At 62.3% G+C, this 56365-nt stretch carries 53 protein-coding genes and 2 pseudogenes; 19 read left to right on the top strand and 36 right to left on the bottom strand.

Annotated elements, in window-relative coordinates; genetic code table 11:
* Window positions 1–518 precede the first annotated feature (518 nt).
* Window positions 519–716 carry a hypothetical protein gene (locus AA309_RS36515; RefSeq protein WP_150117604.1) on the bottom strand — a complete coding sequence of 66 codons (198 nt, stop codon included), beginning with the start codon at window positions 714–716 and terminating at the stop codon, window positions 519–521.
* Window positions 688–903 carry a hypothetical protein gene (locus AA309_RS36520; protein ID WP_150117605.1) on the bottom strand — a complete coding sequence of 72 codons (216 nt, stop codon included), beginning with the start codon at window positions 901–903 and terminating at the stop codon, window positions 688–690. The genes AA309_RS36515 and AA309_RS36520 overlap by 29 nt, the downstream gene beginning before the upstream one ends.
* Window positions 904–1146: 243 nt before the next feature.
* Between AA309_RS36520 and AA309_RS16260 the strand changes: the two genes are divergently transcribed.
* The 5 genes from AA309_RS16260 to AA309_RS16275 all read left to right on the top strand — a co-directional run bounded on the left by AA309_RS16260 (window position 1147) and on the right by AA309_RS16275 (window position 4174).
* Window positions 1147–1359 (top strand): hypothetical protein, encoded by a 213-nt coding sequence (locus AA309_RS16260; RefSeq protein ID WP_047190067.1) that lies wholly within the window; start codon window positions 1147–1149, stop codon window positions 1357–1359.
* Window positions 1360–1487: 128 nt separating this feature from the next.
* On the top strand, window positions 1488–1634 hold the full coding sequence (locus AA309_RS35250) for a hypothetical protein (protein ID WP_160310480.1): 147 nt from the start codon (window positions 1488–1490) through the stop codon (window positions 1632–1634).
* Window positions 1631–1852, top strand: coding sequence for a hypothetical protein (locus AA309_RS16265; RefSeq protein ID WP_047190068.1), 222 nt, complete (start codon window positions 1631–1633; stop codon window positions 1850–1852). The genes AA309_RS35250 and AA309_RS16265 overlap by 4 nt, the downstream gene beginning before the upstream one ends.
* A gap of 462 nt (window positions 1853–2314) precedes the next feature.
* Complete coding sequence (locus AA309_RS34365; protein WP_150117606.1) at window positions 2315–2752, top strand: hypothetical protein; 438 nt, start codon at window positions 2315–2317, stop codon at window positions 2750–2752.
* Between the two features lie 6 nt (window positions 2753–2758).
* Complete coding sequence (locus tag AA309_RS16275) at window positions 2759–4174, top strand: M48 family metalloprotease (protein WP_084731309.1); 1416 nt, start codon at window positions 2759–2761, stop codon at window positions 4172–4174.
* A 167-nt stretch (window positions 4175–4341) separates the two neighbouring features.
* On the opposite strand, the gene AA309_RS16280 is transcribed toward AA309_RS16275, so the two are convergent.
* The 6 genes from AA309_RS16280 to AA309_RS16305 form a co-directional block, all read right to left on the bottom strand.
* Window positions 4342–5214 carry an RNA polymerase factor sigma-32 gene (locus AA309_RS16280; RefSeq protein ID WP_047190070.1) on the bottom strand — a complete coding sequence of 291 codons (873 nt, stop codon included), beginning with the start codon at window positions 5212–5214 and terminating at the stop codon, window positions 4342–4344.
* Between the two features lie 170 nt (window positions 5215–5384).
* Window positions 5385–5969, bottom strand: a complete 585-nt coding sequence (locus AA309_RS16285; protein ID WP_047190071.1) for a CarD family transcriptional regulator — start codon at window positions 5967–5969, stop codon at window positions 5385–5387.
* 511 nt (window positions 5970–6480) lie between these two features.
* Window positions 6481–6819, bottom strand: a complete 339-nt coding sequence (fdxA, locus tag AA309_RS16290; RefSeq protein ID WP_047190072.1) for a ferredoxin FdxA — start codon at window positions 6817–6819, stop codon at window positions 6481–6483.
* Window positions 6820–6875: 56 nt separating this feature from the next.
* Window positions 6876–7178 carry an RNA-binding S4 domain-containing protein gene (locus AA309_RS16295; protein ID WP_047190073.1) on the bottom strand — a complete coding sequence of 101 codons (303 nt, stop codon included), beginning with the start codon at window positions 7176–7178 and terminating at the stop codon, window positions 6876–6878.
* 8 nt (window positions 7179–7186) lie between these two features.
* The gene (locus tag AA309_RS16300) at window positions 7187–10252 is read right to left on the bottom strand and encodes a helicase-related protein (RefSeq protein ID WP_047190074.1); all 3066 of its coding nucleotides are present in this window, start codon (window positions 10250–10252) and stop codon (window positions 7187–7189) included.
* A gap of 191 nt (window positions 10253–10443) precedes the next feature.
* The gene (locus AA309_RS16305) at window positions 10444–11310 is read right to left on the bottom strand and encodes a DUF3108 domain-containing protein (protein ID WP_047190075.1); all 867 of its coding nucleotides are present in this window, start codon (window positions 11308–11310) and stop codon (window positions 10444–10446) included.
* Between the two features lie 244 nt (window positions 11311–11554).
* Between AA309_RS16305 and rpmB the strand changes: the two genes are divergently transcribed.
* Together rpmB and AA309_RS16315 are read left to right on the top strand one after the other, a co-directional pair.
* Window positions 11555–11845 carry a 50S ribosomal protein L28 gene (gene rpmB, locus AA309_RS16310; RefSeq protein ID WP_047190249.1) on the top strand — a complete coding sequence of 97 codons (291 nt, stop codon included), beginning with the start codon at window positions 11555–11557 and terminating at the stop codon, window positions 11843–11845.
* Between the two features lie 95 nt (window positions 11846–11940).
* Window positions 11941–12573, top strand: a complete 633-nt coding sequence (locus AA309_RS16315) for a queuosine precursor transporter (RefSeq protein WP_047190076.1) — start codon at window positions 11941–11943, stop codon at window positions 12571–12573.
* 27 nt (window positions 12574–12600) lie between these two features.
* On the opposite strand, the gene AA309_RS16320 is transcribed toward AA309_RS16315, so the two are convergent.
* The 8 genes from AA309_RS16320 to AA309_RS16355 form a co-directional block, all read right to left on the bottom strand.
* Window positions 12601–13350 (bottom strand): proteasome-type protease, encoded by a 750-nt coding sequence (locus AA309_RS16320; protein ID WP_047190250.1) that lies wholly within the window; start codon window positions 13348–13350, stop codon window positions 12601–12603.
* Window positions 13351–13401: 51 nt separating this feature from the next.
* Window positions 13402–14220, bottom strand: coding sequence for a transglutaminase family protein (locus AA309_RS16325; RefSeq protein WP_047190077.1), 819 nt, complete (start codon window positions 14218–14220; stop codon window positions 13402–13404).
* Between the two features lie 15 nt (window positions 14221–14235).
* Window positions 14236–15180: an alpha-E domain-containing protein gene (locus AA309_RS16330; RefSeq protein WP_047190078.1), complete on the bottom strand. Its 945-nt coding sequence runs from the start codon at window positions 15178–15180 to the stop codon at window positions 14236–14238.
* A 16-nt stretch (window positions 15181–15196) separates the two neighbouring features.
* The gene (locus AA309_RS16335; protein WP_084731329.1) at window positions 15197–16594 is read right to left on the bottom strand and encodes a circularly permuted type 2 ATP-grasp protein; all 1398 of its coding nucleotides are present in this window, start codon (window positions 16592–16594) and stop codon (window positions 15197–15199) included.
* A 200-nt stretch (window positions 16595–16794) separates the two neighbouring features.
* Window positions 16795–17802 (bottom strand): esterase-like activity of phytase family protein, encoded by a 1008-nt coding sequence (locus tag AA309_RS16340; RefSeq protein WP_047190080.1) that lies wholly within the window; start codon window positions 17800–17802, stop codon window positions 16795–16797.
* Window positions 17799–19697 (bottom strand): cobaltochelatase subunit CobT, encoded by a 1899-nt coding sequence (cobT, locus tag AA309_RS16345; protein WP_047190081.1) that lies wholly within the window; start codon window positions 19695–19697, stop codon window positions 17799–17801. The genes AA309_RS16340 and cobT overlap by 4 nt, the downstream gene beginning before the upstream one ends.
* A gap of 113 nt (window positions 19698–19810) precedes the next feature.
* The gene (gene cobS, locus AA309_RS16350) at window positions 19811–20800 is read right to left on the bottom strand and encodes a cobaltochelatase subunit CobS (RefSeq protein ID WP_047190082.1); all 990 of its coding nucleotides are present in this window, start codon (window positions 20798–20800) and stop codon (window positions 19811–19813) included.
* Between the two features lie 115 nt (window positions 20801–20915).
* Window positions 20916–21545: a J domain-containing protein gene (locus tag AA309_RS16355; RefSeq protein ID WP_047190083.1), complete on the bottom strand. Its 630-nt coding sequence runs from the start codon at window positions 21543–21545 to the stop codon at window positions 20916–20918.
* 89 nt (window positions 21546–21634) lie between these two features.
* Here AA309_RS16355 and AA309_RS16360 point away from each other — a divergent pair, with 89 nt between their 5' ends.
* Window positions 21635–21901 carry a BolA family protein gene (locus AA309_RS16360; protein WP_047190084.1) on the top strand — a complete coding sequence of 89 codons (267 nt, stop codon included), beginning with the start codon at window positions 21635–21637 and terminating at the stop codon, window positions 21899–21901.
* 22 nt (window positions 21902–21923) lie between these two features.
* Here the strand turns inward: AA309_RS16360 and AA309_RS16365 are convergent, their stop codons facing one another.
* Window positions 21924–23090 carry an acetyl-CoA acetyltransferase gene (locus AA309_RS16365; RefSeq protein WP_047190085.1) on the bottom strand — a complete coding sequence of 389 codons (1167 nt, stop codon included), beginning with the start codon at window positions 23088–23090 and terminating at the stop codon, window positions 21924–21926.
* Between the two features lie 163 nt (window positions 23091–23253).
* Between AA309_RS16365 and AA309_RS16370 the strand changes: the two genes are divergently transcribed.
* The 5 genes from AA309_RS16370 to AA309_RS16390 all read left to right on the top strand — a co-directional run bounded on the left by AA309_RS16370 (window position 23254) and on the right by AA309_RS16390 (window position 28322).
* The gene (locus AA309_RS16370; RefSeq protein ID WP_047190086.1) at window positions 23254–23832 is read left to right on the top strand and encodes an LOG family protein; all 579 of its coding nucleotides are present in this window, start codon (window positions 23254–23256) and stop codon (window positions 23830–23832) included.
* Window positions 23833–23840: 8 nt separating this feature from the next.
* Complete coding sequence (locus tag AA309_RS16375) at window positions 23841–24224, top strand: NUDIX hydrolase (protein ID WP_244470383.1); 384 nt, start codon at window positions 23841–23843, stop codon at window positions 24222–24224.
* 453 nt (window positions 24225–24677) lie between these two features.
* Complete coding sequence (locus AA309_RS16380; protein WP_047190087.1) at window positions 24678–26036, top strand: D-alanyl-D-alanine carboxypeptidase family protein; 1359 nt, start codon at window positions 24678–24680, stop codon at window positions 26034–26036.
* A gap of 225 nt (window positions 26037–26261) precedes the next feature.
* Entirely contained in the window at window positions 26262–27167 is a 906-nt protein-coding gene (locus AA309_RS16385) for a DMT family transporter (RefSeq protein WP_047190088.1), read from the top strand.
* A 6-nt stretch (window positions 27168–27173) separates the two neighbouring features.
* On the top strand, window positions 27174–28322 hold the full coding sequence (locus AA309_RS16390; RefSeq protein ID WP_047190089.1) for a CobW family GTP-binding protein: 1149 nt from the start codon (window positions 27174–27176) through the stop codon (window positions 28320–28322).
* Here AA309_RS16390 and AA309_RS16395 read toward each other — a convergent pair.
* From AA309_RS16395 to AA309_RS16405, 3 genes are all read right to left on the bottom strand, one after another.
* Entirely contained in the window at window positions 28319–29086 is a 768-nt protein-coding gene (locus AA309_RS16395) for an ABC transporter permease (protein WP_047190090.1), read from the bottom strand. The two genes, AA309_RS16390 and AA309_RS16395, sit on opposite strands and share 4 nt — an antisense overlap.
* Before the next feature lie 7 nt (window positions 29087–29093).
* Window positions 29094–29885 carry an ABC transporter ATP-binding protein gene (locus tag AA309_RS16400; protein WP_047190091.1) on the bottom strand — a complete coding sequence of 264 codons (792 nt, stop codon included), beginning with the start codon at window positions 29883–29885 and terminating at the stop codon, window positions 29094–29096.
* Between the two features lie 65 nt (window positions 29886–29950).
* Window positions 29951–30988 carry an ABC transporter substrate-binding protein gene (locus AA309_RS16405; RefSeq protein WP_047190092.1) on the bottom strand — a complete coding sequence of 346 codons (1038 nt, stop codon included), beginning with the start codon at window positions 30986–30988 and terminating at the stop codon, window positions 29951–29953.
* 296 nt (window positions 30989–31284) lie between these two features.
* On the opposite strand from AA309_RS16405, the pseudogene AA309_RS16410 reads away from it, so the two are divergent.
* From AA309_RS16410 to AA309_RS16415, 3 genes and pseudogenes are all read left to right on the top strand, one after another.
* Window positions 31285–32051, top strand: a pseudogene (locus AA309_RS16410) (TerC/Alx family metal homeostasis membrane protein); the annotation flags it as partial.
* A 2-nt stretch (window positions 32052–32053) separates the two neighbouring features.
* Window positions 32054–32260: pseudogene (locus AA309_RS36525) on the top strand (TerC family protein); the annotation flags it as partial.
* A 211-nt stretch (window positions 32261–32471) separates the two neighbouring features.
* Window positions 32472–33467 carry a TerC family protein gene (locus AA309_RS16415; protein ID WP_047190093.1) on the top strand — a complete coding sequence of 332 codons (996 nt, stop codon included), beginning with the start codon at window positions 32472–32474 and terminating at the stop codon, window positions 33465–33467.
* A 22-nt stretch (window positions 33468–33489) separates the two neighbouring features.
* Here AA309_RS16415 and AA309_RS16420 read toward each other — a convergent pair whose 3' ends face one another.
* Window positions 33490–33951 (bottom strand): Lrp/AsnC ligand binding domain-containing protein, encoded by a 462-nt coding sequence (locus tag AA309_RS16420; RefSeq protein WP_047190094.1) that lies wholly within the window; start codon window positions 33949–33951, stop codon window positions 33490–33492.
* 113 nt (window positions 33952–34064) lie between these two features.
* Here AA309_RS16420 and putA point away from each other — a divergent pair, with 113 nt between their 5' ends.
* Entirely contained in the window at window positions 34065–37163 is a 3099-nt protein-coding gene (gene putA / locus AA309_RS16425; RefSeq protein WP_047190095.1) for a bifunctional proline dehydrogenase/L-glutamate gamma-semialdehyde dehydrogenase PutA, read from the top strand.
* 295 nt (window positions 37164–37458) lie between these two features.
* On the opposite strand, the gene AA309_RS16430 is transcribed toward putA, so the two are convergent.
* The 7 genes from AA309_RS16430 to AA309_RS16460 all read right to left on the bottom strand — a co-directional run bounded on the left by AA309_RS16430 (window position 37459) and on the right by AA309_RS16460 (window position 43804).
* Window positions 37459–37971 (bottom strand): 2'-5' RNA ligase family protein, encoded by a 513-nt coding sequence (locus AA309_RS16430; RefSeq protein ID WP_052954773.1) that lies wholly within the window; start codon window positions 37969–37971, stop codon window positions 37459–37461.
* Window positions 37972–38008: 37 nt separating this feature from the next.
* On the bottom strand, window positions 38009–38410 hold the full coding sequence (locus AA309_RS16435) for a F0F1 ATP synthase subunit epsilon (RefSeq protein WP_047190097.1): 402 nt from the start codon (window positions 38408–38410) through the stop codon (window positions 38009–38011).
* A 116-nt stretch (window positions 38411–38526) separates the two neighbouring features.
* Window positions 38527–39981, bottom strand: a complete 1455-nt coding sequence (gene atpD / locus AA309_RS16440; protein WP_047190098.1) for a F0F1 ATP synthase subunit beta — start codon at window positions 39979–39981, stop codon at window positions 38527–38529.
* Window positions 39982–40002: 21 nt separating this feature from the next.
* Window positions 40003–40875 (bottom strand): F0F1 ATP synthase subunit gamma, encoded by an 873-nt coding sequence (locus AA309_RS16445; protein ID WP_047190099.1) that lies wholly within the window; start codon window positions 40873–40875, stop codon window positions 40003–40005.
* 54 nt (window positions 40876–40929) lie between these two features.
* Window positions 40930–42459 carry a F0F1 ATP synthase subunit alpha gene (atpA, locus tag AA309_RS16450; RefSeq protein ID WP_047190100.1) on the bottom strand — a complete coding sequence of 510 codons (1530 nt, stop codon included), beginning with the start codon at window positions 42457–42459 and terminating at the stop codon, window positions 40930–40932.
* A complete protein-coding gene (locus AA309_RS16455) occupies window positions 42459–43031 on the bottom strand; it encodes a F0F1 ATP synthase subunit delta (RefSeq protein WP_047190101.1) in 573 nt (190 codons plus the stop codon). Before AA309_RS16455 ends, atpA begins: the two co-directional genes overlap by 1 nt.
* Before the next feature lie 212 nt (window positions 43032–43243).
* Entirely contained in the window at window positions 43244–43804 is a 561-nt protein-coding gene (locus AA309_RS16460) for a histidine phosphatase family protein (protein WP_150117607.1), read from the bottom strand.
* A gap of 170 nt (window positions 43805–43974) precedes the next feature.
* Here AA309_RS16460 and AA309_RS16465 point away from each other — a divergent pair, with 170 nt between their 5' ends.
* Window positions 43975–44193, top strand: a complete 219-nt coding sequence (locus tag AA309_RS16465) for a hypothetical protein (RefSeq protein ID WP_047190103.1) — start codon at window positions 43975–43977, stop codon at window positions 44191–44193.
* Here AA309_RS16465 and AA309_RS16470 read toward each other — a convergent pair.
* The gene (locus AA309_RS16470; RefSeq protein ID WP_047190104.1) at window positions 44162–46324 is read right to left on the bottom strand and encodes a primosomal protein N'; all 2163 of its coding nucleotides are present in this window, start codon (window positions 46322–46324) and stop codon (window positions 44162–44164) included. The genes AA309_RS16465 and AA309_RS16470 overlap by 32 nt on opposite strands.
* A gap of 72 nt (window positions 46325–46396) precedes the next feature.
* Between AA309_RS16470 and AA309_RS16475 the strand changes: the two genes are divergently transcribed.
* Window positions 46397–47377: a tyrosine recombinase XerC gene (locus AA309_RS16475; RefSeq protein ID WP_047190252.1), complete on the top strand. Its 981-nt coding sequence runs from the start codon at window positions 46397–46399 to the stop codon at window positions 47375–47377.
* Between the two features lie 84 nt (window positions 47378–47461).
* On the opposite strand, the gene AA309_RS16480 is transcribed toward AA309_RS16475, so the two are convergent.
* From AA309_RS16480 to sucC, 7 genes are all read right to left on the bottom strand, one after another.
* Window positions 47462–48088: a thymidine kinase gene (locus tag AA309_RS16480; protein WP_047190105.1), complete on the bottom strand. Its 627-nt coding sequence runs from the start codon at window positions 48086–48088 to the stop codon at window positions 47462–47464.
* 9 nt (window positions 48089–48097) lie between these two features.
* Window positions 48098–49498: a dihydrolipoyl dehydrogenase gene (gene lpdA, locus AA309_RS16485; RefSeq protein ID WP_047190106.1), complete on the bottom strand. Its 1401-nt coding sequence runs from the start codon at window positions 49496–49498 to the stop codon at window positions 48098–48100.
* Between the two features lie 18 nt (window positions 49499–49516).
* Entirely contained in the window at window positions 49517–49879 is a 363-nt protein-coding gene (locus tag AA309_RS33190) for a hypothetical protein (protein WP_200902000.1), read from the bottom strand.
* A gap of 41 nt (window positions 49880–49920) precedes the next feature.
* Window positions 49921–51153 (bottom strand): 2-oxoglutarate dehydrogenase complex dihydrolipoyllysine-residue succinyltransferase, encoded by a 1233-nt coding sequence (odhB, locus tag AA309_RS16490; RefSeq protein WP_047190107.1) that lies wholly within the window; start codon window positions 51151–51153, stop codon window positions 49921–49923.
* 63 nt (window positions 51154–51216) lie between these two features.
* Entirely contained in the window at window positions 51217–54177 is a 2961-nt protein-coding gene (locus tag AA309_RS16495; protein WP_047190108.1) for a 2-oxoglutarate dehydrogenase E1 component, read from the bottom strand.
* Between the two features lie 58 nt (window positions 54178–54235).
* Window positions 54236–55123, bottom strand: coding sequence for a succinate--CoA ligase subunit alpha (gene sucD / locus AA309_RS16500; RefSeq protein ID WP_047190109.1), 888 nt, complete (start codon window positions 55121–55123; stop codon window positions 54236–54238).
* A gap of 12 nt (window positions 55124–55135) precedes the next feature.
* On the bottom strand, window positions 55136–56335 hold the full coding sequence (gene sucC, locus AA309_RS16505; RefSeq protein WP_047190110.1) for an ADP-forming succinate--CoA ligase subunit beta: 1200 nt from the start codon (window positions 56333–56335) through the stop codon (window positions 55136–55138).
* Window positions 56336–56365 lie beyond the last annotated feature (30 nt).

Genomic DNA, 56365 nt, shown 5'->3' on the forward strand with positions numbered 1-56365 from the left:
TGCAACCCCCAATTTATAGGAAACCTTTGCTCTGTCCTGCTGAGCTACGCGGACGAACCCACTTCCAATGTCTGAATAGTGCGGCTTTCACCCTAAAGCAACAGTTCTCCGCTCGTCTAGGCCTGGAAACCCCATCGCATGCATTGCGGTAGACATACCAGATTTTATATTCTGGAGTTTCAGATACTTAACAGTTTCTGGTAGGGTGATAGGGTCCAGGAACCGCTCTGTCCTGCTGAGCTACGGGACCGCGTGAGCAAATCGGGTTTAGCATGGTCGCAGCGGGCATTCCAGAGGGTTGCGGTTTACGTTCCGCCCCTCGACTGGCACCAGCCTCGAAACGTCGCTGAACGGGCCGCCGTGTCACCGGCCGTCGGCACGGCAGCAGGGTCAGGCCGGTTAGCATGTCGCGGCCTCCAGCATATGCACTGGAAGCATCGTGTGCTCGTAAGGTGTGTCGGGCTACATGACATAGGGCTGGGACGTGTCGGGTTTCGCGTTTCGAGGATAGCCCTCCATCATTCCCTTGGCCCCACCACCATGACGTGAGGACCTGTCTCGACCCAGTTGGTGTCGGCCTCGGGCATTTGGGCGTAAGGATTGGTGTTGCTGGCGTCCGTGCCGCTTGCGGGCATGTAGAGAAAGCCGACCTTGTTCCTCGGCGGCTCCTTCTTCTCGATCCAGGCTTTAGCCCAGTCCATCGCATTCCGGCGCATTCCGGTCACCACGCATGGGGTCGGGTCCCGGCGTGCTCGGGTTGTCCGGCAGGCAGGTAAAGCCGTTGATTCCTTTCCTCAGTTCCCGCATCTGCCCATCGGAGGAAATCGCCACGATGGTGGCAACCTTGGCGACAGCAGGCGGAGTCGCCGCCATGGAACTCTTGATGAGATCCTCATCGCTCATGGAAGCTGCCGTGTGCTGATGCTGGGCAGAAGCGTGCCGATGAAGGCGAAAGTCATAGCGCTGCAGGCAAACCATGCGAGAGTGTGATGCCTTTTCATGGCTCACCTCCATGGCTGCGCGACCAGCTTGCCTATCCTACCCCCTCCCCCGCCTCAGAGAACGAACTATCTTGGGGGAACCGCGCCGTGCATTCCGGAACTCCCCACCCATGGATCGGTTTGTGAGAGGAATCGGAGGTATTTCATGGCTCAGACCCTGCGCGATTTTCTCAAAGCTGTTGAGAACCTTCCCCCTGATACTCTGCTCTGCGTCGCGGAGGTGGACGAGGCTTTCGCGTCCCATGTGGAGGAGTTCGAGATCGTCGAGAACGCCAAGCTGCAAAACAAGAAGTCGGAGAGCTCTGAGGCAGTCGAACTCGGCAATGGCAATCAGACCGTCGTGGTGATCCGCTGGTAGGGCGACAAGCCTGCTGTCACGCCTGAAACCAACGACAGCGTGATCGATTGACCCTGCGAGCAGATGTTCAAGGCGCATGCGTCTTGGGCATTCCCCATCCCAGGCAACGAACAATCAGGATCTTCGCGATGCCCAAGAATATCCCAGGCTCCCGTACGAACCCCGAGGGCATTCCTCAGGAAGGCCATGGCGGCTCCAACACCCGCGGCACGCAGCATCGGCAGGGCAAGGATGGCAACGGTGCCCAGAAGCGTCAGCAAGAGAAGAAATCATGAGCAGCACCGGCAACCGCAGCAACCCGAACGAGACCCGCGTGGCGGGTCGTCGCGAGGGACAAGACGACCAGGCTCACACCAACGCCTCCGGTAAGCCCGATATCGGGCGCCAGGGCGGCGCGACCCACCAGGAAACCCGCGAGCACAACAAGCACAACGAGCCGGGCCAGAGCGGGCACAAGCCCCAGAAGCACAGCCCCCCACAGGAAAAGAACTAAAGTTGCATTCTCAAGCCTAGCCGCCCTGCCACGCCTGCGTAAGATCCTTCGTCTCAGACGGGATCACGCATGCGGATTGGGGCTGCGCTAGGCTTTTGCATTGTCCTCCTGACAAGCCCAGTCGCGGCTCAGGAGAACGCGCGACCGCGCCTGCCACCCGAAAATCTGCCAAGCTGCGCCGGTGAGGCACGCCAGGACCGGCTTCAAGGGATGACACGTGAGGGCGATCTTGTGCTGGGCTCCGAACACTTGGCCAAGCTTTCCGGCCTCAGGCTGCCGGACGAGCCCATCCTGAGGCAGCAAGGGCTGGATTGGCTCAAAGCCTGGACCGGGCAGCCTCTTCTCATCACGATTCAGGGGAAGCGGGATCGGTGGAATCGTCTGCCTATCCGGGCTCGTCTATTGAAGGATTCCTTAACCTTTGACCTCAGCCACGGCCTCGTCGAGGCTGGGCTTGCCATTGTGGATCCCGGGGCCGATCTCCCCTTCTGCCAGCCTGAATTATTCGCCCTTGAGGAAACGGCCCGTGAACGAAACCTTGGTCTTTGGGCTGATGGCCGCTATAACCCAATCCCTGTTGATCAGACTGACCGTTTGAAGGAGCGCGTCGGCAGCTTCGTCATCGTCGAAGGGCGGGTTCGAAGCGTCGGCGAACGCAAGCAGAGAATCTATTTGAATTTCGGGGGGCACTGGGCAGACGACTTCACGATTATCATCCCGAAGAAAACCTGGATGCAGATGGCCGAGCGTGGCCTTTCAACGGACTCGTTGAAGGGCCATATCATTCGGACCCGAGGCATTTTGCAGTCTTGGCAAGGCACCGCCCTTACCATTGATTCAGCGGAGATGATCGAACGTCTTGAGGGCAGACGTCTTCAAGACAAACGCTTGGCCCGATGAGCGAGCATGCGCGATAGACGTCACACAGCTAAGATCCGGATCGCCGCCGGCTTGATGATCTCAAGTCTGGTTGCGGGCTGCGCGGGCTTCGGCAATGCCTATCTACCGGCCAACGCACCGCGGGTGATCGGACCGGATCGCGACCGCGATCATATCCGCTTGGTCTCGGCCTTCGGCGGCGAAGGCCGGGCTCCCCAGCTTGAGCGCCTTCTGACCGATGCAGTGAACCGGCTCATCATGGCTACCGACCGGCCGGACGAGGCCTATCAGGTGACGATTCTCAATTCGCCCGTGGTGAACGCCTTCGCCCTGCCGAATGGACGCCTCTATGTCACCCGTGGCCTGCTGGCCCTGGCGAACGATACCTCGGAAGTCGCGGCCGTGCTCTCGCACGAGATCGCGCATGTCACTCTCCGCCATGCGTCACAGCGCAACGAGTTGCAGGCGCGCTCCGCTCTGATCGAGCGAGTGGCGGAAAACGTTCTCAACAATTCCCAGGAAGCTGCCGTGGTGCAGGACCAGGCCCGCTCATCGCTGGCGAGCTTCTCACGTTCGCAGGAGCTTGAGGCGGACCAGACCGGCGTCGCGGTTTTGGCGCGGGCAGGCTTCGATCCCTATGGCGCGCCCCGCTTCCTTACCGCTCTAGGCCGCTCGGCCAACAGTGCCAACAATTCCGACCGCGTCACCTCCCATCCCAGCACGAATGAACGGATCTCACGGGCCCTTCAGGCTGCGCGACGCACGGGCCCTCCGGGCATGGGCGAGACCGGCAGACTTGAATATCTGACGGCTCTCAATGGTTTGGCTTATGGGGACGATCCTGGCGACGGTGTCGTGAAGGGCCGACGCTTCATCCATGCGCGTCTCGGCGTCGCTTTCGAGGCGCCCGAGGGCTTTACCCTGGAGAACACCTCGCAGGCCGTTCTCGGCTCCTCCGCCGATGGCGAGCGCCGGCTGCTCTTCGATGCGGCCGATACCCCGGCCGGACAGAGCCTCGAGGAAGTTCTTCGCTCCACATGGACCGATACCATCGAGCCGGGAAGCCTCGTGACGGCGATGGTGAATGATCTGCCCATCGTGACGGCTCTTTCCAATGGCAAGGAATGGACCTTCCGTCTCTCCGCCATTCGCATCGGCAACACCACCTATCGCCTCATCATGGCGGCTCGTAGCGGAGGCTCGGATCTGGAAGGCATGTTCCAGCGGACGCTCAACAGCGTGCGCCAAGTCCAGCCGGAGGAAGCCCGTCGCATCCGGCCGCTCAAGCTGCAGATCGTGACGGCCCAGCGCGGCGATACGGCGCAATCGCTTGCCTCACGCATGCCGATTGACCGTGCGCTCGACCGCTTCCTGCTGCTCAATGGCCTTGAGCGGAACGGGCCGTTGAAGGTCGGCGAGCGCTACAAGATCGTCATCGAGTAGCAGCAGGCCTGATAACCTTACACAGCCTCACCTTGAGGAGAGAGCTTGTTCGTCGCTCCTCAGGGTGAGGAGAGCGTATTCATGATCGGCTGAAAAGGTCCTCAAAAGCACTCAGGTGAGCCGGTGTCCCGGCTCACCTGATGTCTTTCTAAGGGTCTCGACAATCCTTAGACGAAAGCACCGGTGGCCTGAGGATACTTGTCCATCAGGGCGCGCTTGAGCTTTTCCAGAGCGCGGTTCTCGATTTGGCGGACACGCTCCTTCGAGATTCCCAGACGATCGCCAAGGAATTCGAGAGTCACCTGCTCGTCGTCAAGCCGGCGCGCCTGGAGGATGCGCAGCTCACGCTCGTTGAGAACCTCGAGCGCCTGCTTGAGCCAGCGTACACGGCGCTCGGTGTCGATCACATCGCTCACGCTCTCATCCGGCAACGGGCTCGTATCCACGAGAAACTCTACGCGCTCTGCGGAGTTGGACGGGTCCGCATCGAGCACCGGTGCGTTGAGGGATGTGTCGGGAGCCGAAAGGCGGGCATCCATGAGGGCGACATCCGCCTTGGACACACCGATCGCCTCGGCGATCTTCTCGTGCACGTCGGCGGAGATGCGCTCCTCGCCACCACGCGTCAGGCGAGCGCGCAGGCGGCGGAGGTTGAAGAAAAGAGCCTTCTGAGCGGAACTTGTTCCGCCACGGACGATTGACCAGTTACGAAGGATATAGTCCTGCACGGAAGCACGGATCCACCAGGTCGCGTAGGTGGAAAAACGGACTTCCCGCTCCGGCTCGAACCGGGCTGCGGCTTCAAGAAGACCCACATGCCCTTCCTGAACAAGATCCGCCATCGGCAGGCCATAATGACGAAAACGGGCCGCGAGTGCGATCACGAGGCGCATATGTGCAGCTGTTAATTGGTGAAGAGCTGTTTCGTCGCCGTGTTCCTTCCAGCGCACGGCAAGTTCATGCTCCTCTTCCCTTTCGAGAAAAGGGGCATTCATGGCAGCGCGAACGAAACGACGCCGAACGCCTGAGATTTCTCCCATTGTGTCCTCCCTTGGCAGAGACACAACGAGCGAGGCGGGAAAAAGTTCACGCCAAATAGCCAAGTTTTGCGAAATAGATTCCAAAGCCCTGAAAACAAGGCGTCTTCGCAAATAAAAAGCCTGGCGCGAGGCCAGGCTTTTGAAAGGCTTGGTCGAAACCGCGCTGTTTTTTAAGCGGCTTCTTCCTGCATATCGTCGCCATCGGCGTCGACATCGGCTTCAGCGCCCTTGGCGCGGCGCGGTGACTTGGCGAGGCTCTGCTCGATGAGCTTGAGCGCTTCCGTATCCGTGATCTTGTTTACAGCAGCGATCTCGCGCACGACACGGTCGAGAGCCGATTCATAGAGCTGACGCTCACTGTAGGACTGCTCGGGCTGGGCCTCGGAGCGATACAGATCGCGCACAACTTCCGTGACGGCGATCAGATCACCTGAATTGATCTTCGCCTCGTATTCCTGAGCGCGGCGCGACCACATGGTGCGCTTCACGCGGGCACGACCCGTCAGAACGTCCAGAGCCTTTTGAACCAGGGCCGGTTCGGCGAGCTTGCGCATGCCGACGCTGGCAGCTTTCGCGGTCGGAACTCGCAGGACCATCTTGTCCTTATCGAAGGAGACCACGTACAGCTCCAGCTTGAAGCCGGCGATTTCCTGCTCTTCGATGGCCGTGATGCGGCCGACGCCGTGAGCGGGGTAAACAATGGCTTCGCCGGATTTGAAACCCAGGCGCTGGGCGGACTTCTTAGTGGTTGTCATGCGAGAGAGGCCTCCTTGCATGGTCCCTTGCCGGTTCAGGCTCGGGAGCGTGGTCCCACTGAGCAGGGACCCAGGGGAACAGGAATGAGATGAGTGGCTACGGAACTTGACTATTCCGCTCGACTCCCTGATGTAAGCCAGCAGCTAGAAAACGCTCTTCCCCGGATCCAAGGCAGGGTTAGCTCCCTTCGGCCAGGTTTCGTGCATCATTGCTTCAGTGTGTGAACCGACGACCTGCGAGGGACGGTGCACGGCTTGAGCGCAAGCGACGGCATTCGCAGACCCTACCATAGTCTGACCGAAAAAGCAAAAGTAGTTCAAAGCGTAGCGTGAAGAAGCTCGGTTTATGGCCGAGGTCCAAGGCCTGGGGTGTCCAACAAGACTTCGCTCCTGAGGAGGTGTGCAGAAGCGTCTTGCGGAAGATCCAGCGCGCCCTGGAGAAGCCCCACCCTTCGGAACAGTCTTACAGGCCTTCTCAGGATGAGATCCAAGACGGTTGTGTTCGAAGCTCTTAATCGCCCTCGCCGGGATTGGGCGAGAAATACGTCTCGAACTTGCCCGCGACGCCGTCGAATTCCTTGGCGTCGACCGGGGGCTCCTTCTTCTGCGTGATGTTGGGCCAGCTCTTGGCCATGTCGGCATTGAGCTTCAGCCACTGCTCGAGACCAGGCTCGGCATCGGGCTTGATGGCCTCGGCCGGGCATTCCGGCTCGCAGACGCCGCAGTCGATGCACTCGTCCGGGTGAATGACGAGCATGTTCTCGCCCTCGTAGAAACAGTCCACCGGACACACCTCGACGCAGTCCATGTATTTGCATTTGATGCAATTTTCAGTGACGACGTAGGTCATGAACGGTCCTTCGGAGGTCTGGTCCAAAAAGAAAGCGCAAGGCTATCGCCGCCGCTCTAGCCCTTGTCGCCGTCGCTGACAAGCGTCCTGTCGCTTTCGTTGAGATCGGCGTAGAGCAGCCTTGCTTCTGGTGCAGGTCCCCGGCGCTCGCCGAGGCCCTCCACCCGCACCACCAGGGTCGTGCGGGCGAGGGCGATGGTCACCACGTCACCGACAGCCACCGCCTTGGCCGCATTGTCTGTACGCTGGCCGTTGACCCGGACGAACCCACTCGTGACGAGCTTGGCGGCCAGTGTTCGGGTTTTGGCAAAGCGTGCGAACCAGAGCCACTTGTCGAGCCGCTGCCGGTCCTCACGCATTCAAAGCCTCACTTCTTGCCGTCTTCGAGCTGGGCCTTGAGGGCCATGAGCTTAGCGAAGGGCGAGTTCGGGTCGGGCTGCTTTTCGCGGCGCTCCGGCCCGCCCTCGCGGCGGTTGTCGGCGCGCTTGTCGGGACGTGGGCCGCGGCGGTCATCCGGGCGGGGTCCGCGCGGTGGACGGTTCTGCGGACGGCCGCCCTCCCCTTGGGCCTCGCGGCGCGGGCGCTCGCCCTGGCCTTCGCCATGACGCGGACGACGGTCGCCACGCTCGGGACGCTCGCCGCGCTGCTCATGACGGGGACCTCGAGCCTCGCGCCCCTGGCGGGCATGACCACCCTCATGATGACGGCGGTGCTGACGCCAGACTTCGATCATCTCGGGCTCGGCCGGGGCTTCGGCCGCGCCTTCAGCCGGAGCCATGGCCTGACCTTCGGGAGAAGCCACGGCCTCGGCAGCGCTGACCTCGACAGCCTCAGCCGGGATGGAAGCCTCGAGAGCCTCCACGACCACTGCGCCGGTCTCTTCGGCCACGGCCTGAGGCTCGGCCTGAGCCTCGGCAGCGGCCTGCTCGCCCTCGGCGGCATGCGGCGCTGCTGCCAGCGGAACGGTGATGGCAGGCCCGGGACGGCGCTCCATCACATAACCGAGCGACTTCAGGATAGTGGCGAAATCCTCGCCGGCGCAGCCGACGAGCGACGTCATGGCCACAGTCGGCACGAAGCCCTCGCCGTCGGCGGCACCGGTCGGCGGCTCGCCAGGGGTGATGCCGGGCCGATAGGCGATCGCAGGACGGATAAGATCGGCCAAACGCTCCAGGATGTCGACGCGCACGGCGCGGCCACCACAGACGCGGAAGCCGGCTGCACGATAAAGCCCGTGGGCGATCTCCGGATCGACCGGGATCGAGGTGCGGCCGGACTGGGCCAGATGGGCGATCTCGTCGATGCCCTTCTGGTCGAGACCGCCGTTCTGGAGAGCCCAGAGCTGCGTCGCGAGCACGCGCGGAGCGGGCTTCAGAAGGGCCGGCAGGTAAAGGTGATAGGCACCGAAGCGCACGCCCGCCTTGCGGAGCGCCGCGCGGGCATCCTGATCGAGGCTGCGCACCTCATTGAGAACCTTGGCGCGCTCGAGAACGCCGAGAGCCTCGCCGATCTGGAAGGCAATGCCCCGGGCAAGGCCCGTCAGCTCGGCATTGGTCTCGAGATCCATCACCGGGCCGAGCAGGCGCACCACATAGGCCTTGAGCCAGGCGCGCAGGCGGTTGTCCACCTTGTCGCGGGCAGGGCCCGTGAGGTGCTCGTCCGAGAGAATGCGCACGCGCGGCTCGAAGAGCTTGTCGCCGGGTTCCAGCTTGGCCACGGGATCGCCCATCCAGCGGATCGTGCCGTCGTTGGACAGCACCAGCGTGGTGTCGGGAGTTTCGGCGAACCTGTCGGCCCGCGCCTCGATCTCGCCGGCCAGCGCCTTGCTGGCAGCATTGCGCAGCGTCTTGGCTTCCGTGGTGTCCGCCTGGGGATCAGGGACGAAATGGAAGCCGTGCAGGTGGCCGATATGTTGCCCCTCGACAGTGACGTCGCCGGTGGTCGTAATTTCCGCTTCGAGCATTGTGTTCTCTCTTAAGCGCCGCATGAGAACGCTCGTCCGCCGGTCGATGAATCTTTGGGCGAGACGTTCATGAAGCGCATCCGATAGCTTGTCCTCTACCTGACGCGCAACACCCTGCCAATGCTCCGGGTCCTTCAACCAGTCAGGACGGTTTGCGACAAAAGACCAAGTCCGTACCTGGGCGATGCGGTTGGAGAGGGTGTCGATATCGCCATCCGTCCGGTCCGAAGCCGAGAGATGGCGGGCAAACCAGTCCGCCGGAACGGCCCCTTCCTTCATGAGGAAACGATAGAGCTGGCCGACGAGGTCCGCGTGAGTTTGAGGCGAAACCTTCCGATAATCGGGCACTTGGCAGATCTGCCAGAGCCGCTCGACCGCATATTTCGTGCGGGCGAAGGTCTGGATATCGTCGTCCCGGGCCAAGAGTTCCAGCGCTGCCACATCCTCGCCCATGGGGGCGCGCACGAGGCCATGCTCCCGGGGCTGCTGGCTCAGAGAATCGCGCAGACGCCCAAGGGACGAGAAATCGAGATCCGGGTTGCGCCATTGCAGGATGCGCACGGGATCGAAGGTGTGGTTTTCCAGCGCCTCCACCGTCTCCGCGTCGAAAGGCGGGCAGCGGCCCGTGGAGCCGAACGTGCCGTCGCGCATATAACGGCCCGCACGGCCCGCGATCTGGGCGAGCTCCGGATTGTAGAGCTTGCGGAAGCGGAAACCGTCGAACTTCTTGTCGGCGGCGAAGGCCACATTGTCCACATCGAGGTTGAGGCCCATACCGATGGCGTCCGTGGCGATCAGGTAATCTACGTCCCCATTCTGATAGAGCTCGACCTGGGCGTTGCGGGTGCGGGGCGAGAGCGCCCCCAGAACCACAGCCGCACCGCCGCTCTGGCGACGGATGAGCTCCGCGATGCCGTAGACCTCCTCCGCCGAGAAGGCGACGATGGCCGAGCGGCGAGGCAGGCGCGAGACCTTCTTCTCACCGGCAAAGGTGAGCTTCGAGAGGCGCGGCCGCGTGACTACGTGGACGCCGGGAATCAGCGCCTCGATGAGGGGGCGCATGGTCATAGAGCCGATGAGCAGCGTCTCCTCGCGTCCGCGCTGGTTCAGGAGACGATCGGTGAAGACATGGCCACGATCGAGGTCGGCGGCGAGCTGGATCTCGTCGATGGCCACGAACGACGCCTCGATATCGCGCGGCATGGCCTCGACAGTCGAGATCCAGTAGCGCGGCCGGTCCGGCTTGATCTTCTCCTCGCCCGTGATGAGGGCGACATTGTGCGGCCCCGCCTTCTCGACAACCCGTTGATAGACCTCGCGCGCGAGCAGGCGCAGCGGAAGGCCGATCATGCCGCTGTCATGCCCGAGCATGCGCTCGATGGCGAGATGGGTCTTGCCGGTATTGGTGGGTCCGAGCACGGCGGTGACGCCGCGCGCGCGCACTTGCGGAGGGAGAGAACGGCGAACCATGCCTGGATGTCGGGTAATGTCGGATCTGATCCCAGGTGAGAGGGACGAGACGCCCCCGCATCGACCGATGCAGGCAGCCTTCTCACAAAACGGGCCTGGCCCAAAGGTCCGGCAGCAGGCTCTCTCTTATATGGGACCTCGGGCCGGTTTCGCTACCGCAAACCAAAGAATTCTCCAGGGATTTTGAGGGCTTATTGCCCGGCCCCGGCTTTGATGGGGTCCCTCCCCTTGATCGTGGGCTTGGCCGCGGTCGCCTTAGCCTCGCCCTCCACCGACCAGCTTGCCGCCTCAAGCTCACCCATGCCGATCATCGTGCGCACGGCAACCTTGATCGGGAAGAGCACGCGCGCACCCTCCACGGGTGCCAGCCACACGTTAATGTCCTTGTTCTCCTGCATGAACTTGATGGCAGTCCGTTGCGGACGATGGCCGGAGATCGGCACCCAGCGGGCATTGCAGACGAGGACGGGGCCCGAATAACCCGGCACCTCGACATTCTTCGTTCCCGCATAGGAGAGCACGATGTTCTGGCGCGCGGTGCCATCGAAAACCGGGATCGTGCGATTGCAATTGGCCTGATCGGTGAGGCTTTTTGACGCCACGGCCGGCATGATGAGGGCGCTCAAGGGATCGATGACCCCTTTCTTGTCGGCCTCCTTCACCGGCACCCGGTCTTCCTTCGGCTCCAGGGGCGGCACGATTTCGGCTTTGACGACGTTGCCGTCGTCAAGCGCCATGCGCACGGTGCGCTGCTCGCCGGAGGATTTGGAGGTGACGGCAAAGTCCTGGGGCTGAAGCTGGGATCCGGCAATCATACCGGAGGCCGTGCCCGCACCCTTGCCGCCTGTGATCATCTTCACGAGACCGGAGAGCTTCACGCTGCCCTGCATCTCATATTTCGGGCCTTTGAAGGTGGAGGACAGGTCAGCCTTCCCCAACGGCAGGCCAGCCAAGGAGAGATTATAGTTCACCTTGAGCGTCTGGGCGGCCTGGGCCTGAGCCTGGGAGCCGAGGGCAGCCAAGCTGAAGGTTAACAGAGCTGGAGCGATGAAGCGCATTGAGTTTTCTTGGACCTGTCCCGTTAGTCTATTCTGTTGCGTCGCATAGGAATCCGAATAAATCATGACCGTGCCAGCGCAAAAAAACGAGTTGCGCTGTCGCACTATTCTTGACGCGGGCCCCTTTTTCAGCCTATAGCCCTGCACCTTCCAAGGACTTCTGGTGTCCGGCCGCGCGGGATCTGCGTTGAAGCAAACCCGCGAAATCGAAGCCGCGACCCTTTATGACGATAGGATTGAACCCATGTCGCGCCGTTGCGAACTGACCGGCAAGGCCGTGCTGAGTGGCCATCTGGTGAGCCACTCGAACCGCAAGACGAAGCGGAAGTTCCTGCCGAACCTCTGCAACGTCACGCTCCAGTCTGAGACCCTGCAGCGCTCCGTGCGCCTGCGCGTTTCCGCCCATGCTCTGCGTTCCGTCGAGCATCGCGGTGGCCTCGACGCCTTCCTTGCGAAGGCCTCGGCTGACGAGTTGTCCACCACCGCCCTCGCTGTAAAGCGTGAGATCGAGAAGAAGCTCGCCGCTGCGAGCTAATTCGATTTCACCACGTTTTCTACGCTGCGGGCGGCCATAAGGCCGCCCGTTTTGCGTTGCCCCAATGGCTTAGCTGCTTTTCAGGAAGGCGGATCATGACCAAGACCGAGCACCGCGACTTCCTCATTGCGCTCACCGCAATGACCCTCGTTGTCCTCTCGTCGAATATTCTGGTTCAGTATCCCTTCCAGCATCTGGGGCTGGGCGACTATCTGACCTGGGGCGCCTTCAGCTATCCTTTTGCCTTCCTCGTTACCGACTTGTCGAATCGCCGCTTCGGCCCCAAGGGTGCGCGCCGGGTTGTCTATGCCGGCTTCATGCTGGCCGTGCTGCTGTCCGTCTATTTCGCCACGCCGCGCATCGCGATGGCTTCCGGCGCAGCCTTCCTCGTGGCGCAGCTTCTCGACATCCAGATCTTCACGCGTCTTCGCGGCCATGCCTGGTGGATGCCGCCCTTCGTGTCGTCGGTGATCTCGTCGGGCCTCGATACGGCGATCTTCTTCTCGTTCGCCTTCTATTGCGGCGCCGTCCCAGGCCTCGGCGTCACAATCACCGATGTTCTGGTACAAGCAGGCATCGCGGATGAATGCATCGCTCTGCCGTGGGTGAATCTGGCGATCGCCGACTATCTGGTGAAGCTCGCACTCGCCGCCATCGCGATCGCTCCCTACGGCGCGATCCTGAGGCTCATTCGCTACGAGGCGAAGCACCATCATCAGACTGCCTGATCAGGCAGTCCCCCTCTCGTGATCCGATCAGAGAACCTTGTCCGCGTAAGGCGGATGGGGAATGGCCTGGTGGGCCGCGCGCAGCGCTGCTGACCAGCGCTCGCGCAGATCGCGGAAGTAAGGTTCGTCTTCCTGGATGCGGTAGGTGATCTGCGCTTTCAGCGCATCGCGCTTGGCCACCACGATATCGATGGGAAGGCCGACGCCGAGATTGGATTTGAGCGTTGAATCCATCGAGATGAGACCGAGCTTCAGGGCCTCTACGAGTTCCGTGGTGTGGGAGATCGCGCGGTCGAGGATGGGCTTGCCGTATTTCGGCTCGCCAATTTGCAGGAAAGGCGTGTCGAGGGTCGCCTCGATGGCATTCCCCGCCGAATAGACCTGATAAAGGCGCATCTGCCCCTTCCCGATCTGTCCGCCGAGCAGCATGGTGACGTCGAAGGTCATGTTGCGCTTTTCCATCTCGACGCCGTCGATGGCATAGACCTGGCGAATCGCACGGCCGACAAGCTGGGCGGCTTTGAACATGCTGGGCACATTCATCAGCGTCTCGATCTCGCCCGTTTCCGGGTTCTCAACGCCGTCCGATAGAAGCGACATGACCGACTGGCTGACGGAAAGATTGCCGGCAGTGGCGAGCGTCACCAGTCGCCCTCCGGGCTTCTCGAACAGATGCAGCTTTCGGAAGGTTGCGATGTTGTCGACGCCCGCATTGGTGCGCGTATCTGCGATCATCACGAGGCCATCGCGCACGAGGATGCCAACGCAATAGGTCATGGGAGCTCCTCCGGGTGCCTTTTGATCGAGCTGCGGTTTTAAGGCCATCCTTTAAGCCTGTGCTTGACGGGCGCTCTCGATCCTCAAACGAACGTCGAGCGCTTCACGGGAGATCCCGTAATAGCTGCCTCTGACGGGAGCTGCATCAAGATAATCGAGGCCCGTGGCGAGCCGGACGTAGTGTTCCGTAGCGGAAACGCCATTCGCTGGATCGAAGCTCACCCAGCCGAGATCGGGGATGAAGGCCTCCGCCCAGGCATGGCCTGCCTCCTGCTGGGGCTCTCCGGCCTGATGGAGATAGCCCGAGACGTAGCGTGCAGGGATTTTCAAGAACCGAGCGGCGGCCAGAAAAACATGTGCAAAATCCTGGCAGACTCCATGCCCCGCTGTGAATGCCTCCGTCGCTGTGGTGGCGGAATGGGTCGCAGCCGTATCGAAACGCAGATGTCGATGAATGGCATTGTTCAGCGCATGAGCCTGGTCGAGCGGACTGGAGGAGAAACCTGTCACAGTTTGCGCAAACTCGCGAATGGCTGCGCTGTCGCGACTGAGCGGCGTCTGTCTCAAGTAAAACAGCTCAGGAAAGCGCTCGACACCCCCGCGAATAATGCCCGCCGTATCGGCGGTTTCGATTTCGCCTGAAACGCGCAAGGTGATCTGCTCGACAGGTCCTGCCACAAAGAGGCTGTGCGCGATATTGCCGTACCAATCCTGGCGCCGCAGGAGCTTGGCCTCACAGTCGACATCGATATTCCATGACAGGACGGTTTGTCCCTCGTGGCCGCGCGGCGTGAGGCGCAGAAGCTGGATCGCGGATTTCGCAGGCTCGCTGTAGCGATAGATCGTCTCATGTGTGATGCGGATGCGCATGGTCGGATCCTTGGGTCAGCCCAGATATTGCTGCGTGATGGCAAGACCGAGCCGATTGTTCTCAGCGAGAAACTCGTGCAGGAACTCGTGCAGTCCATGTTGAAAGATGTCTTCGATGTTCCGGTTCACCAGCCGGGCGTGGATGGAACGCGCCTGACGTTGCGCACTGCCGGACAGACCATAGCGATGTGCAATGTCATCGAGATGACGGGAAAGCGCGCCGTAGCAGGCCGCAAGCGAGCGCGGCATCTCCTCTCGCAGGATCAGCAGATCCGCAACGAGCCAGGGCCGCAGGTTCTGGTGATAGACCCATTGGTAGCTCACCAGCGCCGAGACCGAGCGCAGAATGGCGGCCCATTGGTAGTAATCGATGCCGCCGCCCACCTCCGCATCCTGAGGCAACAGCACGTGATACTTCACATCGAGCACGCGCGCGGTGTTGTCAGCGCGTTCGATATAGACGCCGAGACGTGAGAACCAATAGGCATCGTTACGCAGCATGGTCCGCATGGCGGAACCGTCGTAGCGAAGCGAGGCCTCCTTCACGAGATTGAGGAAGCGCGGCAGCTCCTCGACATCGATCTTCTTCGTGCTGTAGCGACGCAGGTCGAGCCAGGCGGAGTTGATCGCCTCCCACATTTCGGAGGTGAGCGCAGAGCGGACCGAGCGGGCGTTCTGCCGCGCCGTGTTGAAGCAACTCTGAATGCTCGATGGGTTCTCCTCGGAGAAAGCGAGAAACTCGATCACGCGCTCGGGTGTAACCTCACCGTTGAGAGCACGGAACTGGTCGATGCCACATGCCGTGATAAGGGCAGATTCCCACTCGTTCGTATCGGCTTCACTGTATGAAATCGGCATCGAGGCCATGCGGTAGGCGACGTCGAGAATACGTGCGGTATTCTCGGCACGCTCCACATAGCGGGAGAGCCAATAGAGGCTGTCTGCATCACGGCTCAGCACGGCAACCGCTCCCCGCTCATTCGCTCAAAACCCAGGTATCTTTCGTCCCACCGCCCTGGCTTGAGTTCACAACGAGCGAACCTTCGGTCAGGGCGACACGCGTCAAACCGCCCGGCACGAGCCTCACGCCATCGCGCCCGCTCAGGACGAAGGGCCGCAGATCCACATGGCGAGGGGCCAGGCCCTTCTCCGTGAAGATGGGGCTCGTGGAGAGAGCGAGCGTCGGCTGCGCGATATAATTGTCGGGTGCAGCCAGGATGCGGGTGCGAAAATGTTCGCGCGCCTCCGCTGTCGAATGCGGCCCAACGAGCATCCCGTAGCCGCCCGATCCGTTGACCTCCTTCACGACGAGTTCGTGCAGATGGTCGAGCACATAAGAAAGAGCTTCTTTCTCGCGACAGCGCCATGTGGGCACGTTCTTGAGGATCGGCTCCTCGCCCATGTAGAAGCGTACAATATCGGGCACGTAGCTGTACATCGCCTTGTCGTCGGCGACGCCTGTCCCTGGTGCATTGGCGATGGCGACATGGCCTGCGCGATAAGCCGCGATCAATCCCGGAACGCCAAGCGCGGAATCGGAGCGGAATACCAGCGGATCGAGGAAGTCGTCGTCGATGCGACTGTAGATGACATCAACACGTTTCAGCCCCTCGGTGGTGCGCATATAGACAACCTCATCACGCACGAAGAGATCGCGGCCCTCCACCAGCTCGACGCCCATCCGGTCGGCGAGGAAGCTGTGTTCGTAATAGGCAGAATTGAGAGAGCCCGGCGTGAGCAGAACCACCGTCGGCTCCCGCGGGCTGCTCGCCGGCGCGACGGATTTGAGCGTTCCGAGCAACTCGTCCACGTAGTTCTCGATGGGACGGATGCGCTGCTTCGCCACGAGATCGGGGAACAAACGCATCATCACCTCGCGGTTCTCCAGCATGTAGGAGACGCCGGAAGGCGTGCGCAGATTGTCCTCGAGCACGTAGAAATCCTTGTTGTCGACGCGTACGATGTCGACGCCGGCCACCTGCACGTAGATGTCGCTGTTGAGCGACAGCCCGTGCATCTGCGGTCGGTAATAGGGATTAAGATAGACAAGCTCCGGCGGAACGATGCCAGCGCGCAGAATTTCGCGCGGTCCGTAGATGTCTTTCAGAAAGAGGTTGAGCGCCTTGACCCGCTGCTCGAGTCCTCGCGAAAGATGCGCCCATTCAGGCCCTGAAAGAATGCGCGGAATGATGTCGAACGGGATCAGTCGTTCTTCGGCTTCCGTGTTGCCGTAGACTGCGAAGGTGATGCCGACCCGGCGGAAGAAGAGCTCCGCCTCCTCGCGGCGATGCTCCAGGAGCTGTGGCGGCGCGGATGCCAGCCACTCTTGGAGCACCCGATAGGCCGCCCGGCTCTCGCCATCATGGCCGTTCATCTCATCGAAGATCACTTGAGCCGTCACAGGGTCCGCCGCCTCCTGATTGGACAGGCGGCGCAATAATGTGCGTCACTTCCATCCATCAAAAGGTTAGTTGCCTCAATCGAAGCACGGCAAGGGAAAGGTGAAGCCAGGAAGGGGCAGGAAGTGATGAAAAAAAGCACAACTGCCTAAACAGAAGGCAGGCGCACTGCGTGTCACGCTACGAGGGAGAACTCCAGCAACAGGGTTCGTTGGAGGTTTGCGTTGAAGTTGTTGTCGGAGATCAGAGTGACGATGATCTCGCGTCCCTCGTGGTGAACGGCGAGACCTTCCATGTTGTCGATCTGGTGCGAGGCTTCGCTCTCATAGATTGTCCCGCCATCAACGCTCGCGCCTGCCTTGATGGCGGAAGAAGCCACGCGGCGCAGGCGGCATCCAAATCCGCCGAACAGCGAGAAGCGGCGTTCAAGGATGATCGCATCGCCCGTGTCGAGAAACGCCAGATCCGTGACGTCATAGCCGTCCCGGCCCACCATCTCGAAAGCGCCCTGCCTGGGACCGGTGAGGATGAAGCCCCTCCCCCCTTCCGCGATGCCGACGAGAGCGCCGGCGAGCGTCGAGCGCTGCGGCGCAAGGGCAAGCGCCTCAAGCCCTCCATTGCTCGACAGATCCTTCAGCTCCTTCGGTACCGTAATCGGAACGCCTTCAATAAGAGAGCCCTCCCGGTCGCGCTCGTAGCGGATCACGGCGTGATTGCGCTCGACGCCCACGAAGGCCACGTCGCCGGAGATCGCGAGGCTCTCGGTGTCGTAGTAGCGGGAGCGGCGGGCAGGCTGTCCATTGTTCAGGAGCAGGGGTGCCATCACGGCATTGGACAACCCGGACAGGCGCCCGTCCGAAGTCTCGACGCGCGCCTTCAGCACCTGCGCATTGTCGGCGAGCGCCGCGATCTCCTGCCCCCTCGCAGAACGCCACAGGCCGGAGAACCCGCCGAAGGCGGACACATCCGATTTCAGGCTGAGACCGGAACGAAAGAGGAGAGATCCGAATTGCGTACGGTCAGGATCGGTTGCGGAGAGACGGCTGATCGGCTGAGCGGCGATAGAAATCCGTGTGGCGTTGCGAAACACCTGCGGGCGCTGCGCAAAGGCTGCGCCCGCTGCACCGACGGCGGTGAGAGCACCGCCGCCGATCAGAAGATTTCTTCGCGTAAAAAGCCTCACGCGTGAGCCCGGCGGCGGGGCGCTGCTCCGCGCGCGGGCAGCGCATTTTCTTCGAACAATTCCGCAAGCTTTTCCGTCATTACGCCGCCGAGTTCTTCCGCATCGACAATGGTCACGGCGCGACGGTAATAGCGCGTCACGTCATGGCCGATGCCGATGGCAATGAGCTCCACCGGCGAGCGCGTCTCGATCTCTTCGATGATGTAGCGCAGGTGCCGTTCGAGGTAATTGCCCGGATTGACCGAAAGCGTCGAATCGTCGACTGGCGCGCCATCGGAGATCACCATCAGGATGCGCCGCTGCTCGGGACGGCCGAGCAGACGCTTGTGCGCCCAATCGAGCGCCTCACCGTCGATGTTCTCCTTCAGCAGACCCTCGCGCATCATGAGGCCGAGGTTCTTGCGCGCACGCCGCCAGGGCGCATCCGCGGACTTGTAGATGATATGGCGAAGATCGTTGAGACGGCCGGGATTCGCAGGCTTGCCGTTCTGCAGCCACATCTCACGAGCCTGTCCGCCCTTCCACGCGCGGGTGGTGAAGCCGAGGATTTCCACCTTCACGCCGCAGCGCTCCAGCGTGCGCGCGAGAATATCGGCGCAGGTGGCGGCCACCGTGATCGGGCGTCCACGCATGGAGCCGGAATTGTCGAGCAGCAGCGTCACCACCGTGTCGCGGAAGTTGGTGTCCTGCTCCTGCTTGAAGCTCAAAGGCTGGAACGGATCCATGATGATGCGCGGCAGGCGTACCGGATCGAGCGTTCCCTCTTCGAGATCGAATTCCCAAGCGCGGTTCTGCTGCGCCATGAGGCGGCGTTGCAGGCGATTGGCAAGACGCCCCACCACGCCCTGGAGATGCGCGAGCTGCTTGTCCAGATAGGCGCGAAGGCGCGTCAGCTCGTCCGCATCGCAGAGATCTTCCGCATGGATGATCTCGTCGAACTTGGGCGTATAGGCCTTGTAGTCGGGCCCGCGCGCCTCGTTGGCGCGGGACGGCGGACGCCAGGATTCACCGGCCTCGTCGGAATCGGCTTCCTCCGCTTCCTCGGGCAGCTCGCCGGAAGGCCCATCGGCCTCCTCCGTCGCGCCGTCTTCCATCTCGTCGCTCGAATCCTCGCTGATCTCGACCTCGGCGCGATCGCCCTGGGATTCCTGCTCGGATTCACCCTCGCCCTGCTGCTCCTGCTGCTCGGCTTCGTTCTCTTCCTCGTTCTCCTCGTCTTCCTGTTCGAAGGCCGCATCGTCGGCCATATCGAGGGAGGAGAGCATCTCGCGGATACCGCGCGCGAAATCGCGCTGACTGTCGATGTTCTTCAACAAGCCGTCGAGGTCTCTTCCGGCGCGTTCCTCGATGAAGTCGCGCCAGAGATCGACGATCTTTTCCGCAGCATGAGGCGGCTTCTCGCCGGTCAGGCGCTCGCGCACCATCAGCGCCAGCGCATCCTCGATCGGTGCATCAGCGCGATCGGTGATCTCTTCGTATTTGCCACCACGATGATAGCGGTCTTCCAGCATCGCCGAGATGTTGGAGGAAATGCCTGCCATGCGGCGCGAGCCGATGGATTCCACGCGCGCCTGCTCGACCGCGTCGAAGACGGCGCGGGCAGCTTGACCTTCAGGCGCGAGCTTGCGGTGGAGGATGGCGTCGTGACAGGCGAGACGCAGGGCCATGGAATCCGCGTTGCCGCGCAGGATCGCCACGTCGTGCGATGTAAGCCTTCGCGGCGGTTCCGGCAGGCGGGCTTTGTCCTGGCCCATAAGCACCGGGCGGTCGGAGGCAAAGGCCACCTCGAGATCGGGCTTGCGGGCGATAGCCTTCATGGCGCCGGCGATGGAGCGCTTGAGCGGCTCTGCCGGCGCTTCCTTCTTCTCACCTGGCTTGCGGTTCGAGATGGACATCGCTTTCCTTCATCCGTCATCCCGGCCGGAGCATCGCGAAGAGCCGGGATCCCTAAAACCAGCGAAGCTCCCAAACGATCCCGGATCACGCAAGGCGCATCCGGGATGACACCTTACGACAGCACCATGTTCACGGCGCTTTCCGGCAGTTCCTTGCCGAAGGAGCGCTGATAGAACTCGGCCACGAGGGTGCGCTCCAGCTCGTCGCACTTGTTGAGGAAGGTGACGCGGAACGCGAAACCCGTGTCGCCGAAGATCTCGGCGTTCTCGGCCCAGGTGATCACCGTGCGCGGACTCATGACGGTGGAGAGATCCCCGTTCATGAAGGCGCTGCGGGTCAGATCCGCCACGCGCACCATCTTGTTGACGACATCGCGGCCCTCGGCGCTCTCCTGGTAGTGCTTCGCCTTGGAGAGGACGATGTCCACCTCCTTGTCGTGAGGCAGGTAGTTGAGCGTGGTCACGATCGACCAGCGGTCCATCTGGCCCTGGTTGATCTGCTGGGTGCCGTGATAGAGGCCGGACGTATCGCCGAGGCCCACCGTGTTGGCGGTGGCGAAGAGGCGGAAAGCCGGGTGAGGACGGATCACGCGCTTCTGGTCGAGAAGCGTGAGCTTGCCCGACTGCTCCAGCACGCGCTGGATCACGAACATCACGTCCGGGCGGCCGGCATCGTACTCGTCGAACACGAGGGCCACATTGTGCTGCAGTGCCCAGGGCAGAATGCCGTCCTGGAAGGCGGTGACCTGCTTGCCCTCCTGGAGCACGATAGCGTCCTTGCCGACGAGATCGATACGTGACACGTGGCTGTCCAGGTTCACGCGCACGCAGGGCCAGTTGAGGCGGGCGGCCACCTGCTCGATATGGGTCGACTTACCCGTGCCGTGATAGCCCGTGATCATCACGCGGCGATTACGCGCGAAGCCTGCCAGGATGGCAAGCGTCGTCTCCCGGTCGAACAGGTAATCCGGATCGAGATCGGGCACATGCTCTTCGGTCTGGGAGAAGGCCGGAACTTCCAGATCCGAGTCGATGCCGAAGACCTGTCGCACGGATACCTTCATATCCGGCAGTAGGGTCGTTGTATCGGTTTGTGCCGTCATAGGGGCCTCTCGATCGGATTGAGGGTTTTCAATACTTGCCATGGCTTCTTAAACTCCATGGCTGTGCGGTGCAATTTCCTAAACGCGGTAGAGGGCTGCATAAAACGGTGCCGTCTCAGCAGAGACCAGCGCTTTTGAGCGTATCATGCGCCTTGATGATGTCGCGCAGCCGCTCCTCGAAGGAGCGATCGCCGCCATTGGCGTCGGGATGGAAGCGCTTCACCAGGGCCTTGTACTGGGCCTTGATGGCGGGTCCGTCGGCGGTTTCGTCCAGCCCTAAGATGTCCAGGGCCCGGCGCACGGCCCCCGTATAACGGGGTCGCTTTGGCTCTGGGCTGGTCCTGCGGGTGCGGGTCTGGGTGAAGTCCTCGCCCCTCAAGATCCCTAAGGGATCGAAATAGGCCCAGTCGCGAGTTTCTTGGCTTTTCCCCTCGCCCTCGGCCTTGCCCGAGGTGTTCACGCCCATGGCCCAGGTTGGGCGATGGCCGATGATCGCGTCCTTCTGGTAGGCCGCGACAGCCGAATCGGACATGCCCGAGAAATAATTGTAGGATGCATTGTACTCGCGCACATGCTCCAGGCAGAAACGCCAGTACTGGCCCTCACGGTCCCGGCCTTTCGGCGCGCGATATTCGCCCGACGCCTTGCAGCCGGGATGCTCGCAGACGGGTCCCTTGACCTCCCGCGGCTCATCGGCGGAAGGCTTGATCCGGATACGGTCGAAAAGAGGCGAGTTGAGATCCATGATTCAAACATTATGAGCGGCATGAGGCCCTGAGCCAAGGCTTAAGAGCTTTTCGCCGCAGACCCATTCAAAAAGGTTTATCAAAGCGCATGACCCTGACCCGTTGGATCACGCAAACTCTGCAGGAGCGCCTGCACCCGTCCCAACTGACCGTCACAGACGAGTCGGAACAGCATCGCGGTCATGGCGGATGGAGGGAGGGGGGCGAAACTCACTTCAGGATATATATCGTATCTGAAGCCTTCGTCGGCAAGAGCAGGGTCGAGCGCCACCGCCTCGTCAACGAAGTGTTGAAGAACGCCTTCGACAGGGGCCTGCACGCCCTGGCCGTTCAGGCCAAGGCACCAGGGGAATAGGGGCAAAGAGATCTCGGGCGGCCTATTTGATCCGCTCGAGCACGCTCACGTAGTTCGCGACGGCCGCGCCGCCCATGTTGAAGATGCCGCCGAGCTTTGGGTTCTTCACCTGCATGCCGCCAGCGTCCTCGCAGAGCTGCATGGCCGAGAGCGCGTGCATGGACACGCCCGTGGCCCCGATGGGATGCCCTTTCGCCTTCAGGCCGCCCGAGGGGTTCACCGGCAGCTTACCGTCGCGATTCGTCCAGCCTTCCTTGACGGCGATCGAGCCCTGCCCGCGCGGCGTCAGGCCCATGGCCTCGTATTCGATAAGCTCGGCAATGGTGAAGCAGTCGTGAGTCTCGACGAAGGAGAGATCTGACAACCGGATACCGGCCTGATCCAGCGCCCGCCGCCACGCTTCCGTGCAGCCCTCGAACTGAACGATGTCGCGCTTCGACATGGGCAGAAAATCCTGCGCATGAGCGGTCGCGCGGAACGCCACGGCCCGGCGCATGCGCAACGCCGTCTCGGTATCCGTCAGCACGAGCGCGGCCGCGCCATCGGAAACGAGCGAGCAGTCGGTACGCTTGAGAGGGCCTGCCACAAAGGGATTCTTCTCGCTCTCGGCCCGGCAGAACTCGAACCCTAGGTCCTTGCGCATCTGCGCATAGGGATTGTCGACACCGTTCTTGTGGTTCTTGGCGGCGATGAGCGCCAGTGCATCCGATTGGTCGCCATAGCGCTGGAAATATTGGCCCGCGATCTTGCCGAACACGCCGGCAAAGCCTGCCGGCGTCTCGCCATCCTCAGGCACGTAGGAGCATTTGAGCAGGATGTTGCCGATCTCGGGACCAGGCGTGCGGGTCATCTGCTCGACGCCGACCACCAGCACCGTCCTGGCGCGCTTGGCTTCGATGGTCTTGATCGCCTGATGCACGGCCGCAGAGCCGGTGGCGCAGGCGTTCTCGACGCGGGTGGCCGGCTTGAAACGGAATTTGTCGCTTGTCTGGAAGACGAGGGAGGCCGTGAAATCCTGAGGCGAGAAACCGCCGTTGAAATGGCCAAGCACGACCTCGTCCACATCTTCCGCGCCGATACCCGCATGCTCCAGCGCCTCGTTGGCGACGCGGACGATGAGGCTTTCGACGGTTTCCGCGTCGAGCTTGCCGAAGGGGGTATGCGCCCAGCCGACGATGCAGGCAGTCATGGAGGTCTCCTCACAAAACTTCGTTGTTGGGCATAAGGTGGAATGCTTCTGAGGTTTCGGCAAGCCAGCCTTGGTCGAAGGCTTGAGCCCTGTCGATCAGCCCTTGAATTTGCCGCGGCTTAGGCCTCCATGGATGACCTGAACGAATCATCGGAAGTCCCCCATGCGCCTCTGCGTCTTCTGCGGCTCGAATGAGGGCCAGGATCCCGTCTACATGGAAGCCGCCCGTTTGCTGGGTGAAACCCTGGCACGAAACGGTATCGAGCTTGTCTATGGCGGCGCTTCGGTCGGGCTCATGGGGGCCGTGGCGGATGCTGTGCTTGGCAATGGCGGCCATGTGATCGGCGTGATGCCGCAGGCGCTCGTCGACAAGGAAATCGCGCACACAGGTTTGAGCGATCTGCGGGTCGTCGGCTCGATGCATGAGCGCAAGGCGCTTATGGCCGAACTCTCTGACGGCTTCATTGCCCTGCCGGGCGGTCTCGGCACCTTCGAGGAACTCTTCGAGGTCTGGACCTGGGCGCAGCTCGGCTATCACAGGAAGCCTTGCGCTCTGCTGAATGTCTCAGGGTTCTACGACAAGCTTGCGCACTTCCTCGACGATGTGGTGGAGCGCGGCTTCGTGAAAACCGTTCACCGTGCCATGCTGATCGTGAAAGACGAACCCGCCGCGTTGATCGACGCGATCCGCAGCTACGAGCCGCCGAAGGTCGAGAAGTGGATCAAGGCAGGTGAGCGTTGATTGAGATTGTGACAGCGCTCATTCGTGATGGGCATGGCCACGTGCTGCTCGTTCGCAAGCACGGCACCGGCAGCTTCATCCAGCCGGGCGGCAAACGCGAGGCGAACGAAAGCGACCTGACGACGCTCACCCGGGAAATCAGAGAAGAGCTCGGCTGCACCCTTGTTCCGGATTCAATCCAGCCTCTCGGCACCTTCGAGGCTCCGGCCGCCAATGAGCCAGGCAAGTGGGTGCGGGCCAGTGTCTACAAGGTCCGCGTGACAGGTCAGATTGCCTGCGGGGCTGAAATTGCCGAGCTCATCTGGGTGGATCCACGCAAACCGTGCGAGCGAAAACTTGCTCCGCTCACACGGGATGGGATCCTTCCGCTTGCCTTATCTCTGGAACAATAGGCCATGTCCTCTCCCACGCGCACAGCGCCACATTGCGGCCTGCCGTCATGTCGAAACGGAAGCCTGGATTGCTCGTTGAAGACTGCACGAACCAAGGAGCAGTATCGAACATGGAGAGAACGGCAGGTCAGTATTCCCGAGGCAGCTTTAACACATGCAGCCAGTCGAACTGTCCGTCCTCATCAGCTTTGATTTGTTATATTATTTTGATCACCTGCTGCACAATAATGAACAACTGTCCTGCAACCAATGGCCCCGCTTCGTTGTTCTTCAAAGCGAGCGGCTCTTGCCACTCTCTTGCCACGGAGTTCGGTACAAAGGGTAGACCGGGTTGCGATGAATAACCCGAACCTAGCCAAGGCTAAGGTTTGGGGCTAAAAATATAGCCCAGCTGGCAAGCGGGGCTTTTGGTTCCCCTCTCCGACCGTTGTACAAGTCAAGGAGTCGTTCCGTATGAACGTTAGCCGAGCCCTGCGCGTGACAGCCTTTGCCGTTGCTGCCCTCGTGAGCGGACAGGCTCTGGCCGCCAGCGGCCCTGCCCTCGTGGTCGAGGTTGAGTCCGGCCGCGTTCTGCATGCGGAGCGGGCAACCGATCCGTGGTATCCAGCCTCCATCACCAAGCTGATGACGGCTTACGTCGCCCTCGACAAGGTGAAGCGCGGCCAACTGAGCATGGATACCCTGCTGACGGTGACCGACAGCGCCGCCGCGCTGCCGCCGTCCAAGATGGGCTTCAAGCCGGGCACGCAGATCCGCCTCGACAACGCTCTCAAGATCATGCTGGTGAAGTCGGCGAACGATATCGCCGCGACGATTGCCGAGAGTATCGGCGGCTCCATCGATGGCTTCTCGACGCTCATGAATGCTCATGCCCAGCGGCTCGGCATGGCGAGCAGCCATTTCGCCAATCCGCACGGCCTGCCCGACGAGCGCAACCAGACCACTGCCCGCGACATGGCGATTCTAGCGCGCGCGCTCCTGAAGGATTTCCCTGAGTATCAGGATCTGTTCGATATCGGAGCCGTCCAGTTCGGCCGCCGCATCATGCGCAACACCAACGGCCTCATCGGCCGCTATCCGGGCGCCGACGGCATGAAGACCGGCTTCATCTGCTCGTCCGGCTTCAACGTGGTGGCCAGCGCCACCCGCGATGGACGCCACCTGATTACCGTCGTGCTCGGGGCACCTTCCGCCAACGAGCGCACCATGAAGGCTGCGGAACTCTTCGACCGCGGCTTCAACAGCAAGGTGAACTTCACCAACCCCGAGCTCGCGGCCCTGCCCGCTTCGGCCAGCACGACGCCGCCGGACATGCGCTCGGTGATCTGCGACCGTCGCGGCCCGATGCCTCAGGAAGAGGACGCCCCCGTGGTCGCCGAAGAGGATTCGAATATTCCGAACCTCTTCTCCTCCGAAGTGATGGCCTTTGCGGGAGACACCCAGAAGCCCGTGCGCACCGTACTCGGTCCCCGCACCGCCGTGCAGCCGGAACGCGTCTGGGTCGGCTTGAACCCGCCATCCGAGGCCGAACTCGCCGCTCAGGCCGCAGCGGAAGAGGCGGCTGAAAAAGCCCGCCTGAGCAAGAAGAAGGCGACGGCCTCCAAAAAGAAGGCCAGCAAGCAAGCCGCATCCAAGGATTCGGATGTGGCGCCGGTGATCGAGGAAGGCGACAAGACGAAGGGCAAAGGCCGCGTGAGCGTCACCGTCAAGCCGGTGAGCGGTGACACCAAGGCCACCAATCAGAAGCCTGCCGCCAAGCCAAAGGCTCAGAAGGCAGACGCCGCGTCGAAAGCCAAATCGGCAACGAACTGACCTTATCCATCGTATTATGAACGCCCGGTCCCGAGCCGGGCGTTTTGCTTCTAGAGCATCGTGCAGAAAAGTGGCCCGGTTTTCCGCGTCTAACGATGCGCTCTTCTATAAAGGGGGCATCGGACCCAAAAGTGCAAATCCACTTTTCTCGTCCGATGCTCTGCCCCCTTGCATTCGCCCCCGATCCGCGCGAACGGTGCGCGTCTTACATAAGTCTCACCCGAAATGACGCGCTCTTCCCACGGCTCCGGCCTTCTCCTCGCCATCGGTTCCGCCAGCTGCTACGGCTTCAACATCGTCTTCGCGCGCATGGCATCCTTTGCCGGCGCCAGCGGCTCGGCCATCGTGGTCTACCGGGTGCTCCTGATGCTGGTGCTTGTGGCAGCCGTGGCGGCAATCGCGCGCCGGTCGCTCGCCATGGCGCGGGAGGAACGAGGAAAGCTTCTCCTGCTTGGCCTCTCCAGCGCTCTCCAGGGCATTTGCTATCTTTCGTCCGTCGCCTTCATACCAGTGACGGTCGCTGCGGTTGTGTTCTACACTTATCCCATCATCATCGTTCTCACGAGCCCGTTCGTGGAGAAGGCGCCACTGACGCCTGCCCTCATCGGTGTCGTCGCGATCGCGACCCTCGGCGTTGGCTTGGTGGTGGGACCGGCCTTTTCCGATCTCGACTGGCGCGGCCTCACTCTCGCCTTCGGCGCCAGCATCGCCACGGCGATCCAGTTCTTTACCGCAGCCCGCTGCACCAGGACAGGCGTGGTGGCGAAGGTGTTCTGGATTCAGCTGATCATACTGCCTACCTCGATCCTCATCAGCCTTGTCACGGGGCAGTTCGCACCGCCATCGATCCTCGCTCTTGCTCCCTTTGCGATGACCATGACCATCGGCGGCTACATCGCCGGGTTCGTGCTACAGTTCCTGGCGCTTGGGCGCATCTCGGCGGTCGCTGCCGGAATCATTTTCTGCACCGAGCCCGTGGTCGCATCCCTCACCTCGGCGCTGATCCTCAAAGAGGGGCTGTCTCCCCTACAGATCGCAGGTGGCGCTCTTGTGCTGGCCGCCATCATCACCAACGTTCTCCTGGAGCAGCGCCGCATGAAGAACACGGCCCTGGTTCCGATCGCGGATTGAAAAGCCATGACGAGTGCCCCGATGATTCCGCCTGCGCCGATCCCGCTGACGATCCTCACCGGCTTCCTCGGCGCCGGCAAGACTACCTTGCTCAACCGGATGCTGAAGAGCCCGGCGACGCAGGACACGGTCGTCATCATGAACGAGTTCGGAGAAGTCGGCCTCGATCACCTGCTGGTGGAGACCGTCGATGAAGGCATGGTGCTTCTGTCCGCCGGCTGTCTCTGCTGCACCGTTCGTGGCGACCTCATCGCTACGCTCGAGGATCTCCTGCGCAAGCGCGACAACAACCGCATCCTGCCCTTCAAGCGCGTGATCATCGAAACCACGGGCCTCGCGGATCCCGCTCCTATCCTCCATGCCGTCCTCTATCACCCGTATCTCTCCATGCGCTATGCCGTTGAAGGCGTGGTGACGGTGATCGATGCGGTGAACGGCTCTCGCACCCTCGACGCGCACCGCGAGGCCGTGAAGCAGGCAGCCGTCGCGGAGAGGATCGTCATCACAAAGGCTGATCTCGCTCAGGATCAGACGAGCCTTTCGGAACTGCAGGACCGACTGCGCCAGCTCAATCCGGGCGCTACGATCCTCAAGGCCGATGCGCCCGTCGAAGAGATCGTCGCAGGCGGCCTCTTCGATCTCGACGGCAAGATTGCCGATGTCGCCGAATGGCTCAAGACGGAAGCCGTAGAAGAGGCCGAGCGGGAGAGCCATGCGCACCAGCACGCGCATCACCACCATGGCCCTCACGACCACGACCATCATCACCATCACGACCTGAATCGGCACGACGAGCGCATCCGCGCCTTCTGCCTCACCAGCGATCAGCCGATCCGCCAGGGCACGCTGGACATGTTCCTCGACCTGCTTCGCTCATCGCAAGGCGCGAAGCTGTTGCGCGTGAAAGGGCTGGTCGCATTCGCCGAGGATCCGGAACATCCAGTGGTCATCCATGGCGTGCAGCACGTGATCCACGTGCCCGCCGTTCTGCCGCGCTGGCCAAGCGAGGATCGCCGCAGCCGCATCGTCTTCATCGTGGACGATCTGGAGCGTGAGACGGTGGAGAAGCTCTGGAATGCCTTCCTCGGAAATCCCGCCATCGACCAACCGGACGCGGCGGCGCTCTCCGACAACCCTCTGTCTTTGCGTCGCTAGGCTGCCATCTGGGAGCGCTGCGCCCAGCCGGTCATGGAGCGCTCCGCATAGGCAGTGATCGCATACATGATGACGCCGAGCACCGCGAGCACCACGAGAGCCGCCCAGACGAGCGGCACCTCGAAAGCAGCAGAGGCGCGGGTGAGCAGGTTACCGATACCGACATTGGACGCGTTCTGCTCACCGATGACGGAGCCCACGTAGGCGAGCGTGATCGCCACCTTCAACGAGCCGAAAAAGTACGGCATCGCACGCGGCACTCCGATCTTGAACACGATGTCCTTCTTGGAGGCGCCGAGCGCGCGCAACACGTCCTCCATCTCGGGCTCCACCGTGGCGATGCCGGTGGCGACATTCACCACGATCGGAAAGAACGAGATGAGGAAGGCCGTCAGCACCGGCGGCACCCAGCCGACGCCGAACCAGAACACGAGAATCGGTACCACGGCCACTTTCGGGATCGAGTTGAAGCCGACGAGAAGCGGGTAGCTCCCTGCATTGATGAGCCTCGATGAGCCCAGCAGCATGCCGAGGAGCAAGCCGAAGCCCACGGCAAGCCCGAAGCCTGCGAACGTCATCCAAAGCGTGTGCAGGGCGTGATAGGTCAGCTGGCTCCGGTATTCCCACACGGCGAGCAGGATCGTGGAGGGGGCGGGCAGGATGAAGCTAGAGATTTTGAATGCGCGGCAGACGAGCTCCCACAACAGGAAGAACCCGACAGTGAAAACCCAGGGTGCGGCGGCAAGTTGGTTCTTGGTTTTCATGAGAGTCTCACGCCGCCTTGCGCGCCTGCGCGATGTGACCGCGCAGTTCGTGAACGAGTTCGGAAAATTCCGGGGTGTAGGTGATCTCGAGATCGCGCGGACGCGGGAAGGTCACCTCACGCTCGGCCACGATGTGGCCGGGGCGCGCACTCATGCAGAAGACGCGATCCGCCAGAAACGCCGCCTCGCGTAGATCATGCGTGACGAGAATGATCGTGACCTTCCGTGCCGCATGCAGATCACGCATCACGCACCACAATTCCTCCCGAGTGAAGCTGTCGAGCGCCCCGAAAGGTTCGTCGAGCATCAGGAGCTTTGGCTCGTGGATGAGCGCACGGCAGAGGGAGGCGCGCTGCTGCATGCCGCCGGACAATTGCCAGGGATATTTATGACCTTGGCCCTTCAGACCTACCTGCTCCAAAAGGCCCTCAGCTTTTGCAACATACTCCGCCTTGTGCTTGCGCAGTCGCGAACGATGCGGCTCCACGATTTCGAGCGGCAGCAGGATGTTGTCGACGGTCGTGCGCCAGGGGAGCATGGTGGGGTTCTGAAACGCCATGCCCGCGAGCTTGACCGGCGCGCCTACCTCCTTGCCGTCCACGATCACCGTTCCCTCGCGAGGGAACTGCAATCCGGTAGCAAGTTTCATGAGCGTGGACTTACCGCAACCCGAGGGGCCGACGATGGCGGCGAACTCACCCTCGTTGATCCGGATAGTCAGATTCTGAACCGCCGGGACACCGTCCTCGGCGCGGGCATAGACATGAGTGACGTCGTGAATATCGACGAAGGGCTTCATGCAAAGAACTGCCTTCGAGAGGAATGAAAAGACCCGGTCACTGCTGCGACCGGGTCTTGAAAGTCTCAGTTGACTTTCCGCTGATCCGCAGCAGGCAGAAACTCCTCCGTGAACACGCTCTCCACGGTCGGCTTTTGCTTGTAGTTGAAGGTCAGTCCGATCTGATCGAGCGCCTTGGCGAAGCGCGTCTTGTCGATGCCACCGAAGCCGTTCTCCTTCACCCAGGGCGTGAGCATGTTCTGCTCCAGCACCATCTTGAGTCGCTCCAGCTCCACGTCCTTCTTGGCGACGTCGTTGCGCTTGACCACCGAATCCACCGCGCTCGACGGATCCTTCACTGTATCCTGCACGCCCTTCATGATCGCGCGCAGCAGGCCTTTCACGGCCTCCGGCTTCTCCTGTGCGAATTTATGCGAAACAATGATGGTGTTGCCATAGAGGTCCACGCCGTAATCGCTCATGAGCAGGACGACGATGTCATCCGCCGGAACGCCGCGCGACGTCAGATTGATGTAGGAGGACATGGAGAAGCCGAACACCGCGTCGACCTCGCCCTGTGCCAACATCGGCTCGCGAACGGGAAAACCCACGTTTTCGAACTTCATGCCCGCGTCATCGATCTTGTTGACGGCTTTGAAGATCGGCCATTGCGCATAGGCGCCGTCTGCCGCCGGCGCGCCGAACTTCTTCCCCTGCAGGCTGGACACCTCCTTGGAGATGCCGCGGCTCTTGCGCCCGATGATCGCGAAGGGCGGACGATCATACATCACCATCACGGCCTTGATGTCCGTGTCGGGGGTCTCATCGCGGAAACGCACGAGTGAGTTCACGTCGCCGAAGCCCGCGTCATAGGTGCCCGAAGCCACGCGGGAGATAGGCTCGCGGGAGCCCGCCGCAGGATCGATCGTGACATCGAGCCCCTCGGCCTTGAAGTAGCCCTTGTCGAGCGCCACGGCGAAGGGCGCCGCCGGGCCCTCCCAGCGCCAGTCGAGGGAAAACCGCACCGGGGTTTGCGCCTGGGCGGCGGCAGTACCGAGCAGCACCGCCGCGCCGGCCAGGATCCCCCCGATCCACCGCGTCTTTGTCGAACATCCTGACACCATCACCGTTACCTCTGCTTTATGGCCCAGCCTCTTGAACGAGCTGGAATGGCTTGAGTTGCCTTGTTGTTGACCATGCAAGCAGATCGGCGAGCAGGGTCAAGCCTGTAGCCCGAGCAAGCCTGCCCCGAAGACGCTCATCTGACGCAAAATTGAGCAGACCCTCCTTCGGCAGGAGCTCTTGACGCCTTTTCACCCTCTCACCATCTTGAGAGTCGTCGGCGACCGGGCCCCTCTGGCAGGTGGATGAACCCCTGTGATGTCGGAACCGATTTGGTTCAACAATGGGTTCGGTCAAAATGTTCGAAGTCCTGCTTTTAAGCTGGCTTGGCACTCCCGTGTGGATGTGGCTTGCCTTCCTCGGAATCGTCCTTGCTCTCCTCGTGCTCGATCTAGGCGTGCTTCACCGCAAGCACCATGAGATCGGCGTGCGCGAGAGCCTTGTCATGAGTGCCTTCTACATCACCCTGGGCATCGCCTTCGGCGGCTTTGTGTGGTGGTATCTCGGACCCGACGCTGGCATGAATTATCTCACCGGCTTTGCAGTCGAGAAGGCGCTGGCGATGGACAATGTGTTCGTCATCGCCATGATCTTTTCATTTTTCGCGGTACCACGCCTCTACCAGCACCGAGTGCTGTTCTGGGGCATTCTCGGCGTCATCGTCCTGCGCGCGCTCATGATTGGCTTCGGCGCCGCAGTGATCTCGCAGTTCTCCTGGGTTCTCTACATCTTCGCCGCGTTCCTGATCGGCACGGGTGTGAAGATGCTCATCTTTTCCGACACGGAGTATGACATCGCGAGGAACCCGGTGATCGGCTATATGCGTCGCCACTTCAACGTGACCGACGAACATCATGGCGAGCACTTCTTCGTGAAGAAGCCGCACCCGAAGACCGGCAAGCTTGTGTGGTTCATAACGCCGCTCTTCATGGCCCTGGTGCTCGTCGAGATCGCAGACATAATCTTCGCGGTGGATTCGGTTCCGGCAATCTTCGCCATCACCACGGATCCGTTCATCGTCTACACGTCGAACATCTTCGCGATCCTCGGCCTGCGTGCGCTCTANNCACCGCTTCCACTATCTCAAATATGCGCTGGCCTTCGTGCTGATCTTCATCGGCTCCAAGATCTTCGTGGCCGACATGCTGGGCCTCGCCAAGATCCCGGCTCCGATCTCTCTGGGCGTGACCTTCGCCATCCTCGCCGCAGGCGTAGGCTGGAGCCTCTGGAAGACACGGGATGAGACAGGCGAAGCGAAGCACGTTGCCAGCTGACAACCAGCATTACACAATATCGATGCCGGGAGGTTCGCATCCTTCCGGCATCGGAACGACTGCTAAGCCTTGCTCGATTCTAGGCTGCTCATCCTTGCAGCGCATGATCGGCGCTCCCACGTAAAATCTATCACTTACCGGGCCCACTTGGTGGAGACGGCTTGTCCACGATGTCGGACCTGGCGGGATTCAACATGAACGGGCTTAAGTCATGTTCGACATCCTGCTCATTGCTTGGCTCGGCAAGCCTCTCTGGATGTGGCTGGCTTTCTTCAGTCTTGTCGGATCGCTGCTTGTCTTCGATCTGGGCGTTCTCAACCGTAAAGATCACGCCATCGAGATCCGCGAGAGCCTCTATATGAGCGCTTTCTATATCGCGCTCGGCCTGCTCTTCGGCCTTTGGGTCTGGTGGTATCTCGGACCTGAGCCAGGCATCAATTACGTGACCGGCTTCGCCTTGGAGAAGGCGCTGGCGATGGACAATGTGTTCATCATCGCCCTCGTCTTTCGATATTTTGCCGTGCCGCGGCTTTACCAGCACCGTGTTCTGTTCTGGGGGATCGTGGGGGTCATCGTCCTGCGCGCATTGATGATCGGCTTCGGCATTGCCGCCATCTCCCATTTCTCATGGGTCCTCTATATCTTCGGGCTGTTTCTGATCGCCACGGGATTGAAGACGCTTTTCTTCGCGGAGCAGGTGAACGACATTGCCCGCAATCCCGTGCTGCACCTGATGCGCCGGCGTTTCAACGTTACAGACCAGCACTATGGCCGTCATTTTTTCGTGAAGCTGCCTCACCCCAAGACCGGGCAACCGACATGGTTCATGACGCCGATGTTTCTGGCGCTGGCGCTCATCGAGGGTGCCGACATCCTCTTTGCGGTGGATTCGGTTCCGGCAATCTTCGCCATCACCACGGATCCGTTCATCGTCTACACGTCGAACATCTTCGCGATCCTCGGCCTGCGTGCGCTCTACTTCACTCTCGCCGCGATGATCCACCGCTTCCACTATCTCAAATATGCCTTGGCGCTCGTGCTGATCTTCATCGGGGCAAAGATCTTCGTGGCGGAGGCTCTCGACATCGGCAAGATTCCACCCGCCATCTCGCTCGGCGTGACATTGACTATCTTGACCGCCGGCGTGCTGTGGAGCTTGTGGAAGACAGGAAAGGGCGGCACTCAGGGTGATGAGCTCTCCGTTTAACGCCCAAGCCTATCCCGCTTCCCTAGACCGGCAGGATCCCGTCGCTCTTGACTTCCTCCATCACTGCATAGGTGCGGGTTTCCTTGACGCCCGGGAGTGCCAGCAGGATCTCGCCGAGGAAGTGGCGGTAGGCAGCCATGTCGGCAACACGCGTTTTGACCAGGTAATCGAAGCCGCCCGCGACCATGTGGCATTCGAGAACTTCCGGAGCGCGCCTCACGGCTTCTGCGAATTTTTCAAAGACATCCGGCGTCGTCTTGTCGAGGGAGACCTCCACAAAGACCAAGAGTTCCAATCCCAGCCGGTGCGGGTCGAGCCGCGCTCCGAAGCCTGCGATGAACCCCTCCCGCTGCAGGCGCTTCACCCGGTCGCTGGTGGAGGTTGGGGAGAGGCCTACCTTCTCTGCCAAGTCCACGGTGGAAATCCTGCCATCCTGCTGCAGGAACTTCAGGATCTTCCGATCGATCCGGTCAATTTCCGTCATTTTCACGCCCGCTAAGCTTATCAACCTGAAATATTAAGGCATATCCCATAATATCGCCATCGAAACGCGGTATGAGAGCCCGTATATTCCCGGGAAATTCCCAGAGGAAACCCATGGCTCAGAATTTCAACGCCGCCCTGCCCTTCAACCCGCCCTTCGCCGAGGATGACAAGGCCATTGCCGCCCGTCTCCTGGCCAGTTCCCGCCTCTCGCCCGAGCGTGAGCGCCGCATCGACGAGCAGGCTGCCCGTCTGATCGAGGCGATCCGCGCCAAAGGCGGCGGCCTCGGCGGCGTCGAGGAGATGCTGCGCGAATATGCACTCTCCACCAAGGAGGGCCTCGCCCTCATGGTACTGGCGGAAGCACTTCTGCGCGTCCCGGATGCCGCCACCGCCGACAAGCTCATCGAGGACAAGCTCGGCCAAGCGGATTTCGCGCGCCACGAGGCCAAGTCCGACGCCTTCTTGGTCTCGGCCTCGGCGTGGGCGCTCGGCATCACCGCCCGCGTGATCCAGCCCGGTGAGACGCCGGAGAGCATTCTCGGCCAGCTCACGAAGCGCATCGGCCTCCCCGCCGTGCGCGCTGCCACCCGCCAGGCCATGCGCGTGATGGGCAACCACTTCGTGCTGGGTCAGACCATCGAGGAAGCGCTGAAGCGCGCCACCTCCTCGAAGGGCCGCGTCTATCGCTATTCCTTCGATATGCTGGGCGAAGGCGCCCGCACGGCGGACGACGCCCGCCGCTATTTCGAATCCTACTCCTCCGCCATCGACGCCATCGGCCGCTCCGCGGGAAATGAGCCTCTGCCGAACCGCCCCGGCATCTCGGTGAAGCTTTCCGCGCTGCATCCGCGCTATGAGGCGACAAGCCGTGAGCGAGTCATGCGCGAGCTTGTGCCGCTCGTCGTCGAGCTGGCGCAGAAGGCGAAGTCCTATGACCTCAATTTCACCATCGACGCGGAAGAGGCGGATCGTCTCGAACTGTCGCTCGAAGTGATCGAGGCCGTGATCGCCGATCCGTCACTGGCGGGTTGGAAGGGTTTCGGGCTCGCCATCCAGTCGTATCAGAAGCGCGCAGGCAGCGTGATCGACGCGATCGCCGCCATGGCCGAGCGCTATGACCGTCAGATGATGGTGCGTCTCGTGAAAGGCGCCTACTGGGATACGGAAGTGAAGCGCGCGCAGGAGCGTGGGCTCGACGATTATCCGGTATTCACCCGTAAGGCGATGACGGACCTGCATTACATGGCCTGCGCCGAGAAGATGCTCTCGCTTCGCCCGCGAATCTTCCCGCAATTTGCCACCCACAATGCACTGACCGTCGCCTCCATCCTCGAGCGCGCAGGCGGCACCGAGGGCTTCGAGTTCCAGCGGCTGCACGGCATGGGCGAAGCGCTTTACGCCCGCCTCCTCGAAGACAATCCGGGCCTTGGCTGCCGCGCCTATGCGCCTGTCGGCGGCCACCGCGACCTCCTTGCCTACCTCGTGCGTCGTCTTCTCGAGAACGGAGCGAATTCCTCCTTCGTGTCGGTTGCGGCCGACCCCAACGTTCCGGTGCAAGCCTTGCTGAAGCGTCCTGCCGACATCATCGTCTCCGAAACTCAGGCCCGTCATCCCAAACTCCCGCTGCCGCGCGATCTCTACGGCACCGAGCGCCCGAATTCTAAGGGCGTGGAGTTCGGTCATCAGGCTTCGCTCGATGCGCTGCTTGCCGAGATCAGGCAGGCGGCTTCGCAGACCTACCGCGCCGATCCGCTCCTCGACGGCAAGACTGCGTCCGGCGAGACGCGCCCGGTCGTCAGCCCTATCGACGGCACGACAGTTGCTGGCCAGGTGACGGAAGCCACGCCTGAGGTCGCCGACCGCGCCATGGCCTCCGCCCGCGCAGGCTTCGCCGCGTGGAGCCGCACGGATGTCGAGACCCGCGCGCAGGCGCTTGAGCGCGCAGCCGATCTGCTCGAAGAGCGCCGCGGCGCGCTGCTGCATCTCCTGCAGACGGAAGCGGGCAAGACGCTCGACGACGCACTCTCCGAAGTGCGCGAAGCGGTCGATTTCTGCCGCTACTACGCGGTGCAGGGCCGCACGCTCTTCGGCTCCGGCGAGCCGATGCCCGGCCCGACCGGCGAGAGCAACGTGCTGCGCCTTCGCGGACGCGGCGTATTCGTGGCGATCTCGCCCTGGAATTTCCCGCTCGCAATCTTCTTAGGGCAGGTGAGCGCTGCACTGATGGCCGGCAACACGGTTGTGGCAAAGCCCGCCGAGCAGACGCCGCTGATCGCCGACATGGCCGTGCGCATTCTCCACGAGGCCGGTGTCGGCAAGACGGCGCTGCACCTCGTTCCCGGTGATGGTCGCGTGGGCGCACGTCTCGTCGAGCACAAGGATGTGGCTGGTGTCGTCTTCACCGGCTCGACGGAGGTGGCGCGCATCATCAACCGCACACTGGCAGGCAAGGATGCTGCTATCGTTCCGCTGATCGCGGAAACCGGCGGAATCAACGCGATGATTGTCGATGCCACGGCGCTGCCTGAGCAGGTTGCCGACGACGTTGTCACCTCTGCGTTCCGTTCGGCGGGTCAGCGCTGCTCGGCACTGCGACTGCTCTGCGTGCAGGATGATGTTGCGGACCGCATGATCGAGATGATTGCAGGCAGCGCGCGCGAGCTGAAGCTCGGCGACCCCCGCGATGTATCGGTCCATATCGGCCCGGTCATCGACCGCGAGGCCAAGGACAAGCTGGACGCGCATGTTGGGGCGATGAAACGTCGGGCGAAGGTGCACTATGCCGGCACCGCGCCGGCGGCTGGCACCTATGTCGCGCCGCATATCTTCGAGCTCAACAAGCCGCATGATCTCGCCCAGGAAGTGTTTGGCCCCATCCTCCACGTGGTGCGCTACAAGGCGGATCGTCTCGAAGAGGTCATCCAAGCCATCGAGGGCACTGGCTATGGCCTCACGCTGGGCGTGCATTCGCGCATTGATGCCACGGTGAATCGGGTTGTCGAGGCTCTGTCGGTCGGCAACGTCTATGTGAACCGCAACATGATCGGCGCGGTGGTCGGCGTGCAGCCCTTCGGCGGTCACGGCCTCTCCGGCACCGGTCCGAAGGCTGGCGGCCCGCACTACCTCCTGCGGTTCGCCACCGAGCAGACGGTGACAATCAACACCGCTGCAGCCGGCGGCAACGCGAACCTGATCGCGATGGGTGAGTAAGGGCAGACGCTCTCGGTTCGCGGTGCTCTCTGACGCGTCATCCCCGGACTTGTTCCGGGGATCCACGCCTTAGTGGCGGAGTGGTTCCTGGCGCATCGTGTGGAACCGAAGGTCCGCGTCGGCGATTCGAAGAGCCACGCCGGTGAAAAGTCGACCCGGTTTTCGTATCCTACGATGCGCTACTCACAGACAACGAGCACCGGATCGATCCCGAAAGTGCAAACCCACTTTGGGGTCCGATGCTCCAAGACGTGAATGGCCGGGGCAAGCCCGGCCATTACGAAGTGTGGAGAATTTATCCGTGTGTAAACGAGAAGCGACACACATTCTCCCATGGTCCACCACGGTACCACCAGAGATCCAAGCCGATTCCTTGGGCCCGGAACGGCACAAAGGTCTCTGACAACTCTGTCAGCAGTGCTCTCGCTTTCTGCGGGTCGACCTTGTTCTGCACCGTCACATGCGGCTGGTGCTTCTGCCGGTCCTGGGGTGTCAGCCAGTGAGCCCATTCTGATGCGAGGCTGCGGCGCAGATCCGCCAGTTCTGGAGACTGCAGAGTGTAGGCGACGCCACGTCCGAGAGAGCGCAGGGTCGTGACATCGAGTTGGAAGCGGGGTTGAACAGAGCACTTCTGCTCAATGGCTTCCTGGATGGTCTTGATCTGATCACCCGGCAGATGATGAAACAACGTCAAATGCGCGTGAATTAAGTTCCGCTCCGGCGCAAAGTAGCGCCGCCTCTTGGCATCGAAGAACGCGAACGAACCCTCGTCCAGGGCAAGCGTCAGGATAAGAGGGGACTTCGTCATGAAAAGAAAAACCCGGCTCGGGGCCGGGTGTTTCAGATCAGTAGTTCAGCGCCGCCTTGGCTTCGCGCAACTGCGCGATGGCCGATTCCGCCGCATGCTTGGCGGCCGGATCATTGGTGGCATCATAGTGCATCTCGGCCGTCAGGATCTCATGGTCGAGAATCTCCTGAGTCAGCTCCTCCTCAGGAAGAGCACGCTCGGCAAGAACCGTGAGGCCGTTCTGGTTGGCATCGGCGAAGCCGCCACGCACCAGAACCCGGCGGCCGTTGCCGGGGTTGCTCGTGATGACGAGGAAGCCAGTCTTGAGGGTCGTCATCACCGGCGAGTGACCGGCGAGAACCGTCATGTCGCCTTCGCTCGCAGGCAGGACGACCGCATCGACAGCGCCTGAGAACAGCACGCGCTCGGGAGAGACGAGTTCGAAAGTGAAGGTGGCCATCTGAGCTTCTCGTCATCCGTCCGCACGAGAGGAGCGGTCCGGGATCGTTGGAGACAGGCTTTTACAAAACAGTCCCGGAGCGTGCGGGCACGCTCCGGGACGATGCCGATTTCAGTTTAAGCAGCTTCGGCTGCGAGGCGCTGGGCCTTCTCGACGGCTTCCTCGATGGTGCCGACCATGTAGAAGGCCGCCTCGGGGAGGTGATCGTAGTCGCCGTTCACGAGACCCTTGAAGCCCTTGATGGTGTCTTCAAGCGCGACGAGCTTGCCGGGCGAACCGGTGAACACTTCTGCCACGTGGAACGGCTGGCTGAGGAAGCGCTCGATCTTGCGGGCGCGGGCAACGGTGAGCTTGTCCTCTTCGGAGAGCTCGTCCATGCCCAGGATCGCGATGATGTCCTGGAGCGCCTTGTAGCGCTGCAGCACCTGCTGGACCTGACGGGCGACATTGTAGTGCTCCTCGCCGACGATGGCGGCGGACAGCATGCGCGAGGTCGAGTCGAGCGGGTCCACGGCCGGGTAGATGCCCTTCTCGGCGATCGAACGCGACAGCACGGTCGTGGCGTCGAGGTGGGCGAACGAGGTGGCCGGAGCCGGGTCGGTCAGGTCGTCGGCGGGCACGTAGATGGCCTGCACCGAGGTGATCGAGCCCTTGGTGGTGGTGGTGATGCGCTCCTGCAGCGTGCCCATGTCGGTGGCGAGCGTCGGCTGATAGCCCACCGCCGAAGGAATACGGCCAAGAAGCGCCGACACTTCGGAGCCCGCCTGGGTGAAGCGGAAGATGTTGTCCACGAAGAACAGCACGTCCTGACCCTGGTCGCGGAAGTGCTCGGCGACGGTCAGACCCGTCAGAGCGACGCGGGCGCGGGCGCCCGGGGGCTCGTTCATCTGGCCGTACACGAGAGCGCACTTCGAACCGGCGGCCGAGCCGTTGTTCTCAGCAGGATTCACGTTCACCTTGGACTCGATCATCTCGTGATAGAGGTCGTTGCCCTCGCGGGTGCGCTCGCCGACGCCGGCGAACACGGAGTAGCCGCCGTGCGCCTTCGCGACGTTGTTGATGAGCTCCATGATGAGCACGGTCTTGCCGACGCCTGCGCCGCCGAAGAGGCCGATCTTACCGCCCTTGGCGTAGGGAGCGAGCAGGTCGACGACCTTGATGCCCGTGACGAGGATCTGAGCCTCGGTGGATTGCTCGGCGTAAGAAGGAGCCGGCTGGTGGATGGCGCGAGCGGCCTCACCGGCGATGGGGCCGGCTTCGTCCACGGGCTCGCCGATCACGTTCATGATGCGGCCGAGCGTGCCAGCACCGACCGGCACGGAGATCGGAGCGCCGGTATCGAGGACTTCCTGGCCGCGCACCAGACCCTCGGAGGTATCCATGGCGATGCAGCGCACGGTGCTCTCGCCGAGTTGCTGAGCCACTTCGAGCACCAAGCGGTTGCCCTGGTTCTGGGTCTCGAGGGCGTTGAGGATCTCGGGCAGGTGGCCTTCGAACTGCACGTCGACGACGGCGCCGATGACCTGCGTGATGTGACCGACCTTCTTGCCGGCAGTAGCGGTGTTAGCCATGTGAGGCTCCTCTCGGATTCGTCAGAGCGCCTCGGCGCCCGAAATGATTTCGATCAGTTCCTTGGTGATCATCGCCTGACGCGACCGGTTGTAGGTCATCGTCTGCTTCTTGATCATCTCGCCCGCGTTGCGGGTCGCATTGTCCATGGCGCTCATGCGAGCACCCTGTTCGGAAGCTGCGTTCTCCAAAAGTGCGCGGAAGATCTGCACGGTGAGATTCCGCGGCAGAAGCGTCGCCAGGATCTCGCCTTCCTCAGGCTCGTACTCGTAGACCGCATCCGACGACGCGCCAGAGGTCTCGATCTGAGCCGGAATGATCTGCTGCGCTGTCGGGATCTGCGCGATCACCGAGCGGAAGCGCGAGTAGAACAGGGTCGCCACATCGAACTCGCCGGCTTCGAAGCGCGAAAGCACTTTCTGAGCGATCATGTCGCCCTGTTCGAAGCCGATCTGGCGCACGGAGCGCAGATCGATGAACTCGATGATCTGCTCGGCGAACTGGCGACGAAGGATATCGTAGCCCTTCTTGCCCACGCAGATGATCTTGACCGTCTTGCCGTCGGCGAGAAGCCGGTTGGCATGGTCGCGAGCGAGACGTGCGATCGAGGAGTTGAACGCGCCGCACAGGCCACGCTCGGCCGTGCAGACGATCAGAAGATGAACCTGATTGGCGCCGGTGCCGGCGAGCAGACGCGGCGTATCGGGTCCGACAGTGATGCCGGACGCGAGGTTGCCGAGCACCGTGGCCATGCGCTGCGCGTAAGGACGCGCGGCTTCCGCCGCGGTCTGCGCGCGGCGCAGCTTCGCGGCGGCCACCATCTGCATGGCCTTGGTGATCTTCTGCGTCGCCTTGACCGAGGCGATGCGGTTACGAAGGTCTTTCAAGCTCGGCATCGAGCGGCCCTACCCTCTCCGGAGTTCCGGCTGGATCTTACGAGAACGCAAGTCTTACGAGAAAGACTTGGCGAAGTTCTGGACGACGTCCTTGAGCTTCGCTTCGGAGTCGCTCGACAGATCCCTGGAAGCGCGGATCGATTCCAGGATGTCGGCGTGCTTGCCGCGCAGGGTGGCGAGCAGACCATCCTCGAAAGCGCGCACGCGGTTGAGCGGCAGGTTGTCGAGGTAGCCGTTCACGCCGGCATAGATCACGGCGACCTGCTCTTCCATCTTCAGCGGCGAGAACTGCGGCTGCTTCAGGAGCTCGGTCAGGCGCGAACCGCGGTTCAGCAAACGCTGCGTAGTGGCGTCGAGGTCGGAGCCGAACTGAGCGAAGGCCGCCATTTCGCGGTACTGCGCCAACTCACCCTTGATCTTGCCCGCGACCTTCTTCATCGCCTTCGTCTGGGCCGAGGAGCCCACGCGCGACACGGAGAGGCCGACGTTCACCGCCGGGCGGATGCCCTGATAGAACAGATCCGTCTCAAGGAAGATCTGGCCGTCGGTGATGGAGATCACGTTGGTCGGGATATAGGCCGACACGTCGTTCGCCTGCGTCTCGATGACCGGCAGAGCGGTGAGCGAGCCAGCGCCGTTGTCGTCGTTGAGCTTCGCAGCGCGCTCCAGGAGACGGGAGTGCAGGTAGAACACGTCGCCAGGATATGCCTCGCGGCCCGGAGGACGGCGGAGCAGGAGCGACATCTGACGGTAGGCGACAGCCTGCTTGGACAGGTCGTCATACACGATCACGGCGTGCATGCCGTTGTCACGGAAGAACTCGCCCATGGCGCAGCCAGCGAACGGAGCCAGGAACTGCATCGGGGCCGGATCGGAAGCGGTCGCGGCGACGACGATGGAGTATTCCAGAGCGCCGTTGTCCTCGAGAGCCTTCACGAACTGAGCGACCGTGGAGCGCTTCTGACCGACGGCGACGTACACGCAGTACAGCTTCTGCGATTCGTCGTTGCCCTGGTTCAGCGGCTTCTGGTTCAGGATCGTGTCGAGCGCGATCGCGGTCTTGCCGGTTTGACGGTCGCCGATGATCAGCTCGCGCTGGCCACGGCCGACCGGGATGAGAGCGTCGATAGCCTTCAGGCCCGTCGCCATCGGCTCGTGCACCGACTTACGCGGAATGATGCCCGGAGCCTTCACGTCGACACGGCGACGCTCGGTCGACTGGATCGGACCCTTGCCGTCGATCGGATTGCCGAGAGCGTCGACGACGCGGCCCAGCAGGCCCTTGCCGACCGGCACGTCCACGATGGCGCCCGTGCGCTTCACGGTCTGGCCTTCAGCGATCTCACGGTCGGAACCGAAGATCACGACGCCGACGTTGTCGGTTTCGAGGTTGAGGGCCATGCCGCGCACGCCGCTCTCGAATTCGACCATCTCACCGGCCTGAACCTTGTCGAGGCCGTAGCAACGGGCAATACCGTCACCGACGGACAGGACCTGACCGACTTCGGTGACTTCAGCTTCGGTACCGAAGTTCTTGATCTGCTCTTTGAGGATCGCGGAGATCTCAGCGGCTCGAATGTCCATCAGCGGACCTCTTTCATCGCTAGACGAATGGAATTGAGTTTGGTGCGCACCGAGGCATCCACCATGCGGGAGCCCATCTTTACGACGAGACCACCGATGAGGCTCGGGTCGATTTTGACGTCGACAGCAACGTCAGCCTTGGCGACGTCGCGCAGCGCCGCCTTGATTTCGTTCAGAACGGTGTCCGACGGAGCTTCCGCCAGAATCACCTGGGCCCGGACAATGCCCTTCGCGTTGGCCACAAGGTCTTGATACGCGCGGATCATGTCGGGAAGGGCGAAGAGCCGGCGTTTGGATGCCACCAAGCGGATAAAGTTGCCCGTCAGGCCCGTGATGCCAGCCTTGGAAAGGAGGGCATCGGTCGCACGGGACTGCTCTTCGGCCGTGAAGATGGGGTTACGGATCAGGCGTTGCAGATCTTCGCTGCCCCGGATCAGTTGTTCGAAGCGGCCGAGGTCGCCGGCGACGGCGTCCACGGCATTGGCCTCCCGAGCGAGCTCGAACAGCGCCGAAGCGTAGCGCAACGCTACGCCCGACAGGAGGGGTCCTTCATGCGAACCGCTTTGCGCCACGTAATCGTCTCTCTCAAGTTACGGGTTTCGAACCGGCAAGCTCATTGTAAGTGAGCTTTCGGGAAACCCGTCAGGTCGGTGGAAGTGAGCCTTGGATGCGACCGTCTCCGCCTCCAGGCGGGGGTGCACTAGCATGGGTTTTCCTGGGGCGCAAGGCGAGCTAGGCCAGGAAGGGCCCGAAAAAGTCGGTGATGTCGCTCCAGGGTCAGGGATCACAGTTCCAGGACGGCGACCTCGCAATTGCCAAGGGATTGGCCCGTCAGCCTGCCGAAGAAAGTGCCGTGGCCGACGACGGCAATCAGCCGCTCGGGCCGCCGGGCGAGCCAGTGCCGGAACTCCATCACCCGTCCCTCGAAGATGTGACTGGGCTCATAGACGAATCCGCGCGGGTCCGGCTCTCCCTCATTGTGCCACCAGACCTCGTCGAGATGATCAAAGGCGAGATGCGGAAAGTCCTGCACGAGAAGGGACGGCGCCCGGCCCACATCGCAGCTGCTCTCCAGGTGCTCCCGGTGGAGGCACTCGATGTGGATCGGCGGCTTGGCCGGGTGGTTGCCAAAGAGCCCCAGGGTGGTCTGAATCGCTCGGGTCAGCGGCGAGGTGACGACCAGCTCGTAAGCATATTGCCGCAGATCGGGGGCCCGCTCCGCCACCTGCCTGCGGCCAAGCTCGGTGAGGGGGGCATCGAAATGCAGCGGGTCCTCCCCGGTCTCGGCGAAATGAGCATTGAAGGTCGATTGGCCGTGGCGGATGCAGTGAACGATCTTGGGCATGGGGCTCTCGGACATAGGTCTTCTTGCGCCTGCTATCGACCACAAAAACACATTTCCGTCGACCCAATTGAGGTAGTCCGCCACACCTGTGCTTTTGCGCACTTGAGAAGCCGGAGCCGGGCTCCACCCTAACGCATGGTTAACACGAGGCATCGCCTGAGGACGCTCCCATGCGCTTGTTCGCCACCATTACCCTGCTCGCTCTGGGGCTGTTCTGGAGCTACCCGTTCTTCGCTCCGGAGATCGAAAAGGCTGTGCGCAACAATGTCACGCCGGCGCCGCGTGGCGGGGAACCCGTTCTCGTGCTCGCGCCTGCGGATTTCCGGGTGCAGCCAAGGGAAACCGTCGCGGCCCGGCTTACAGGAAGCTCTGAGGATCCACGTCAATAGAGACGCGGGTATTGCCTTTCACCTTCGGACAGCGGGCGAGCCAAGAGCGCAAATAGCCCTGCAGATCGACCTCTCGCTCCGTCTTCACCAGCAACCGATAGCGATAGCGGCCCCGGATGAGGGCGAGCGGCGCCTCGGCGGGGCCGAGCACCATGACCCCGGGTGGCGGCTCCGTCACCATGGCCATGGCCCGGGCATGGGCCTCGGCGACCTCGCGCTCCTCCGCCGAGATGATAAGAGAGGCAAGCCGCCCAAAGGGCGGAAGCCCCGCCATTTCGCGAACGCGCGTCTCCTCCTCGTAGAATCGCTCAGCATCGCCCGAGACCAGGGCTGCGATCACCGGGTGCTCCGGCTGCCAAGTCTGGACGAGCGCTCGCCCCGGCTTTTCGCCGCGCCCGGCGCGACCCGTGACCTGCTGGAGCATCTGGAAGGTGCGCTCCGCCGCGCGGGGGTCGCCGGAGGTCAGGCCGATATCGGCATCGAGCACACCCACCAGCGTCATGAGCGGGAAATTGTGCCCCTTGGCCACGAGCTGCGTTCCGATGACGATATCGACCTCGCCGGCCGCAATCGCCGCGAGTTCCGTGCGCAGCCGCTCGGTGCCGCCGGGAAAGTCGCTGGAGAGCACGATGGAGCGCTTGTCCGGAAAGAGCTCCGCCACTTCCTCCGCGATTCGCTCCACACCCGGACCGCAGGGCACCAGCGAATCGATGCTGCCGCATTCCACGCAGGCTTGAGGCGTGCGCTCCACATGCCCGCAATGGTGACAGACGAGGGAGCGCCGGAAACGGTGCTCCACGAGCCAGGCCGAGCAGTTGGGGCATTCGTAGCGATGCGCACAGGCACGGCAGAGAGTGAGGGGCGCATAGCCGCGCCGGTTGAGGAAGAGCAGCGCCTGCTCGCCGCGACCGACCGTCTCCTCGACCGAGGCGACGAGGGTGGGCGAAAGCCAACGACCTTTTGGAATCTGCTCCCGTCGCAGATCGATGGCGCGAATCTGCGGCATGGAGCGCCCGCCGAAACGCTCTGGCAGCTTCACGTAGCGATAGCGCCCCCGCTCCACATTCACGCGGCTCTCGATGGAGGGCGTGGCAGAGGCGAGCACCACCATGGCATTCTCAATCTTGCCCCGCACCACCGCCATGTCGCGGGCGTGGTAGTGCACGCCGTCATCCTGCTTGTAGGCGGTCTCGTGCTCCTCATCGACCACAATGAGCGATAAATTGGCGTAAGGCAGGAACAGCGCCGAGCGCGCGCCCGCCACCACCTTCACCTCGCCTGAGGCAATCGCAGCGTAAAGCCGCTCGCGCTTGCGGCCCGTGACGCCTGAATGCCAGGTGGCGGGCTTCACGCCGAAACGCGCCGCGAATCGGTCGAGGAACTGCGCGGTGAGCGCGATTTCCGGCATGAGGATCAGCGCCTGCTTGCCCTGCCGCACGGCCTCGGCCACCGCCTCGAAATAGACTTCCGTTTTGCCTGAGCCCGTCACGCCTTCGAGGAGGATCACAGGCGGATGCGCCTCATGCATCGCAGCGGCGATCTCGCCAGCGGCGTCACGTTGACCGTCAGAAAGCGTGGTGTCACCGAAAGCGGGATTGGGGAGGCCCGCCACCGGCTCCTGCAGCAGGGATAGGGTTTCGAGCACACCTTCGTCGATCAGCCCATCGACGACACTTGCGCTGACGCCGGCCGCATGGGCGATCTCGCTCTTCAGGCGCACGACGCCATCCTGCGCGGCTTGGATCACCTTCTGCCGTGCGGGCGTCATGCGCTTTGGCAAGTTCGCCGTGAGCCTGACGCCGATACGCACGATTTCCGAACGATCCGGATCTGGAAACTTCAGGCTCATAGCGAGGGCAGAGCCCTTGGGGGCGAGCGTGTACCAGGACACCCAGTCGATGAACTTGCGCATTTTGGGCGATAGGTTCGGGCCTTCGAGGGTGCCCGTAATCTTCTTGAAATTGCCACCCTGCCCTTCGCGCAAGCCCCAGACGACGCCCGCCACCTCGCGGGTGGCCAACGGCACCTGCACCACGTCGCCCTCCTCGAGCGCGAGGCCATCCGGTACGGCATAGGAATAGGCCGTGTCCAGCGCCAGCGGGATGAGGACATCGGCGATGCGGCTTGTCATTCGAAAGGAGTTAACCTGTGGCTGTTACTTTTGTCTGCCCTTGCATATAGCGGCGCCATGTCAAAGAACGAAATGTCAAACAGCGACGCACAGAAGGCCCTCGATCTCGCCCTGCCCGGCGCAGAGGATACCCGCCGGGAGGTGATGGCGTGGCTCAACGGTCTTGCGAAAGAGCGCAGGCTCTCGCCGAAGACCGTTGAGGCCTATGCCCGCGATATCCGGCAGTTCCTGGCCTTCCTCACCGAACATCTCGGCGAGAAGCCCACTGTCAAAGGCGTGCTGGGCTTGAAGCCTCTCGATATCCGCTCGTTTCTGGCCTCGCGCCGCATGAATGCGGTGGGAAGCCGCTCGCTCATGCGCCAGCTCGCGGCTTTGCGCTCCTTCGCGCGCCATCTCGAACGGGAGGGCCATGGCACGGCCTCGGCTTTTGCAGCGATTCGCACGCCGAAGGTGGACAAGAACCTGCCGCGCCCCCTCTCTGCCTCCTCCGCCGTTGCGGTGACGGACAAGGAAACGCGAGCGTCGGACGATCGCAAACCGTGGATCCTGGCGCGCGATGCCGCCGTGCTCTCGCTTCTTTACGGCGCAGGTCTGCGTATTTCCGAAGCGCTTGGTCTCCACCGCCGCGATGCGCCGGTGAACGGCATCGATTCGATCACGGTGACAGGCAAGGGCGGCAAGGTGCGCAGCGTTCCCGTGATTCCACCGATCCAGCGGGCGGTGGAGGAGTATCTGCACCTCTGTCCCTATGCGATTCCTCCGGAAGGCCCGCTTTTCGTCGGCGCGCGCGGCGGGCCGCTCTCGCCGCGCATCATTCAGCTGGCAGTCGAAGAGCTGCGCGGCGCTCTGGGTCTGCCCGATAGCGCGACACCTCACGCTCTGCGCCACTCCTTCGCCACGCATCTGCTTGCCAAAGGCGGCGACCTGCGTGGTATCCAGGAACTCCTGGGCCATGCATCGCTCTCGACGACGCAGCTCTACACGAAGGTGGATGCGGCACGATTGATGGATGCGTTCAACGCGGCGCATCCAAGGGCAAGGGTAAAGCAGTAAGCGTCGTCACCGGCCTTGTGTCGGTAGTCCATGCCCTCGTCATCCCCGGGACAAGCTCAGGGATGGCGAGGAGATAGTGCAACTCTACTCGGCCGCCGCGACAGCCTCGGCCAGAAGCTGGCGTGCAGCAGGGCCGATATCGCCCTTCGTCCAGTGCGGGCGGCAGACGGAGACGTAGCGGCTCTCGCCACCCACTTCGATCACGGGGCCTGAACGCACGGCCTCGCCGTTGGGGTCGAACTTCAGGATCATCGTGGCCTTGCGGCCGCAATGGCAGAGCTGCTTGATTTCCTGGAAATCGTCAGCGAGCGCCATCATGGCCTGGATCGCCTCGCTGAACAGCGTACCGTACACGTTGTTCTTCAAGCCATAGGCCATGACGGGAATGCCCAGTTCATCGACGATCCAGGCGAGCTGGCGAACCTGCTCCGCCGTCATGAACTGAACCTCGTCGATGAGGACCGCGGTCACCTTCTTCCTGGCGTGCTCCGCGGCCACGATGGCGCCGATCGCCTCGTCCTTCCTCAGGACCGTCGCATCGGCTTCGATGCCGATGCGCGATCTCACCTTGCCGACGCCGAAGCGGTCGTCGATGGGACTCGTGAACAGCAGCACGTGGCCGCCGTTCTCGATGTAGTTGTGACGAACCTGCAGGAGATGCGTGGTCTTGCCTGCGTTCATCACCGAGTAGAGGAAGTGAAGTTTTGCCATGAATCCATATTACATATGGATGGCGCGCTTCTCCACTGCGAGTGCGGCTTCCTTCACAGCTTCCGCAAGGGTTGGATGCGCGTGGCAGGTGCGGGCCATGTCCTCAGACGATGCACCGAACTCCATGGCGATGGCCGCCTCGTGAATGAGGTTGCCGGCCTCGGGGCCGATGATGTGCACGCCGAGCACCTTGTCGGTGGCGGCATCCGCGAGGATTTTCACGAAACCGTCCGTGGTGCGGTTCACCTTCGCGCGGCCGTTCGCCGTGAAGGGGAACTTGCCGGCGTTGTAGGCGATGCCCGCACCTTTGAGTTCCTCTTCGGTCTTTCCGACCGAAGCGACCTCGGGGAACGTATAGACGACGCTCGGGATCACGTCGTAGTTCACGTGGCCCGCTTTGCCGGCGAGGATCTCGGCGACGGCAACGCCCTCGTCCTCGGCCTTGTGCGCGAGCATCGGGCCTGCGATCACGTCGCCGATGGCATAGATGCCGGTGACATTCGTGGCGAAATGCGCGTCGGTCAGAACACGGCCGCGATTGTCCTTCTGTACGCCCACATGCTCCAGCCCCAGGCCTTCCGTGTAGGGCACCCGGCCGATGGCCACGAGCACGACGTCGGCCTCGAGGGTCTCGGCAGCGCCGCCCGCGGCAGGCTCGAAGGTGAGCGTCGCGCTTTTACTGGTCGTCTGAACGCCGGTGACCTTCGCGCCGAGCTTGAACTGGAAGCCCTGCTTGGAAAGGATGCGCTGGAAGTTCTTGGCGATCTCGCCGTCCATGCCGGGCAGGATGCGGTCGAGATATTCGACGACAGTGACTTCAGCACCGAGGCGACGCCACACGGAGCCGAGCTCGAGGCCGATCACGCCCGCGCCGATGACCACGAGGCGCTTCGGCACGCTCTCGAGTTCGAGCGCGCCGGTGGAGGAGACCACCGCCTTCTCGTCGATCTCGATGCCGGGCAGACGTGTCACGTCCGAGCCGGTGGCGATGAGGATGTTCTTCGTCTGCAGCAGCTGGTTGGAGCCGTCTTCGGCGGTCACTTCCACCTGACCGACGGCGGCGATGCGGCCGGTGCCGATGAAGGCGTCGATCTTGTTCTTCTTCAGCAGGAACTCGACGCCCTTGGTATTGCCGTCGACACCCTCCTGCTTGAAGGCCTGCATCTTCTTCAGATCGAGTTTGGGCGCGCTGACGCCGATGCCGAGACCCTCGAAGTGATCACGTGCATCCTCGAACATGTGCGAGGCATGGAGCAGCGCTTTCGAGGGAATGCAGCCCACGTTGAGGCAGGTGCCGCCATGGGTCTTGCGCTTTTCGACGACGGCGGTCTTGAGGCCGAGCTGCGCGGCGCGGATGGCAGCCACATAGCCGCCGGGGCCGGTGCCGATGACAATGAGATCGTAGGACATTGAGTTCTCCGTTACCGTCTATTCGTCACCATTTCCCCATTGGGATAGATCATCGACAGGTCTTGGCATTCGCCCTTCGAGCTCTTGTCTGATCGTTTTTGGTGCCGCTGATTTTTCAGCCTCTATAACCCAGCTAAGATACCCACGCGGCCCACCATTGAGATAAGGCGGTGGAGAAACTGGTTTGAAAACAGTGGGTAAGCGTTCTGTTAGCGAGATGTAGTTGAGCACGAACGCAAGCTCTTGAACAACGTGCCAAGCGAACTCGTGATCGATGTCAATATCAAGCTTGATGCTCCAAGAACCATCCTCATGAATCTGATGGCCCAGGACGCTCACAGCTGGAACACGTCCGAGGAACTCCTTGAGATCCTCGAACATGTCCTCTCTAGAACGACTATCTGGCATTCTTGATCTATCGATCACAGATCCAGAACGAGGCGAGCCGGATCTTCCAGGGCTTCCTTGACGCGCACGAGGAAGGTCACGGCTTCCTTGCCGTCGACGATGCGGTGATCATAGGAGAGCGCGAGATACATCATGGGGCGCACAACGATCTGGCCGTTGCGGACCACCGGACGCTCCTCGATGCGGTGCATGCCGAGAATGCCCGATTGCGGCGCGTTGAGAATCGGGGTCGACATGAGCGAGCCGTAGATGCCGCCGTTGGTGATGGTGAAGGTGCCGCCCTGCATCTCCTCGATGCCGAGCTTGCCGTCACGGGCGCGCTTGCCGAAATCGGCGATGGTCTTCTCAATGCCGGCAACGGAGAGCAGGTCCGCGTCGCGCACCACCGGAACCACGAGGCCCTTCTCGGTGCCGACGGCAATGCCGATATGGTAGTAGTTCTTGTAGACGATGTCCGTGCCGTCGATCTCGGCGTTCACCGCCGGCAGCTCCTTGAGAGCCTGGATCACGGCCTTGGTGAAGAAGCCCATGAAGCCGAGCTTCGTGCCGTGCTTCTTCTCGAACACGTCCTTGTACTGGCTCCGCAGCGACATGACTGCGCTCATGTCCACGTCATTGAACGTGGTGAGCATGGCGGCGGTGTTCTGAGCATCCTTCAGACGACGTGCGATGGTCTGGCGCAGCTTCGTCATCTTCACGCGCTCTTCGCGCTCGGCATCGACCGGAGCGGACGGAGCGCGCACGGATACCGGCGCGGCAGGTGCGGGAGCGGCAGCGCCGCCGGTGGCGATCGCAGCAAGCATGTCGCCCTTCGTCACGCGGCCATCCTTGCCCGTGCCGGCAACGCCTGCAGGGCTGACGCCGCTCTCGGCAGCGAGGCGCGCCACGGCCGGGCCGTGATCCTTCGCAGCGCCCGGAGCAGCCGGTGCCGGAGCGGCAGCAACTGGCGCCGGAGCAGCCTTCGGAGCCTCAGTCTTGGGAGCAGCGGCGGGAGCAGCAGCAGCAGCGCCGCCTTCGATCACGGAGCCGAGCACCGCGCCGGGAGAGACCGTCTCGCCGTCCTTGGCGATGATATCGCCGAGGGTGCCGCTCGCCGGAGCGTTGACCTCGAGGGTGACCTTGTCGGTCTCGAGCTCGAGCACGGGCTCGTCTGCCTTCACGGGATCGCCGGGCTTCTTGAACCAGCGGCCAATGGTGGCCTCTGAAACGGATTCGCCGAGAGTGGGTACGCGGATTTCGGTTGCCATGATCGTTCTAGTCTTTTCAGGGCTTTTGTAAGCCCGGGGAAAGGATGAGAGCCTTCGCGGTCCTTACGCCGCGAAAGCCTCGTCGAGGAATGCCTGCAGCTGGGCGAGATGCTTGGACATCAGGCCGGTGGCGGTGGCGGCAGAGGCGGGTCGGCCCACGTAGCGCGGACGGTCCACCTTGGAGCCAGCGGTCTTGAGCACCCATTCGAGATAGGGCTCGACGAAGGTCCAGGAGCCCATGTTCTTGGGCTCTTCCTGGCACCACACCACGTCGGCCTTCTTGAAGCGGGAGAGCTCCGCAGCCAGCGACTTCGCCGGGAACGGATAGAGCTGCTCGACGCGCAGCAGATAGACATCCTCGATGCCCCGCTTCTCGCGCTCTTCGAGCAGATCGTAATAGACCTTGCCCGTGCAGACCACCACGCGCCGGATCTTGTCGTCCTTCACCAGCTTGATGCCGTCACGGCCGGTCTGCGCATCGTCCTGAAGGACGCGGTGGAAGTGCGTGCCTTCCGAGATCGCCGCCAGCGTCGAGGTGCAGCGCTTGTGACGCAGCAACGACTTCGGTGTCATCAGGATCAGCGGCTTGCGGAAGTCGCGCTTCAGCTGACGGCGCAGGATGTGGAAGTAGTTGGCTGGCGTCGAGCAGTAGCCCACCTGCATGTTGTCCTCGGCGCACATCTGCAGATAGCGCTCGAGACGAGCGGAGGAGTGTTCGGGACCCTGGCCCTCATAGCCGTGCGGCAGAAGGCAGACGAGGCCCGACATGCGCAGCCACTTGCGTTCGCCCGACGAAACGAACTGGTCGAACACAACTTGCGCACCGTTGGCGAAATCGCCGAACTGAGCTTCCCAAAGGGTCAGCGCATTGGGCTCGGAGAGGGTGTAGCCATACTCGAAGCCGAGCACCGCCTCTTCCGAGAGCATCGAATTGATGACCTCGTAACGGGCCTGATTCTCAGCGATGTGGTTGAGGTTCGTGTAACGCTCCTCGTTCTCCTGATCGGTGAGAACCGAGTGGCGCTGTGAGAAGGTGCCGCGCTCGCAATCCTGACCGGAGAGACGCACACGATGGCCTTCGAGCAGGAGCGAACCGAAGGCGAGTGCCTCGGCCATAGCCCAGTCGAGACCTTCGCCCGTTTCCATCATCTTCTTGCGGTTGTCGAGGAAGCGCTGGATCGTGCGGTGGACGTGGAAGCCCTCCGGAACCGAGGTCAGCGCATCACCGATGCGCTTGAGCGTCTCGACCGGCACACCCGTTTGGCCACGACGCGGATCGTCCTGATCCTCGCGCACGGCCTTCAGGCCCGACCAACGGCCATCGAGCCAGTCGGCCTTGTTGGGCTTGTAGTTGGCGGCGATGTCGAACTCGGCGTCGAGCTTGGAACGCCAGCTGTTCTTCATCTCCTCGAACTCGGCCTCGGTCACGACGCCCTCGGTCAGGAGCTTCTTGGAGTAGAGTTCAGTGATGGACGGATGTGACCGAATCTTCCGGTACATCAGCGGCTGCGTGAACGACGGCTCATCGCCTTCGTTGTGACCGAAGCGGCGATAGCAGAACATGTCGATCACGACAGGCTTCTGGAAGCGCTGACGGTACTCGGTGGCGACCTTCGCCGCGAACACCACGGCTTCGGGATCGTCGCCATTCACGTGGAAGATCGGAGCCTCGACCATCTTCGCCACGTCGGACGGATAGGGCGAGGAGCGCGAGAAGCGCGGATCGGTGGTGAAGCCGATCTGGTTGTTGATGATGAAGTGGATCGAACCGCCCGTGCGGTGACCGCGAAGACCCGAGAGGCCGAGGCACTCCGCCACCACGCCCTGGCCCGCGAAGGCCGCGTCACCATGGATGAGGAGCGGCATCACCGCAGTGCGGTTGTCTGCCGTGCAGCCGTGCTGGTCCTGCTTCGCGCGCACCTTGCCGAGCACCACGGGATCGACGATTTCGAGGTGGGAGGGGTTCGCGGTGAGCGAAAGGTGGACATTGTTGCCATCGAAGTTACGGTCGGAGGAAGCACCGAGGTGGTACTTCACGTCGCCGGAGCCTTCCACGTCGTCAGGAGCAAACGAGCCGCCCTTGAATTCGTGGAACAGCGCGCGGTGCGGCTTGCCCATCACCTGCGTCAGAACGTTGAGGCGGCCGCGGTGGGCCATGCCGAGCACGATCTCCTTGCAGCCCAAGTTTCCGCCGCGCTTGATGATCTGCTCGAGGGCCGGAATCAGCGACTCACTACCATCAAGACCGAAGCGCTTCGTGCCGGTGTACTTGAGATCGAGGAACTTCTCGAAGCCTTCGGCCTCGACGAGCTTGTTGAGGATGGCGCGCTTGCCTTCCTTGGTGAAGGTGATCTCTTTATCGGGACCTTCGATTCGTTCCTGCAGCCATGCCTTCTCGACAGGGTCGGAGATGTGCATGAACTCGACGCCGAGCGTCTGGCAATAGGTGCGCTCGAGGATCGCGACGATCTCGCGGATCGTGCCAAATTCGAGACCGAGCACGTTGTCGAGGAAAATCTTGCGGTCCCAATCGGCTTCCGTGAAGCCGTAATGGGAGGGATGCAGTTCCTCATCGCTCGGGCGCGGATTAATGCCGAGCGGATCGAGCTTCGCATGAAGATGGCCACGCACACGATAGGCGCGGATCAGCATGATAGCGCGTACAGAATCGCGCGTTGCCTGCTGCACGTCAGCCTGGCTGATCTCGGCGCCCTTGTCTTTTGCCTTCGCCTTGATCTTGTCGCCGACGGCCTTCTCGACCTGGGCCCAGTTGCCGTCGAGCGCGGAAATCAGCTCGCCATTGGCGTGGACCGGCCAGTTCGGCTTTTCCCAGGAGGGGCCCTTGGCCGCCTTCTCGACAGCCTGCTTGTCGTCCTTCAGCGCGCCGAAAAAGGCCTGCCACTCGGCATCCACCGAGCTCGGATCCTTTTCGTAACGAGCGTGAAGCTCCTCGATATAGGAGGCGTTCGCCCCATAGAGGAAAGCGGTGTTCAGGAAGTTTTCGTTGGCGTCTTGGCGTGCCATGGCAATCTACAATCCAAAAGGTGATTGACCGCCCCGATGCCGAGGCGGCCCTTTTTCGTTATTGACCCTTGAGAACCTCGACCAGGGTCTTGCCCAGTCGTGCCGGGGACGGGGACACGCGGATGCCCGCGGCCTCCATGGCGGCGATCTTGTCTTCCGCGCCGCCCTTGCCGCCGGAGATGATCGCACCAGCGTGGCCCATGCGGCGTCCGGGAGGAGCCGTGCGGCCAGCGATGAAGCCGACCATCGGCTTCTTGCGGCCCTTCTTGGCCTCGCGGGCGATGAACTCGGCAGCCTCTTCCTCGGCCGAGCCGCCGATCTCGCCGATCATGATGATCGACTCGGTCTTCGGGTCAGAGAGGAGCATGTCGAGCATGTCGATGAACTCGGTGCCCTTCACCGGGTCGCCGCCGATGCCGACAGCGGTGGTCTGGCCCAGGCCTTCGTTCGTGGTCTGGAACACGGCTTCGTAGGTGAGCGTGCCGGAGCGCGACACGATGCCGACCGAGCCTGGACGGAAGATGTTGGCCGGCATGATGCCGATCTTCGATTCACCCGCCGTCACGATGCCGGGGCAGTTCGGGCCGATGAGGCGCGACGTGGAGCCCGACAGGGCGCGCTTCACGCGCACCATGTCCTGCACCGGGATGCCTTCCGTGATGCAGACGATGAGCGGGATCTCGGCCTGGATCGCCTCGCAGATGGCGTCGGCAGCACCCGGCGGCGGAACGTAGACAACCGAAGCATCGGCGCCGGTCTTCTCGCGTGCTTCCATGACCGTGTCGAAAACGGGCAGGCCGAGATGCGTGGAGCCACCCTTACCGGGCGAGGTCCCGCCGACCATCTTGGTGCCGTAGGCGATGGCCTGCTCGGAGTGGAAGGTCCCGTTCTTGCCGGTGAAGCCCTGGCAGATGACCTTGGTGTTCTTGTCAATCAGGATGGACATCAGCTCGAAACCTTACTTTCCGCCGCGCACGGCGTTCACGATCTTCTGGGCGGCATCGTCGAGGTCGTCGGCCGGGATCACGTTGAGGCCGGATTCGCGGATGATCTTCTTGCCCTCTTCGACGTTCGTGCCCTCGAGGCGCACCACCAGCGGAACCTGCAGGCCGACGGCCCTCACCGCAGCGAGAACGCCGCGCGCGATGACGTCGCACTTCATGATGCCGCCGAAGATGTTGACCAGGATGCCCTTCACGTTCGGGTCGGCCGTGATGATCTTGAACGCGGCCGTGACCTTCTCCTCCGACGCGCCGCCGCCGACATCAAGGAAGTTCGCCGGCTCCTCGCCGTAGAGCTTGATGATGTCGAGGGTCGCCATGGCGAGGCCCGCGCCGTTGACCATGCAGCCGATGGTGCCATCGAGAGCGATATAGGCGAGGTCGAACTTGGAGGCCTCGATTTCCTTCTCGTCCTCTTCCGTGATGTCGCGTAAGCCGACCACGTCAGGGTGACGGTAGAGAGCGTTGCCGTCGAAGGAGATCTTGGCGTCGAGGCACTTCAGGTGATTGTCCTTCGTGACGATCAGCGGGTTGATCTCGAGCATCTCCATGTCCTTCGCAGTGAAGGCCGTGTAGAGCTTCGTGACCACATCCTCGGCCTCCTTGGCGAGCGGACCGGTGAGGCCCAGCGCCTTGGCGACCGTACGGCCGTGATGGGGCATGATGCCGGTGGCCGGATCGACGGAGAAGGTGAGGATCTTCTCAGGCATGTCGTGAGCGACCTGCTCGATGTCCATGCCGCCCTCCGTCGAAACGACGAAAGCGACCTGGCCCGTAGCGCGATCGACGAGCATGGAGAGATAGAGCTCGCGCGCGATGTCGGAGCCGTCCTCGATGTAGAGGCGGTTGACCTGCTTGCCGGCTTCGCCGGTTTGGATCGTAACGAGGGTCTTGCCGAGCATCTGCTTGGCGAATTCCTTCACCTCATCGACGGACTTGGCGAGGCGCACGCCGCCCTTCTCGCCGGCTTCGGCTTCCTTGAACCTGCCCTTGCCGCGGCCACCTGCATGGATCTGGGACTTCACGACCCAGAGCGGACCACCGAGCTGCTTGGCAGCGGCTTCCGCCTCGTCGGCGGAGAAGATGGCGACGCCATTGGAGACGGGCAGACCGAACTCCTTCAGAATGGCTTTGCCTTGGTATTCGTGGATGTTCATGTGTTTTCCTCTCCGTCATGCCCGGGATCG

Source organism: Microvirga vignae (assembly GCF_001017175.1).
GTDB lineage: Bacteria > Pseudomonadota > Alphaproteobacteria > Rhizobiales > Beijerinckiaceae > Microvirga > Microvirga vignae.

Excerpts from the sequence above, each read along its gene's own strand:
- AA309_RS16480 (WP_047190105.1), bottom strand. The coding sequence starts at position 48,088 with ATGGCAAAACTTCACTTCCTCTACTCGGTGATGAACGCAGGCAAGACC.
- odhB (WP_047190107.1), bottom strand. The coding sequence starts at position 51,153 with ATGGCAACCGAAATCCGCGTACCCACTCTCGGCGAATCCGTTTCAGAG.
- cobS (WP_047190082.1), bottom strand. The coding sequence starts at position 20,800 with ATGACGGCACAAACCGATACAACGACCCTACTGCCGGATATGAAGGTA.
- AA309_RS16405 (WP_047190092.1), bottom strand. The coding sequence starts at position 30,988 with ATGGTGTCAGGATGTTCGACAAAGACGCGGTGGATCGGGGGGATCCTG.
- AA309_RS16435 (WP_047190097.1), bottom strand. The coding sequence starts at position 38,410 with ATGGCCACCTTCACTTTCGAACTCGTCTCTCCCGAGCGCGTGCTGTTC.
- AA309_RS16470 (WP_047190104.1), bottom strand. The coding sequence starts at position 46,324 with ATGACAAGCCGCATCGCCGATGTCCTCATCCCGCTGGCGCTGGACACG.
- AA309_RS16305 (WP_047190075.1), bottom strand. The coding sequence starts at position 11,310 with ATGCGCTTCATCGCTCCAGCTCTGTTAACCTTCAGCTTGGCTGCCCTC.
- fdxA (WP_047190072.1), bottom strand. The coding sequence starts at position 6,819 with ATGACCTACGTCGTCACTGAAAATTGCATCAAATGCAAATACATGGAC.
- atpA (WP_047190100.1), bottom strand. The coding sequence starts at position 42,459 with ATGGACATTCGAGCCGCTGAGATCTCCGCGATCCTCAAAGAGCAGATC.
- AA309_RS35250 (WP_160310480.1), top strand. The coding sequence starts at position 1,488 with ATGCCCAAGAATATCCCAGGCTCCCGTACGAACCCCGAGGGCATTCCT.
- AA309_RS16355 (WP_047190083.1), bottom strand. The coding sequence starts at position 21,545 with ATGGATCTCAACTCGCCTCTTTTCGACCGTATCCGGATCAAGCCTTCC.
- AA309_RS16380 (WP_047190087.1), top strand. The coding sequence starts at position 24,678 with ATGAACGTTAGCCGAGCCCTGCGCGTGACAGCCTTTGCCGTTGCTGCC.
- AA309_RS16395 (WP_047190090.1), bottom strand. The coding sequence starts at position 29,086 with ATGAAAACCAAGAACCAACTTGCCGCCGCACCCTGGGTTTTCACTGTC.
- AA309_RS16265 (WP_047190068.1), top strand. The coding sequence starts at position 1,631 with ATGAGCAGCACCGGCAACCGCAGCAACCCGAACGAGACCCGCGTGGCG.
- putA (WP_047190095.1), top strand. The coding sequence starts at position 34,065 with ATGGCTCAGAATTTCAACGCCGCCCTGCCCTTCAACCCGCCCTTCGCC.
- AA309_RS16320 (WP_047190250.1), bottom strand. The coding sequence starts at position 13,350 with ATGACCTATTGCGTTGGCATCCTCGTGCGCGATGGCCTCGTGATGATC.
- AA309_RS16465 (WP_047190103.1), top strand. The coding sequence starts at position 43,975 with ATGCGCTTGTTCGCCACCATTACCCTGCTCGCTCTGGGGCTGTTCTGG.
- AA309_RS16495 (WP_047190108.1), bottom strand. The coding sequence starts at position 54,177 with ATGGCACGCCAAGACGCCAACGAAAACTTCCTGAACACCGCTTTCCTC.
- AA309_RS16430 (WP_052954773.1), bottom strand. The coding sequence starts at position 37,971 with ATGACGAAGTCCCCTCTTATCCTGACGCTTGCCCTGGACGAGGGTTCG.
- sucC (WP_047190110.1), bottom strand. The coding sequence starts at position 56,335 with ATGAACATCCACGAATACCAAGGCAAAGCCATTCTGAAGGAGTTCGGT.
- AA309_RS16385 (WP_047190088.1), top strand. The coding sequence starts at position 26,262 with ATGACGCGCTCTTCCCACGGCTCCGGCCTTCTCCTCGCCATCGGTTCC.
- cobT (WP_047190081.1), bottom strand. The coding sequence starts at position 19,697 with ATGTCCATCTCGAACCGCAAGCCAGGTGAGAAGAAGGAAGCGCCGGCA.
- AA309_RS36520 (WP_150117605.1), bottom strand. The coding sequence starts at position 903 with ATGAGCGATGAGGATCTCATCAAGAGTTCCATGGCGGCGACTCCGCCT.
- AA309_RS16260 (WP_047190067.1), top strand. The coding sequence starts at position 1,147 with ATGGCTCAGACCCTGCGCGATTTTCTCAAAGCTGTTGAGAACCTTCCC.
- rpmB (WP_047190249.1), top strand. The coding sequence starts at position 11,555 with ATGTCGCGCCGTTGCGAACTGACCGGCAAGGCCGTGCTGAGTGGCCAT.
- sucD (WP_047190109.1), bottom strand. The coding sequence starts at position 55,123 with ATGTCCATCCTGATTGACAAGAACACCAAGGTCATCTGCCAGGGCTTC.
- AA309_RS16460 (WP_150117607.1), bottom strand. The coding sequence starts at position 43,804 with ATGCCCAAGATCGTTCACTGCATCCGCCACGGCCAATCGACCTTCAAT.
- AA309_RS16365 (WP_047190085.1), bottom strand. The coding sequence starts at position 23,090 with ATGACTGCCTGCATCGTCGGCTGGGCGCATACCCCCTTCGGCAAGCTC.
- AA309_RS16325 (WP_047190077.1), bottom strand. The coding sequence starts at position 14,220 with ATGCGCATCCGCATCACACATGAGACGATCTATCGCTACAGCGAGCCT.
- AA309_RS16315 (WP_047190076.1), top strand. The coding sequence starts at position 11,941 with ATGACCAAGACCGAGCACCGCGACTTCCTCATTGCGCTCACCGCAATG.
- atpD (WP_047190098.1), bottom strand. The coding sequence starts at position 39,981 with ATGGCTAACACCGCTACTGCCGGCAAGAAGGTCGGTCACATCACGCAG.
- lpdA (WP_047190106.1), bottom strand. The coding sequence starts at position 49,498 with ATGTCCTACGATCTCATTGTCATCGGCACCGGCCCCGGCGGCTATGTG.
- AA309_RS16370 (WP_047190086.1), top strand. The coding sequence starts at position 23,254 with ATGCGCCTCTGCGTCTTCTGCGGCTCGAATGAGGGCCAGGATCCCGTC.
- AA309_RS16280 (WP_047190070.1), bottom strand. The coding sequence starts at position 5,214 with ATGGGAGAAATCTCAGGCGTTCGGCGTCGTTTCGTTCGCGCTGCCATG.
- AA309_RS16285 (WP_047190071.1), bottom strand. The coding sequence starts at position 5,969 with ATGACAACCACTAAGAAGTCCGCCCAGCGCCTGGGTTTCAAATCCGGC.
- AA309_RS16420 (WP_047190094.1), bottom strand. The coding sequence starts at position 33,951 with ATGACGGAAATTGACCGGATCGATCGGAAGATCCTGAAGTTCCTGCAG.
- AA309_RS16335 (WP_084731329.1), bottom strand. The coding sequence starts at position 16,594 with ATGAACGGCCATGATGGCGAGAGCCGGGCGGCCTATCGGGTGCTCCAA.
- AA309_RS16400 (WP_047190091.1), bottom strand. The coding sequence starts at position 29,885 with ATGAAGCCCTTCGTCGATATTCACGACGTCACTCATGTCTATGCCCGC.
- AA309_RS16415 (WP_047190093.1), top strand. The coding sequence starts at position 32,472 with ATGTTCGACATCCTGCTCATTGCTTGGCTCGGCAAGCCTCTCTGGATG.
- AA309_RS16275 (WP_084731309.1), top strand. The coding sequence starts at position 2,759 with ATGCGCGATAGACGTCACACAGCTAAGATCCGGATCGCCGCCGGCTTG.
- AA309_RS16475 (WP_047190252.1), top strand. The coding sequence starts at position 46,397 with ATGTCAAACAGCGACGCACAGAAGGCCCTCGATCTCGCCCTGCCCGGC.
- AA309_RS16390 (WP_047190089.1), top strand. The coding sequence starts at position 27,174 with ATGACGAGTGCCCCGATGATTCCGCCTGCGCCGATCCCGCTGACGATC.
- AA309_RS36515 (WP_150117604.1), bottom strand. The coding sequence starts at position 716 with ATGCGCCGGAATGCGATGGACTGGGCTAAAGCCTGGATCGAGAAGAAG.
- AA309_RS16360 (WP_047190084.1), top strand. The coding sequence starts at position 21,635 with ATGACCCTGACCCGTTGGATCACGCAAACTCTGCAGGAGCGCCTGCAC.
- AA309_RS33190 (WP_200902000.1), bottom strand. The coding sequence starts at position 49,879 with ATGTTCGAGGATCTCAAGGAGTTCCTCGGACGTGTTCCAGCTGTGAGC.
- AA309_RS16300 (WP_047190074.1), bottom strand. The coding sequence starts at position 10,252 with ATGGTTCGCCGTTCTCTCCCTCCGCAAGTGCGCGCGCGCGGCGTCACC.
- AA309_RS16295 (WP_047190073.1), bottom strand. The coding sequence starts at position 7,178 with ATGCGTGAGGACCGGCAGCGGCTCGACAAGTGGCTCTGGTTCGCACGC.
- AA309_RS16445 (WP_047190099.1), bottom strand. The coding sequence starts at position 40,875 with ATGCCGAGCTTGAAAGACCTTCGTAACCGCATCGCCTCGGTCAAGGCG.